Origin of the sequence: Serratia sp. CY47444, assembly GCF_052168635.1 — a bacterium.
Taxonomy (GTDB): Bacteria; Pseudomonadota; Gammaproteobacteria; order Enterobacterales; family Enterobacteriaceae; genus Serratia; species Serratia bockelmannii.
The window spans coordinates 115,344-161,643 of the sequence record NZ_JBJNMH010000013.1; the positions used below are offsets into that span (position 1 = coordinate 115,344).

Consider the following 46,300-nt stretch of genomic DNA (forward strand, 5'->3'; position numbering starts at 1 on the left):
TTAGAGTGAAAAATAATGGATTGCGGGGTTTTTAATGCAAAAAATCGTTACGAGGCAGGGGGAAGAACCTCACCGGCCGCGGATGCGGCCGGTGATTTACCGCCGATATCAGGCGGAAGGCAGCGTTTTGTCCGCGCCGGTGTTTTTGTTGTTCAGCGTGTCTTTCAGCTGTTTTTCATCCAGCTGGTTACACCATTTTGCCACCACCACGGTCGCCACCCCGTTGCCCACCAAGTTGGTCAACGCACGGGCTTCCGACATGAAGCGGTCGATGCCGAGGATCAGCGCCAGGCCGGCCAGCGGCAGGTGGCCGACGGCGGAGATGGTGGCGGCCAACACGATAAAGCCGCTGCCGGTGACACCCGCCGCCCCTTTGGAGGAGAGCAGCAGCACCACCAGCAGGGTAATCTGATGCATGATGTCCATGTGGGTATTGGTCGCCTGCGCGATAAACACCGCGGCCATGGTCAGGTAGATAGAGGTGCCGTCCAGGTTGAAGGAGTACCCGGTCGGAATAACCAGACCCACCACTGATTTCTTGCAGCCCAGCTTCTCCATTTTATCCAGCATGCGCGGCAGCGCGGATTCGGACGACGAGGTCCCCAGCACGATCAGCAGCTCTTCTTTGATGTAGTTGACGAATTTGAAGATGCTGAAGCCGTTGGCGCGGGCGATGCTGCCCAACACCACCACCACGAACAGGATGCAGGTGATATAGAAGCACACGATCAGTTGGCCGAGTTGCACCAGGGTGCCGACACCGTATTTACCGATGGTAAACGCCATAGCGCCGAAGGCCCCCAGCGGCGCCAGGCGCATGATCATATTGATGATGCCGAAAATCACCCGCGAGAAGCTGTCGATCACGTTGTAGATCAGCTGCCCTTTGTCGCCCAGACGATGCAGGGCGAAGCCGAACAGTACCGCGAACAGCAGCACCTGAAGAATGTTGCCACTGGCGAACGCGCCGATCACGCTGCCGGGGATGATGTCCAGCAGGAACGGAATGATGCCCTGCTGCTGTGCCTGCTCGGCGTAGACCGCCACCGCCTTGGCGTCCAGCGTGCCGGGATCGACGTTCATGCCGGCGCCCGGTTGCACCAGGTTGACGATCACCAGACCGATAATCAGCGCGATGGTGCTGACGATTTCAAAATACAGCAGCGCGATGGCGCCGGTGCGCCCCACCGCCTTCATGCTTTCCATGCCGGCGATGCCGGTCACCACGGTGCAGAAGATCACCGGTGCGATGATCATCTTGATCAGTTTGACGAAGCCATCGCCCAGAGGTTTCATCTCGGCGCCGAGGTCAGGGTAGAAATGGCCAAGCAGGATACCCAGCGTGATCGCCGTCAGTACCTGAAAATAGAGGCTCTTAAAGATCGTTGTTTTCATATGAACATCCTATGGGGGGAAGACACGCACCAGGCAGCAGTCTAAAAATCCAGCCTGTTCATTGCTTGCGCGGAAAATAACACCCACTTAACAACATGGAAATAATTTGTTGCACCCGCCCCTGCGGGTTGATGTGAATTTAAGAGCTGAAACGCGTCAGTCGAGGTGCAAAGCTGAAAATTGCGTAAGCCTTTGTTTGCACTAACGCAAAAGAGGTAGATGAAGAATGGCGATTTTCGGACGGGGAAAAGTACCTGAAAGGTCACGCGGCGCTCACGGCGCCGCGCGGCAAAACTCGGCTTCGAACGCTTCGCGCGGCAGCGGCCGGGCGAACAGGAATCCTTGCCCGCTGCGAATGCCGTGCTGCAGCAGCCAGTCGCGCTGCCCGGCGTTTTCCACGCCTTCGGCCATCACCGGTAACGCCAGCACTTCGGAGATCGAACTGACGATACGCGCCATCGCATCGTCGGCCGGCAGCCCCTGAATGAAGCTGCGGTCGATTTTGATCAAATCTATCGGCAGGGATTTCAACCGGTTCAGGTACTCCAGGCTGGAGTAGCCCATGCCGAAGTCATCTAGCGCGATAGACAATCCCAGATCGTGCAGCTCACGCAGCAGCGCCAGCGCGTGGTCGAGATCGTCGATGCGTACCGTCTCGGTGATCTCCAGCAGCAGCTTGCGCGGATCGATCCGATACTGCGCCAGCAGGTTTTTCAGATGCGGAACAAACGCCTCATGTTGCATCTGAATCCCGGAAACGTTGACCGCCAGCGGCAGCGCAATGCCGCGTTGCTGCCAGTCTGCCAGGATGCGGCAGGACTCTTCCAACACCCAGTTGCCGAGAGGCACGATCACACCCAGCTCTTCCGCCAGCGGGATAACGTCGGCCGGCAGGGTATAGCTGCCGTCATACTGCTGCCAACGCAGCAGCGCTTCGGCGCCGATCACCTCGTTGGACTGCATGTCGATCTGCGGCTGCAGGAACAGCGTGAAATGCCGCTGCTCGATGCCGTGCAAGATCTCGCTCTCCTGGGTCAACCGCTTCTGCGTGCGTTCCGTCAGGCTGGGCTCGAAGAACAGGATCTGATTTTTTCCTTCGCGGTGCGCGGACATCATCGCCGAGGTGGCGCTGCGCAGCAGCTGTTCCGCACTCTCCCCCTGATTGAGGTAGTGCGCGATGCCGATACTGGCGTTGGGCCGCAGCGCCAAACCTTCCAGCGTCAACGGCGCGTTGATCTCCGCCATGATACGCCGCGCCAGCTGCATGGCGTGGAACGGCCGCTCGATGCCCTTGGCCAGAATGGCGAATTCGGTATTGCTCAGCTGTGCCAGCACGCCGTTTTCGTCGATGCAGCCGCGCAGCTTCTTCGCCAACGCCAGCAGCAACGCTTCACGCATCGCCGGGCTCATCACGCCAGACGCTTCATGCAGCGTCTCGATGCCGATCACCAACAGGTTAAAACGCTCGGGGCGCAGGCTGGAGGCGATATGCTGTTCCAGCAACGCGTTCAGCAACGCCGGATTTGGCAATTCGGTCACCGGGTGGCGGGTGCTCAGGCGGCTCATGTCGGCATGCGCCTTGGCCAACGTCTGTTGATTGCGGTTGTAGTTGCGCACCAGCAGGCCGAGCTCGTCGTCCTGGTGCAGCGCCGGCAGCATCAGTTGGTGATAGGGCGCTTCGTCCTGCGAGATGTTCTCCAGCTCTTTGGCCATCGCGCGCAGCGGGTGCACCATCAACCGGTTCATGCACCAGGTGATGGCCACCGACAGGATCAGCGCCAGCAGCAGGTAGGTCGACAGCATGGTCGACAAAATGCTGAGGATAAACTGGTACATGCGGAACGAATCGGCCTGCAGCACCAGATAGGCCAGCGGCTGCTGGTTGGCCGGCACCCGTTCCAGCGAATAGAGCGGCACGGAAATTTGGATAGGCAGTTCAAACAGCCGGGCGATCAGCGTCGGCACCGGCCGCTCCGGCGGGAAATTGGCGTGCAGCGCCTGAAACTCGTTCGGCAAGACGATATCCGCCCGGCTGAGAATGCCGACCGGCAACAGGGTGTTCAGCACCCTTTTGGCTTCCGGCACGTCCATCCGCAGCACCGCTTCCGCCAGCGGCTGGCGCACGGAGTGAGCGATATTCTCCAGTTGCTGGGCGTAGTCATCCCTGCGCTGCTGCACAAAGTGGAATAACTGGATCACGATAAAGATGCAGATCGTGACCAGCGCCACGCCGGACACTGTCGCCATCTGCTTAATCGTTAACGAACGCCTGACCCGCAAACCTGCTCTCCGTGAAATCGGGCTAAAACAAAAAGGGGGCTGACTCTCACCCGCCCCCTCGAACCGGGCTGAGTATACTCGATCATCGGCTGTTTTTATCTGGCTATGCCGCAGGCAAAACCAAGAAAATCGCGGGTTTCAGTCTTTTCCTAAAGCGAACAAACACGACCCGGACACAGGGTAACAAAACTCCCCGGCGTCCGACACTCCGAATCTTTCCTCTTCCGACTACTTAAAGTCGGCGTAAGGCGTCAGCGGCTGCGGCGGCAAATCGAGATCCCCCTGCCAGCCGGCCAGGGAATAGCGCAGATAAATCAACGCGTGGCTCGGCGTATAGTCCTTCGCCTGTTGAATGTCGATGCCGGCGCCGAGCGTCCAGTGCGAACTGAGACGGCGTTCGACGATTGCCCGCAGGGTATAACCGACGCCGCTTGAGGAGCTGCCGTCCTCGATGGCGAACTTATCGGGCAACGAATCCGGGATCAGCCCCTGCAGTGGATAACGGCGCTGGCTGTCGGTTTTGGAATGGGACAGCGAAACCGAACCGCCCAGCTCCCACGACCAGTTCTCGGTGCGCTGACGGTAGTTGACCGGCAGCGACAGAGACAGATATTGCTGCGGGCTGTAATAGCCGCCCTGCCCCAGCGAATAACCACTCAAATCCTTCTGGTAATGCCACAGCATGGTATTGAGCCCGACGCTCAGGCGGCGATTGTCTTCGTTGATCAGCTTGTAGTAGTAACCGGCCATCAACCGCTGCCGCTGGTTGTCCGCCACATTCTTGCCGGTAATCTGGTGCGCGCTGAGATCTGCCCACACGCCGTTCGCTTCGCCGCGATCGTAGCTGGCGCTCAGGCTGACGCCGGTGGCGCGCACGCCGCCCCAGGTGGTACCGGTGTTCGGATCTTTGGCACCGCCGAACGCCAGCAGCGAGCTGGAGATCGGCCGCCGCGAGGCCGCCAGCGTCCAACCGATGTGGTTCCAGTCGCCGCTGTAGGCCAGGCCGCCGGTCCAGTCGACCACCTCAAAGCCCATCGGCGTCGTGCCGATATCGGCGGCCCAGCGATCGTTTTTCCAGCCGGCCGCCACGCTGGTGCCGGTGGTTTTCTGGTGTTCATCGCCGCGGCACCCTTGCGTGTTGCAGGTGCCGAAGGTTTCGTAGTATTTGCCGCTGCCGTCGGTCGAGAAGCGGCCGGCATCCAGCTGCACGGTGTCAGTGCGCAAGAAGGCGCGCCCGTCATACAGCGACATGTCCACCTGCAGCATGGTGTCGTGCGCGTTGAAATCGGAAATGCCGCCGGTGCCGCTCGAGCGCCAGTAATCGTGATCGAGCGTGACGTTCACGTCTTGCTGTCGATACAGATCCGCGGCGTCGGAGCGAATGCCGCGTTTCAGCCAGTCGTCGCCCGCGTTATTGCGCGTCAAATAGGTGTAGCTGTCATTATCCTGCGGCAGCGTCGGCGTGATGCCGCCGGCCACCATCGCCTGCCGGAAATCCTGCTGCGCCCGCTCAGGCTGTTGCTGAGCCCGCTCCAGACGGGCGGCGTCACGGTAGATCAGCGCCTTGGTCTGCCCGACGGGTTCTGAAGCCGCCGCCGTTTTCAGCCGGCCGAAGAGCGCGTCGGCCTGCTGCGCATCGCCGACCACACTCCAGGCGTTGGCAACCCGCCGTTGGCTGTTGAGCGAAGCGTCTTGCGGCTGCGGTTCGGTTTTCAGCCGCTGGCGCGCCGCGTCAAGATCTCCCTGCGCCACATAGGCTTCGATCTCGCCCAGCTGCGCATCCGGATTGTTCGGTTCACGGCGTTTCACCCGCTGATAGTCGTCCAGCGCCGCCGCATACTCCCCGCGCGCCAGCGCCCAGTCGGCGAGCAGCAAATCGATGCGCGTGTCCGCCGGCTGCCGGCGCAGATAGGCTTCCGCCGCCGGTTCGTCACCGGCCGCCCGCAGCCCTTCGGCATGCGCGATCGTCGCCTGCATTTTCAGCCGCTGCGCCAGTTCGCGCATGTTGTCGTTCCACTGCGCCGCCGGCAGCGTATTGAGCTGCGCCAGCGCCTGCCTGTCGCGATCGCTGCCGGAAAGATAGAGCGCATAGGCGTAGGTCAGCTGCGGATTGGCGTGCTGGCGCTGCGCCAGCTGCCGGAACAGAGCGTCCGCCTGCTGCGGCTGCCCAGCCTGACGCAGCGCCTGCGCGTAGCGATAGGTCAGCCAGACATCGTCGGGATCCATCGCCTGGGCGCGGCGATAAATTTCCACCGCCTGTTGCCACTGTTGCTGCTGCGCCAGCGTCTCCGCCTGCTGTTTCAACATGTCGAGCCGCAGCCCGTCGAAGGTGCTGCGCAGCTTGGCCTGTTGGCTGCGCGGCAGGCCGCTGAGGTAGGCCAACGCTTTTTCCGGCGACTGCCGTTGATAGATATTCACCAGGCCGCGCAGCGCGCTGCCGTTGCCGGGATCGCGTCGCAGCGCCTGCTGATAAAACCCTTCCGCCGCGGCGTCATCCTTGCTCGCCACCGCCACATCGCCCAGGCCGATAAACGCATCGCCGTCGCTGTCGTCGAGCTGGCGCGCCTGCTGATATTTCTGCCGGGCCAGCGCGAGATTGCCTGCCTTGAGCGCTTTGTCGCCCTCGTCGATCGCCAGCCAGTAGCCGGTGCTCTTGATCAGGCTTTGCCATTTGCCGCTGCCGTAGCCATTCTTGTCGGCGGCCAGCGCCTGGCGAAACAGCTTCAGCGCCTGCGGGCGGTTACCGGCGCGCGAATAGGCCTGGCCGAGCGCGCCCAGCACCTCGGCGTCGTTCGGCGCTGCCGTCAGCGCCTTTTGCAACGCCGGAATGGCCGCCCGGCTGCCGCCTTTATCCACCTGCGCCAGGCCGCGCACCCGCGCCTGATAAGCCGGATCGGCCAACAGTTTCTGTTGTCTGGCCAGCTCTTCACGGGCGCGGGTCGCCTGATCGCCGGTATCGAACACGCCGAGGAAGCGGTTGAGCGCCGCCACGCTTTGCGCGTTGACCGGCATCGCTTTGACCTTGTCCAGCCACAGATCGGCGGCATCGCCGCGCCCGGCCGGATCGGCGGCGATCTTCTGCAGCAGTTCATAGGCCTGCGCGTCCTGATTCTGACTGAACAGCATGCGCGCCAGCGACATGCGCAGCGCCACGTTGCCGGAATATTGCTGGTCCAGCGCCTGCAACTGCTTTAACGCCTTCGCCTCCTGCCCCGGCAAACGCGCCACCAGCCGCCAATACTCCACCGCCAGATCGAGCGTCGGCGGCTCGCCGTGGAACAGCGCATCGTACTGCGCCTTGGCCTCCGGCAGCCGGCCAGCGGTCGCCATCAGGCGGGCCTGCTGCAGCTTTTGCCGGGTTTCCGGCTGGGTCAGCAGCATGTTCATTTGCGCCTGGCGATAGGCGCTGGACTGCGGCGCGAGAGTTTTCAGCTTGTCCAACTGCTGTTGCGCCAGCGCCATGTTGCCCTGCCGCAGCGCCAAACGCATACGCGCGGCGATCACGTCCGGGTTATTCGGATCCATCAGCTCGAGCCGGTACAGCGACTGGCGCACCAGATCGTCCTTGTTGCCGGCCTCGCCAATGCGCACCTGCTCCAGCAGCCACTGCTCCGGGGCCACGGCCTCCGCGGCGCGCGCCTGCGGCAGCATCGCCAGGCTCAGCGGAATCAAATTCAGCCAGTTTATTTTGAAGTTGTGCATTGGCCGTCCCACGAGGGTTGCAATTCACCCTGACGATTAAAGCGATAACGTTGTTGATCCCACCCCTGACCGAACAGCGTCAGCGAGGCGCTGAAATAAGCGTCGTCACCCGGCGGATGTTCGCTGATGCGTTGCCGCTGTGTCGCCAGCGCCTCGGCCTGCGTCGCCAACATCGGCAGCATTGAGGCGGAAAAGCCGACCGGACCGTCACCGGTGGTTTTGCCGCTGGCGGTATCGGTTTTCTCCGGCGGCACACCCTGTTTGGCGGTGAGCTGCGCCATCGGCTGGAAGCGTGCGAGCAGCGCCGCCTTATGCTCATCGTCGTCCGCCAGCATGCCGGCCCACAGATAGACCCGAATCGCGTCGTAGCTGCCGACGTTCGGCTTGACGGTATCCGGCTGCCAGCCGGTGCCGACTCGCCACACCACCCAGTCCGGTGAGAAGCCGTGCGGCGCGCTGTCCAGCCACAGCCGCTGATTGACCTGGCGCATCGCGCGCCACGGGCCGTTCAGCGCCGCAAAACGCGCCAGCAGCTGCGGCGGCAGGTAGCTGGGGTTCAGCCGCCAGCGATCTTCCGCCACAAACCCGACTTTGCCCGGCAGCAACATCAGGCCCAGGCCGGGGATGTCGGCCACTTCCTCGCGGCCGATGCGTTGCAGCAGCAGCGTTCCCAGGGTTTGGTAACGCCGGCTTTTCCACAGGCGGCCGGCTTCGAGCAGGTTATAAGCGATCCACAGATCGGCATCTGACGCCGAGTTGGCGTCCAGCACCTTCCACTGCTTGTCGTCGCTCTCGCCCCACAGCCAGGCGGGCAAACGGGCGCTGAGATCGCCCGCCGCCAGGTTGTTCTCCGTCCAGGCCAACAGCCGATCGAAGGTCGGCCGGTCGTTGGCCACCAGAGCGAAGAACAGGCCGTAACTCTGTCCCTCGGAGGTGGTGATCTTGTTCGGACTGCTCGGATCGATCACCCGCCCCTGCGGGCTGATGTAGAATTGCTTGTACTGTTGCCAGCCCGGCCACTCGCAGGCCGCCGCCGCGCTGAACGCGCACAGCAGCAGCATGCCGAGCGACAGGCGTTGCAGCATCGCGCTCACCGCCGTCAATCCCGATCTTCAGGCGCCAGACGACGCCGGCTGAAGGCCTTCAGGCCGCGCCACAGTATCAGCCCCAGGATCACCACCAGCACCACCGCGATCACCGCCAGCAGTACCGGATGGGTGGAGAGGGCATACCACAGCCGCTCCCACCACGGCAGGTGGCCGACATAGTAAATATCGCCGACGCGCAGGCTGTTGACCCCCGATTCGCGGATCACCGCCACCGAACCAAACACCGCGGCGCGCTTGCCGCTGTCCAGCAGGGCATTGTTGAGCAGCTCATAGCCGCGCGGGCTGTCCGCCAACAGCGCCACGATGCTGCGTTGGTCGTTGAACGGCGACTGTACGCCGATGATCGCCGACATTGCGCCCTCGGAGCTGACGGTGGTCTTGCTGTCCGGCTTGGTGTCCTCTGCCAGCACTTCCGCACTCGGCAGCGGCGGCTGCCGCGTCGGCTGTTTCACCCAGCTTTGGGTCGCGTCCACCAGCAGACTGATTTTCTTGTCGTCGCGCAGCTCCGGCGGAATGGTGCCGACCATCAGGATGTCGTCGTCGCGATCCTTGGCCTGCGACCAGTCGTCGCTCAGCGTGAAGGCCAGCGCCGGATAACCGGTTTGCGCGCCGATCACGCCCAGCGCGTTCAGCAGCGCGCTGACCTGCGCCGGCTGCGGTTTCTGGTTCACCAACACCAGCGTTTGCGACAGATCCGCCAGGCGGCTGAACGGGAAACCGGCGTTGGCGAAAGCGCGCAGGTCCGGCATCGCCATAAAGTGGCGGTAGCCGGAGAAATCGATGGTGGACGCACCGTCGATCACCGCGTGGTTTTGCGTGAAGGAGTAGGTTTCGCAGCGCCCTTCCGCGCCGCTGGCCAGCAGCGTGGTGTAATCGAAGTCAAAGCGCAGCTGGTTGGTAGCCCCCAGCCGCAGCGCCGGGATATTGACGTTCTTGTCGGAGTCGAGCAGCCCCTGCGTCAACGGCAGGCGCAGCAGCTGCGCGCCCTGTTCGTGTTCCGGCACCAGCGAGTACGCCTGCACGAACTGGTTGTTCAGGCTGACGCTCAGCCGCGAACCGTCCTGAATGCGCGGCGCGGTATAGCGGTATTTCAGGTGCATATCGATGCCGGTGCTGCGGATCAGGAACAGGTCCGGCGGCAGGTTCATGGTCAGTGAAATCGGGCCAGGCTCGATGCCGCTGGTTTGCAGCTGTTCGGCATATTGCTGCAGCTCGGCGAAGGTCATCGGCCGATCGGTGCGCACCCAGTTCGGCGCGTCGTAAGGCTGGCGCGGCGCGAGCTGTTCCACCTTGTCCACCGTCACGTTCTGGCCGCGGAACAGGATGTTGCCCTGCGCGATGCCCTTCACCGCGGTGATCAAATCGTTGTCGTCACGCCCCTGAATCAACAGCAGTTTGACGTACGGATTGTCGGGGTGGCTGATCATCTCCACCGTCGGGCCGTTGACCGCCGGATAATCGCGCAGGAAATCCGGGCGCTGCGAGTTGGTGGCGAACACCACCGCGTGCTGCGTCGGCAGCGCGTTGTACAGCGTCGGGAAGGATTGCCCGCGCCACTGCGCCTTGCTGCCGAACCAGGAGGCCAGAATACCCGCCGCGCGCTGCTGGGTGAGGTCAGGCTGGCCGGCGAACACCATCGGCAGCGTCAGCGGCCGATTGTCACGGCTGTCGAAGAACGGCTCAGGGAAGTGCGACAGCTCGTTTTTCATCGGCAGCGTCTGGAAACGCAGCTTCAGCGCGCTGGACTTGCTGACGTCGAGCCACAGCGAGGTGCTGGCCGGGTTTTCGCAGATGTTCTGATAATGACCGACGAACACCAGCCGGACGCGGTTAAAATCGGTGATATAGCGCGGATCGATCACCATCTGGATGCGATTGGGCTTGCCCAGTTGCTCTTTGGCGAGGGTAGTTACGCCCATCAGTTCGTCGTTCAGATAGACCTTGACGTGCGACTCCACCGGGATCAGCGCCGGTGACGGCGTAAACTCCATATCGAGCATCGCCTGCGAGACCACCTCATCGCTGCGCACGCCGAATTCGATCTGTCCGTCCGGCCGGGTGCCGCGCAGAACAAAGGTGCCCGGCGGCGGCGCTATCTGCGCAAACGACAGCGATACGTCGCGCACCGGCGCATTCGGATCCTGCGGTGCGGTGGCCAGCGGTGGCGCGGTCGCCGTATCGGCCGCCGCGGCGATCGGCGGCTGGGCCGCCACGGTCGGCGCGGTGGCGGTTTCGGCCTGCGACAGGGTACTGATGCCTAAGGCCAGAGCAGTTAACCAGGTTATTTTTCGCGTCATCGTATCATCATCAATGTTGGAGCCTGTTCACCGGGCGAGTGAGCGGGCGGTTGAACTCGCAGCTAACCCACTGTTTCTTGTTGACCCAAGGTCGGATCCCTGCCGACGCCGCGCGGAATAAACGACACGACCCAGGCGGTCAGCGACGTGACCCCGACCAGCAAACCGCGCACCAGCGGCGGCGCGTAGTCCGCCATGCGCACATAGCCCCGGAAGCCCAGCGCCAGCACGTCGCGCAGGCTTTCGATCGGCCGGTCTTCAGGGAACCCGTCCTGCCACAGCGCCCAGGTATCGGCGCGGGCGAAGGTGCACTGAATGAAATCGATGTGTTCACGGGTAGAGAGACTGACCAGACGCACCCCCACCTTGTTGCCGAAGGCGCGCGTCACCACGCAGGGGAAGCTGTACTCCTGCTGGCCACGCTTGAGCAGCAGCGAGGCTTTGTCGCCGTCTTTCAACGCGTTTTCCACTCGCATCTCAATGCCCACGCCGCCGTCGGAGTAATCGCGCAGCGTGCAGGGGTAGAGGTGGCCGTCGGCACGCGCGATCGCCGCCGGCATGGCGATCTCCACGCGGTGCGCCTGACGCACCTGCTTGGCCTCTACCGCCACCGCCACCGCGCCGCCGAGAATGGTCATGTTGTACAGCACCCACACCAGGCTGATGATCACCGTCATCACCTCGTCCGTCGGGCCATAGGCCAGCCGCCAGGCGCCGAACGCCAGCCCGGCCAGGTTAAGGATCACCAGGAACATATAAGGTCGGGTGATCACCCAGTCTACGTGCTCCTCCTCCACCAGCCCGCCCTTGGCGGTGACGTTGAATTTGCCCTTGTGCGGATTGAACAGCGCCACCGTGGTCGGCCGCGCGATATACCAGGCCAGCACCGTTTCATAGATTTCGCTCCAGAACGAATGGCGGTATTTCCCCTGGATACGCGAGTTGGTCAGGCTGGCGTGGATCATGTGTGGCAGCACATAAAGCGCGATCGCCAGCGCCGGCGCGAAGATGATGTAGGCATGCAGCAGCAAAAACGCCAGCGGTGCGGTGAGGAAGATCAGCCGCGGAATGCCCGACAGGAAGTGCAGCATGGCGTTGGCGTAGCACAGGCGCTGCGCCAGTTTCAGCCCCTTGCCCAGCAGCGGGTTGTCGAGCCGGAAGATCTGCACCATGCCGCGCGCCCAGCGAATGCGCTGGCCGATGTGCGCCGACAGGCTTTCGGTCGCCAGCCCGGCAGCCTGCGGAATGCGGATATAAGCCGAGGTATGCCCGCGCCGGTGCAAACGCAGCGAGGTGTGGGCGTCTTCGGTGACGGTTTCCACCGCGATGCCGCCGATCTCGTCCAGCGCGCTGCGGCGCAAGATGGCACAAGAGCCGCAGAAGAAGGTGGCGTCCCACATGTCGTTGCCGTCCTGCACCAGCCCGTAGAACAAGGTGCCCTCGTTGGGCGTCTGGCGGAAACGCCCCAGGTTGCGCTCGAACGGATCCGGCGAGAAGAAGTGGTGCGGGGTCTGCAGCATCGCCAGCTTTTTGTCTTTGAAGAACCAGCCCATGGTCAGCTGCAGGAAAGAGCGCGTCGGCACGTGGTCGCAGTCGAAAATCGCCACGAACTCGCCGGTGGCCTGCTTCAACGCGTTGTTGATGTTGCCGGCCTTGGCATGTTCGTGGGTCGGCCTGGCGATGTATTTCACCCCCACTTCGGCGGCGAACGCACGGAATTCGGGGCGATTACCGTCATCAAGGATATAGATATTCACCTTTTCCTTCGGCCAGTCGATGCCCAGCGCCGCATAGACGGTCGGCTTCACCACCCCGAGGTCCTCATTGTAAGTCGGCACCATCAAATCGATGGTTGGCCAGGTCGCGCTGTCAGCGGGCAACGGCACCGGCTGGCGATTAAGCGGCCAGATAGTCTGGAAATAGCCCAGCACCAGCACCACCCAGGCGTAGGTTTCCGCCACCAACAGCAACAGGCCGCACACCAGGCTAAGTGGATCGTCCCAGTTCAGCGTGGCGGTATAGCGCCACCACAGGTAACGGCAGGAGACGGTCAGCGACAGCACGATCAGCATCAGCGCAGGCAAGCGCCCCGGCACCCGGCGCACCACCATCGCGATCCCCCACAGCAGCACGACGAACACGAATTGCGCCGACAGATCGAACGGTTGCGAGATGCACAGCATGGCGAGGATCGCCGCCAGCACGCCGACCAGAATAAACAGCGCGCGTCGCATGCCGCGGTTCATGCGGCCGAGGCGCTCTACCGAACGCTGTTCCACGCCGGCGTTTTTCAGCCGCTGCGGCAGGCCCTGCAGCCAATCGGCGTAGCGCTGCTGCAGCCGACGCCACCCAGCGAAATAGTCACGCTGCACTGGCGCGCGGCCGCTGCGGAACAGCAGTAGCCACAGGCCCTGCAGCAGATAGCGCAGCGCATCCGCCGGGCGTGGGCGTTCGGCGGACAGATGCGGGAACCAGTAAGCGCGGCCGGTACGCACACGCTGCCAGGCCGGTGATTCAAAGCGCAGCAGCATCCACCCCAGCGCCACCAGCAACGTGGCAAAAAACGCGGTCAGCGCCGACGCGCCGTTGCGGCGATAACCGCGGTAGCGCGCCTGCACCGCCTGACGCACCGGCGGCACCAGCAGCAGGCTCAGCACCCGGCTCATGGCGCAACACCCCGTTTGAGGTTGATCAGGCACCAGTTGGCCAGCGTCAGCACTTCATCCGCCGCCAGACTCTCGGGGCGGTACTCGCCCAGCGGCTGTTTGACCGCCAGCGCTTCCGCCAGCGCTTCATCGCGGTGGATCACCACCGGCAACAGACCGCTCAGGGTTTGCAGCCACAGCTGATGCAAATCCTGCTGCAGCTGGCTGGCGGAGGAGTAGTGATTGACCAGGAACCGGCAGTCGTTCGGCAGCGTCTGCTGATGGAGCCGTACCTGGCAGTTGGCGTCGGGGTTCAACAGCATGAACACGCTGTCGGCTAGCTGCAGCGCCTGCTGCGCCAGAGCGCCGTCCCCGATAGGAACATCCAATAGGATCCAGCGCTGCGGATCGCCGGCGCTCAGTTGGCGCAGGTTGTCGCGCCAGCGTTCGGGCAGCTGCTGACACTGACGCTGCACTTCCAGCCGTTCCGCCGCATTCAGGCGGCCAAACGGCAGAAAATCGAGGTTTTCACAATAACGCAGCGCGCCTTCCTGCCAACCGCCGCCGTCCTGCTCCGCGCGGGCCCAGCCGCGTGCCAGTTCGAACGGCGTGTTGAAATGCAAGCGCAGCAGATTATCCGGCGTGAAATCGATCGCCAACACCGACTCACCCAGCTGCTGCAACGCCCAGGCGAGCGCCGCCGTGACCGACGTCGTCCCCATCCCACCCCGCAGCCCTTGCAGCGCGATCACCGGCATAGATCAATGGCTCCCCACAGTCTGCGCCAATTCGGCCAACAGTGACCAGCGCGTCATCATGTGCGTTAGCCGCTCCTGCCGCGAAATATCGACATAGCTTAATTTCGGCAATGAAAAAGCCTGGCTGAGCGCCTGCAGGTCATCCTGGCTCTCCCCAGGTGCCGCTGCACGAAAATGGGTAGGTGCGTTATTCATTCTTCCGCCTTGGCGAAAATAGGCTATGTTAATTAACTATAGCAACGATACAAAAAGAGACAGGCAATAAGATGATTCTCAACAAATATTGCCGAATAGCGTCGGATATTTGTTATTGCCAGAGTAAAAATGGCTATCTTTAAATATAAACGCCTTTAGTCGGCTTTCAACGAAAGTAGAACACATCCTATGGCGCACTCTTTTTCTCTAGGCATTCGGCAGATTTGGGAAGAGCTCTCGGTGATGCAGGCTCCGGGACTCTATTGGATCAATATCGACAGGCAAAGCGACGCCGCGTTGCTGTGTCGCCAGGTGATCGCCGCCCAGCCGGCCACTCACAAAGTCGCCCTGATCTGCAGCGGCGACAAACCCGAAAGCCTGCTGGCCGAGCTGGCTTCGCCCGCTTTGCAAAAGCTGCCGCTGTATCAATTACCAGAGAAAAAAGCCGCGCTGACGCAGCTGAGCGACGATCTGATGCGCGCCCTGCGGCCGCAGAATCGCTTGCTTATCCTGCTGGCCCACGCCAGCCTGTGGCAAACCTTCACCACCGAAGAGCTGCGCGAGTGGACACGTACCCTCGCCGCCTGGCTGCGGCGGCAGGGCTGCACGCTGTTGATCCTCAGCCACGGCGGCGGCATCAATAAGCTTAAAGGGCAGCTCAGCGCACAGCATCGTATCCTGAACGGCCTATCCAGCCTGCAATGGCAGCAGGACAGCGCGCAATATCTGGTGAACTGGTGGAGCACCGAAAACGGCATCAACGCCAATCAACTGCTGACGTTGTACGCCGCGCAAGGCGGCTGGCAGGGCGAGGATGAAAATAGTCAACCCTCCCCCACCGCCTTGCGCAGCGACGAAGGTCAGTATCTGGCCGAACGCAGCATTCTGGAGGGCGCGCCGCCGCTGTCCGCCAACTGGCAGCTGTTGGAGAGCAACGACGAACTGGCGCAGCACGGCATGCTGAGACTCTCGGCAACGTTGATTTTCGCGTTGTATCAAAGCGACCAAATCGATCACCTGGCGCACCAGATCCACACCCTGCGACGCAGCCGCGGCAGCGGCCTGAAAATCGCGGTGCGCGAGATGAGCGCCAGCCTGCGCTACAGCGACGAACGGCTGCTGCTGGCCTGCGGCGCCAATCTGATCGTGCCGCACGTCGCGCCGCTGTCGCGTTTTCTCACCATGCTCGAGGGCATCCAGGGGCAGCGTTTCTCTCGCCATGTGCCCGCCGACATCGATGCGTTGCTGGCCGGTTTGCGCCCGCTGCAGCTCAAAGGCTATATGCGGCCGGAGGCGTTCAGCCAGGCGGTGCTTTCGCTGATGGGCAACACGCTGCTGCCTGAGGACGGCAAAGGCGTGATGGTGGCGCTGCGCCCGGCCACCGGCCTACGCGCCGAACAGGCGATGACCCTGTGCCACCTGCGGCGGTTCGGCGACGTGATGACCGTGGTGCAGGGGCGGCTGGTGCTGTTCCTGTCCACCTGCCGCATCAACGATCTGGATACCGCGCTGAAGTTCATCTTCCGGCTGCCGGTGGATGAAGCCTTCAGCAACCGGGTGGTGTGGCACCAGGACGTCGATATCGTTTCGGAAATCAAACGCATGGCCCAGGGGCACTGGCAGCTTTCGGCTACCGGTACCGCCGGCGCCGCGCCGCGCCCCAGCGTGGCGGTGGCCGAGGAACCCGTGGAACGGCGGCAGCCGGTCGCCTTCACGCTGTCGCTTGACCCGCAGGAGGAACCGCATGCTGAACCTTAACGATATCGTGCAACTGATCCTGCTGTGCGCGCTGATCTTCATTCCGCTGGGTTACGCCTTTCACCGGCGTTTTCCGCATTTGCGTCAATACTGGCAAAACCTGTTGTTATCGCCGCGCTATTTGAAATCCGCCGGTTTGTGGGTGCGCACTGGCTCCTCATCTCAGATTAAACGTAAGAAGCAGCCATGAATCGAAACTCGAATACGCAATCCGATAACGCTCTGTGGCGCTACTGGCGTGGGCTGGGTGGCTGGAACCTTTATTTTCTGGCTAAATTCGCCCTGCTGTGGTTCGGCTACCTGAATTTCCACGCGCTGCCGAACCTGGTGTTCATGGCGTTTCTGCTGATGCCGATCCCTTCGCAACGCCTGCATCGCTGGCGCCACTACCTCGCCATCCCGATCGGCATCGCCTTGTTCTACCACGACACCTGGCTGCCGGGCATCAACAGCATTCTCAGCCAGGGGTCGCAGCTGGCCGGCTTCAGCGCCCAGTATCTGCTGGAACTGGTCAACCGCTTTATCAACTGGCAGATGATCGGCGCGGCCTTCGTACTGTTTATCGCCTACCTGTTCGTCGCGCAATGGGTGCGCGTCACCGTATTCACCGTGGCGGCGCTGGTGTGGCTCAATATCGTCAACATTGCCGGGCCGGCGGTCTCACTGCTGCCCGCGACCTCCACAGCCTCGGCCGGCAGCGCCAATACGCCGGCCACGGCCGCTCCGGCGGCGGGGGACGCTGCGCCGGCGGACAGCCTGCCGCCGACCAGCGCCAACCTGACGGCCTACCTGAACCAGTTCTACGACCGGGAAAAAGGCCGCGCCACCGCGTTCCCGACCACCTTGCCCGCCGACGCCCAGCCGTTCGATCTGCTGGTGATCAACATCTGTTCGCTGGCATGGGCCGATATGGAGGCGGTCAACCTACAGAATCATCCGCTGTGGTCGAAGATGGATATCATGTTCGACAGCTTCAATTCGGCCACCGCCTACAGCGGCCCGGCCTCGATACGGTTGCTGCGCGCCAGCTGCGGCCAGCTTTCGCATCATGATTTGTACCAGCCGGTGAACCAGCAGTGTTACCTGTTCGACAACCTGACAAAACTCGGCTTCAAGGAACAGCTGATGCTCGATCACTCCGGGGTATTCGGCAACTACCTGAAAGAGCTGCGTGAACAGGGCGACATGCAGGCGCCGTTAATGTCGCAGGCCGGCATCGGCAACGAGCTGACGTCGTTCGACGGAGAGCCGATTTATAACGATCTCGAATTGCTGACCCGCTGGCTGGATCAGCAGCAAAAAGGCGGCGACGGCCGCACCGCTACCTTCTTCAACGTCATCCCGCTGCACGACGGCAACCGCTTCGTCGGCGCCAACAAGAGCGCCGACTATCAGCCACGCGCGCAGAAGCTGTTCGATCAGCTGAACACCTTCCTCGATCAGCTGGAAAAATCCGGCCGCAAAGTGGTGGTGGTGATCGTGCCGGAACACGGGGCGGCGTTAGTGGGTGACAAGATGCAGATGTCCGGCCTGCGCGATATCCCCAGCCCGAACATCACCCATACGCCGGTCGGCATCAAACTGGTGGGCATGAAGGCGCCGCATCAGGGCAGTCCGCTGCAGATCAAAACGCCGAGCAGCTATCTGGCGCTGTCTGAACTGGTGTCGCGCCTGGTGGACGGCAAGGTCTTCAGCGAATCCAGCGTCGATTGGCAGACACTGACGCAGGGGCTGCCGCAGACCCCGGTCATCTCCGAAAACGACAACGCTATCGTGATGCAATATCAGGGCAAGCCTTACATTCGCCTGAACGGCGGCGACTGGGTGCCTTATCCGCAATAAGCGCGATCTCATCAACCTAAAGCACGCCGCCGGCGTGCTTTTTTATTAGGGTTTTATAATAGAAATGGCGAAACAGCTCGACCGACAGAATGTTATTAACAACAAACCGTTGAATTCTATTATTCGATTATTATTTTCATGCGAAGATTCTTAAAAAAATAACGATTTGTCAGAATGACGTTAAGGGAATAATTTAAAAAATGGGTTGTCGCGATCGTTTACTGACTAACCCTTTGATTGAGTAATAAAAAACGCCGGCGTGATGCCGGCGTGAATTTAAGCGATGACGTTCGACGCCTTACGCCCCCGGATGTTCGTCCTGATCGACCGCAAAGCAGGCCACCATCTGCTCACCGTACTGTTTGAGCTGCGGCTGCAGCTGTACGCAGGTGCCAAAAGCGCGGCGGCAGCGGGCATTGAACGCACAGCCCGGCGGCGGATTCATCGGGCTGGGCAGCTCGCCGGTCAATTTGATGCGCTCGCGGCGCATATCCGGGTTTAACCGCGGCGTCGCCGACAGCAGCGCCTGAGTGTACGGATGACGCGGGTTGTTGAAGATCGCCTCTTTGCTGCCCTTTTCCACGCAGCGACCGAGGTACATCACCATCACCTCGTCGGCGATGTGTTCCACCACCGACAGATCGTGCGAGATAAACACATAGGACAGCCCCAGCTCCTGCTGCAGATCCATCATCAGGTTCAGCACCTGCGCGCGCACCGACACGTCCAATGCCGACACCGGTTCATCGGCGATCACCACGTCCGGATTCAGCATCAGCCCGCGGGCAATGGCGATACGCTGGCGCTGGCCGCCGGAGAACATGTGCGGGTAGCGGTCATAATGTTCGGTCTTCAGGCCGACCTTCGCCATCATCTCTAGCGCTTTTTCCCGCCGTTCGGCGGCGCTGAGCGACGTGTTGATCAACAGCGGCTCCTCGAGGATCTGCCCGACCTTCTTGCGCGGGTTGAGCGATCCGTAAGGATTCTGGAACACGATTTGGATCTTCTGGCGTCGCAGTTTCTCGGCCGAGACGTCCGGCTTCAGCAGATCCTGCCCCTGGTAGTACAGCTCGCCGCCGGTCGGCACTTCGATCATCGTCAGCAGGCGGCCGAGCGTCGATTTGCCGCAGCCCGATTCGCCGACCACCGCCAGCGTTTTGCCGCGCTCCAGGGTGAAGGACACACCGTCGAGCGCCTTGACCAGCCGCTCCGGCGCGAACAGGCCCTTTTTCACCGGGTAATGCTTCTTCAGGTCAATCGCCTGCAGTAAAGGTTGATTCTGGCTCATACGGTCGGCCTCCCCGCATCATCCAGCGGTGTGTGACATTTAACCTGACGGCCGGGAATGCTGCGCAGTTCCGGCTCCTCGTTACGGCAGCGCTCGTTGGCGTACGGACAACGCGGATTGAGCAGGCAGCCGGTCGGGCGATCGTATTTGCCCGGCACCACGCCCGGCAGCGAAGCCAACCGCGCCTTGTCGGCGGCAAACTCCGGCAGCGCGCGCAGCAGTGCCTGGGTGTACGGGTGGCGCGGCGCGCGGAAAATCTCCGCCGCCTTGCCGGATTCCACCACCTGGCCGGCGTACATCACGATGATGTGATGCGCGGCTTCCGCCACCAGCGCCAGATCGTGGGTGATCAGCAGCAGCGCCATGTTTTCGCGCTGCTGCAGGTCCAGCAACAGCTCGATGATCTGCGCCTGGATGGTCACGTCGAGCGCGGTCGTCGGCTCATCGGCGATCAGCAGCTTCGGCCGACAGGCGATGGCCATGGCGATCATTACGCGCTGGCTCATGCCGCCGGAAAGCTGGTGCGGGTATACGTCCAGCCGCGAAGCCGGATCAGGAATGCCGACCTGGGTCAGCAGGTCGATAGCACGCTGGCGGCGAGTGCGGCGATTGCCGCCCTGATGCACCTTCAGCGCCTCCATGATCTGATAACCGACGGTATAGCACGGGTTCAGGCTGGTCATCGGATCCTGGAAGATCATCGCCACTTCGGAGCCCACCAGCTGGCGGCGCTCTTTTTCGGAGATCTTGCGCAGATCCTGGCCGTTGAACTCCAGCTTGTCGGCCATCACCTTGCCAGGGAAATCGATCAGGCCCATGATCGCCAGCGAACTGACGGATTTGCCGGAGCCGGATTCACCGACGATGCCGACCACCTGACCTTGCTCCACGCTGTAACTGATGCGGTCTACCGCGCGGAACGGGGTGCCTTCGTCACCGAAGTGCACCGAAAGCTTGTCTACATTCAATAACGCCATCTCTCTCGTCCTCTGTTACTGCTTGAGTTTGGGGTCGAGAGCGTCACGCAAACCGTCCCCCATCAGGTTGAATGCCAGCACCGTCAGCAGGATCGCCACGCCGGGGAAGGTCACCACCCACCAGGCACTTTGCGCGAACTGCAGCACGTCGGAGAGCATGGTGCCCCACTCCGGCGTCGGCGGCTGCGCGCCCATGCCCAGAAAGCCGAGCGCGGCCATGTCCAGAATGGCGTTCGAGAAACCGAGAGAAGCCTGCACGATCAAAGGCGCCAGGCAGTTAGGCAGAATATTGACGAACATCTGGCGCAGTGCGCCGGCGCCCGCCACCCGCGATGCGGTGACGTAGTCGCGGTTGACCTCCACCAGCACCGCCGCGCGCGTCAAACGTACATAGTGCGGCAGGGCGACGAAGGTCAGCGCCAGCGAAGCGTTAACGATCGACGGCCCGAATACCGCCACCAGTACCAGTGCCAGCAGCAGGCTCGGCAGAGCCAGCATGATGTCGACGACGCGCATGATAATCGCGTCCACCACGCCGCCGAAGTAACCGGCCAGCAGGCCGAATATCACGCCCATGATCAGCGACAGCACTACCACCAGGCAGCCGACCAACAGCGACAGCCGTGCACCGTACATCAGGCGCGACAGGACGTCGCGGCCCACGTCGTCGGTGCCGAGGATATATTGCCAGCTGCCGCCCTCTTGCCACACCGGCGGCTTGAGCAGAGCATCGCGGAACTGGTCCGCCGGCGCATGCGGCGCCAGCACGCCGGCGCCGAGCGCGATCACCAGCATCAGAACGATATACACCAGGCCGACCACGGCCCCTTTATTGCGCTTGAAATAGTGCCAGAACTCCTGAAACGGGGTCATTGGCTTCGGCGCACCTTTAACTGCAGACTCAGTGATTTGAGACATGAGAGCGCCCCTTATTTCTTGTGGCGAATACGCGGGTTGACCACGCCGTAGAGCACGTCTACCAGCAGGTTAACCAGAATGATCATACAGGCGACCAGCAACACCCCGCCCTGCACCACCGGGTAATCGCGGCGCTGCAGCGCGTCGATCAGCCAGCGGCCCAGCCCCGGCCAGGAGAAGATGGTTTCGGTCAGAATGGCGCCGGCCAGCATGGTGCCGACCTGCAGCCCGATCACCGTCACCACCGGCAGCAGCGCGTTGCGCAGCGCGTGGACGACGATCACCCGCATACGGCTCACGCCCTTGGCGCGGGCGGTGCGAATGTAGTCTTCACCCAACACCTCCAGCATCGAGGAACGGGTCATGCGCACGATCACCGCCAGCGGGATGGTGCCCAGCACGATGGCCGGCAGGATCATGTGCATCACCGCGTCGATAAAGTCGCCCGGCTCGCCCCAGATCAGGGTGTCTATCAGCATAAAGCCGGTCAGCGGCTGGCTGTCGTCAAGGAATACCGTGTCGCTGATGCGCCCCGACACCGGCGTCAGGTTAAGCTGCACCGACACCAGCATGATCAGCATCATGCCCCACCAGAAAATCGGCATCGAATAGCCGGTCAGCGAGATGCCCACCGCAGTATGATCGAAGACCGAGCCACGTTTGACCGCCGCCAGCACCCCGACCGGGATGCCTACCAGCACCGCGAAAAGCATCGCGCAGAAGCCCAGCTCCAGCGTGGCCTGAAAGCGCGGAACGAACTCGCTCCAGACGGAGATGCGGCTTTTGAGTGAGGTGCCCAGATCGCCGTGCAGCACGTTGGACACGTAGGAGAAATATTGTTGATAAAGCGGCTTGTCCAGCCCCATTTCCGCCATCAGCTGCGCGTGGCGCTCGGCGGAGATACCGCGTTCCCCGGCCATGATGGTCACCGGGTCGCCGGGGATCATATGGACGAATGCAAAAGTCAGCAATGTAATGCCGATAAACGTTGGGATAACTAACCCCAAACGTCGGAGTATGAACTGCAACATATCCCGAACTCTCTGTATCAATGCCCGGCAGCTCATCGTCCGCCAGGCTTATTAACGCTCACATGCCTTTGAACGATTCGACGGCCATACGCCGGAGACTGGTCAGCAGGGGCGCAAACCTGTTGCGCCCCTGCAAGTCCATTCGTGCGTCTCCGGTAAAGCGGTCGAAATCAGTCTACAGAGACATTCTCGAAGTGATGCTTACCGAGCGGATCCACGACGTAGCCTTTCACTTCCTTACGCACAGGCTCGTACACGGTGGAGTGTGCGACAATCAGCGCCGGAGCCTGATCGTGCATCACCACCTGCGCCTGTTTGTACAGTTCGATGCGCTTGTCGTGGTTGGATTCGGCGCGCGCCGGTTGAATCAGATCTTCAAACGGCTTGTAGCACCAGCGGGAGTAGTTGGAGCCGTCTTTCGCCGCCGCGCAGCTGAACAGCGTGGCGAAGAAGTTATCCGGATCCCCGTTGTCGCCGGTCCAGCCCATCATCACCGTCTGGTGCTCGCCCGCTTTGGCGCGCTTGAGGTATTCACCCCACTCATAGGTCACGATTTTGGCTTTCACGCCGATCTTGGCCCAGTCGGCCTGGATCATTTCCGCCATGCGGCGTGCGTTCGGGTTGTAAGGACGCTGTACCGGCATCGCCCACAGGTCGATGCTGAAACCGTCGGCCATGCCCGCTTCTTTCAGCAACTCTTTCGCCTTGGCCGGATCGTAAGCGTAATCCTGCACCGCGTCGTTATAGCCCCACATGGTTGGCGGGATCAGGTTCTTGGCCGCCTGGCCCGCGCCCTGATAAACCGCGTCGATGATCGCCTGCTTGTTGACCGCCATGGTCAACGCCTGGCGCACCTTCAGGTTATCCAGCGGCTTTTTCTCGACGTTGAACGACAGGTAACCCACGTTCAGGCCCGGCTGTTCCATCAGGTTGATGGACTTGTCTTGCTTCATGCGGGCGATATCGGCCGGGTTCGGGTACGGCATCACCTGACATTCGTTTTTCTGCAGTTTGGCGTAGCGCACGGAGGCGTCAGGCGTGATGGAGAACACCAGGCGATCGATCTTCGGCTTGGTGCCCCAGAAACCGTCGAATGCCTTGTACAGGATCTTGGAGTCTTTCTGGTATTGCAGCAGTTGGAACGGACCGGTGCCGATCGGATTCAGGTCGACTTTCTCCGGCGTGCCGGCTTTCATCATCACGTCGGCGTATTCGGCGGACAGGATGGACGCGAAGTCCATGCCCAGGTCAGCCAGGAACGGCGCCTCCGGGCGGTTCAGCACGAAGCGCACGGTGTTGTCGTCCACTTTTTCAATCTTGGCGATCAGCTTAGGCATGTCCATGCCTTCAAAGTATTCGTAGCTGCCGCCGGACACTTTGTGGTAGGCGTTGTTCGCATCCAACTGGCGCTCAAAGGAGAACACCACGTCGTCGGCGTTGAAATCGCGCGTCGGTTTGAAGTCTTTGTTGCTCTGCCACTTCACGCCTTTGCGCAGGTGGAAGGTGTAGGTTTTGCCGTCTTCGCTGACGTCCCACTTCTCAGCCAGGCCCGGCTGCAGTTCGGTGGTGCCGATTTTGAATTCGACCAGGCGGTTGTAGATCGGTACCGAGCTGGCGTCGTAGGTGGTGCCGGAGGTAAACAGCTGCGGGTTGAACCCTTCCGGGGAACCTTCAGAACAGTAAACCAACGTCTTGGCCTGTACGCTGGCCGCCACGGTCAGCGCGATCAGCCCAATACCGAATTTCAGAATCCCCGATTTACCCAAGGAACGTGTCATCGTTAGTGCTCCATTGTGTGATGTGATGTGTGTAATTGCCGCCAGACCTGTATTTTTTATTGCGTGGCCTGTGCGATCGGCGCCCGAAGGCAGAAGGCGTACGAGGAGAGAATGCCGGATGGAACGCATCGCGGCGGGGACGTCTGAGCGCGTGGAATTCACTCAAACAACTCTCGCTCTTACCCCTGAGGCTATCAAGTTGCCAACTGTTTGGGGTGTCGTCAATATAACCAGTGGGGATTTACGCAGACTGTGAGAAACAGCAAACAAACATAAAAAAAACCTTTTGTTAACAGTTCCAGCATGAAAATTTATGCTAAGCGGCCATTTTTAGCGCATTGGTCTGACCCTAACAAAGTTACTGGTTTTTAACTCCGTTAAAAAACGCCAAAACTTTGTTGCTGAATGATGAATATCTGAACGGTTATTTTTGTGATCGCCGTTAAAGACAGGAGGAAATGCTGAAGGATTACCCAAAAGGGTGAGTCCGATGAGCGCGTTTTGCACCGGGCAGGCCCACAATCTGTGCGGCGTAAAAAAACTTTCGGCTGCGAAAAAGCCGGGGGCGAAAGGATATCCCCCGGCAACGCACTGCAACCGATTATTGAACGCCGGCGCTATTGCCCAGGCTGGCGTTCATGCTGTTAAGAATATCGCCATTGTCCGCGTCGATCTCCCAGGAGAACAGGCCACCTAACTGCTTATCCAACACGTACTTGCCTTTGGCCTGCACCGAGCGGGCATCGTCGAAGGTGATCAGATCGCCGGTGGAAGGTTTGAACACGTAAGGCGCTTCCGCCGTGGCGTCGTAGGTATACTGCCACTCGCCGCTCATGAACTGGCTGGCGATTTGGCGGTAGTCCACGATGCCATTCTCCCAGGTGCCTTTAACCGGCCCGGTGGCGGTACCAGTGAACGGAATGTTGTTCTGGTAGCCGTTCACCCCGGTCCAGCCGCGGCCATACATGGCGGTGCCGACGACGATCTTGCCCGGCTTGACGCCCTGCGTCAGCAGCGCATTCACGCCGTTCACCGTGGTGTAGGCGGTATCCGGTTTCCAGGCCGGCGCATTCAGCGCGGTCTGATGCCCCAGGTTCTTCAGATCGAAGGCGCCATAGAAGTCGTAGCTCATCAGGAAGATGTGATCCATCGAGTTCTGCGCAACGTTGTAAGCCACCTTGTCGATCTTGTCCTTGCCAGCGCTGATGGCGGAGGTCAGCTCATACTTGCGGCCGGTTTCCGCCGACAGCTGATCCAGCATCGCCCGCAGCTCCTTCATCAGCAGCACATAGGTTTCCCCGTCTTGCGGGCTGCCCAGGTTAGGGTTGGCGCCTTTGCCGCCCGGGAACTCCCAGTCGATATCCACGCCGTCGAAGAACTTCCAGGTCTGCAGGAACTCTTTTACCGAACCGACGAAGCGATCGCGCTTCACCTTGTCGCCCATGAAGAAGAACGGGTCGGACAGCGTCCAGCCGCCGATCGACGGCAGAATTTTCAGGTCAGGATGCGCCTGCTTCAGCGCCATCAGCTGGCCGAAGTTGCCCTTGTAGGGGTCATCCCAGGCGGTCACGCCCTTCTGCGCTTTTTGCAGCGCGGCGAACGGATCGTGGATCGAGACTTTGAAGTCCTCGCGGCCCTGACAGGAGCGCTGCAAGGCCTGGAAACTGCCTTCGATCTCTTTCAGGCTGTCGTTGATGCCATTGCCGCCGCAGATCGGGATAAAGCCGTACAGCAGGTGGGTCAGGTTTTGCGCCGGGATCTTGTCGACGGTGAAATTGCGCCCGTAAACGCCCCACTCGACGAAATAAGAACCGACCACTTTGCCGGAGTTCTGTTTATACGGTTTATTCTTTTCCAGCAGCGGCTCTTTCAACGGCGCCAAATGGCTGCCGTCGGTGTCGGCCACCACAATTTCGGTGGCGTCGCTGGCGGTGCAGCCGTCGGCATTGCACAATGCCACCTGCATTTGATAACGGCCGCCTTTATTCACTTTAAAATTCGCCGTACCGGAAGAACCGGTTGAAGGGCCGCTCCACGCCTCTTTGCCATTTAATAAAATTTTTGCCGTCGTGCCGGTGTCGCCATTCCATAAATTCCAGGAGACAGAAACGTCGGCGGCATTTTTTACCTTCACCAGATTATTATAAGCGGTGGCCGCCTGATCGACTTCGACAATGGCGAACTTGGTGTTGCCCCAGGCGATGGTCGGCTTGCCCGGTGCGGCGGCCTGCGCCGCGGAACACAGCGTACTGCCGATCAACAGCGCCAACAGCGGTTTATTAAATTTGCGCATAACTGATTCCTTTATTCCGAGAGGATAAACATAAAAGAGTTAATCGTCGCTACGCATTGCCGAAGCGAAAAAATTCCGCAATAATCCACGAAGATTAACGTTAATAAATAATCACGGTATTTCCCACGCGACGGGAATAAGAGTTCCCGCGTTGTCCATTTAGACTATAGGTAAAAAAAACGTGAAAACAAGAGCGCTATCAATCGGGTTTTATTTGGCAAGCATGAATTTATTTAAACATGAAAATAAGAACCTAATGGGAATAAGGAATGTGAATTAATTAAGCGTAAAGGATAAATATATTTCACGAGGACGGCAGATTGAGGCACGCCATAAAGCGAAGCCGGTCGTAGCGAGGAGGTACTCATCCTCATAAACTACGGGCGAAAAAAAACCTGCTTTAAAAAGCAGGTTTTTCGAATGGTGGTCGGCGAGAGAGGATTCGAACCTCCGACCCACTGGTCCCAAACCAGTTGCGCTACCAAGCTGCGCTACTCGCCGATGCGGGGCGCATCTTACTGCTGGCGGTTATAGGCGTCAATCACTTTTTTTCCCCTGCATTTCAAGTGATGATAAAAGCGCCATAATGCGCTGCGCCGGGGGCTGCGCAGCGTATTTTACTCAGGCGTTGGCCGGTTTCAGTGCCGGCGTCTGCGCACGCAGGAACGGCAGCAGGAACAGCGCCGACAGGCAGGCGGCGATAGAAATCACCACGAAGAAGCCGTTCCAGTGCCAGACTTCCATCACTCGCGCAATCGGATAGCCGGACAGCGCTGCGCCCAGGTAGGCGAACAGGCCGACGAAACCGGTCGCCGCGCCCGCCGCATCCTTGTGCGAGCACTCCGCCGCCGCCATGCCGATCAGCATCTGCGGGCCAAAGATGAAGAAGCCGATGGCGAAGAAGCAGCAGGCCTGCAGCAGGTAGGTCACGCCCGGCATCAGCCACAGCGCCGCCACCGACAGGAAGATACCGATGGCGAAAATCAGGTTCATCGGGCCGCGGTTGCCGCGGAACAGCTTATCGGAACCCCAACCGGCCACCAGTGAACCGATAAAACCGCCCACTTCAAACAGCGAGATGGCTGAGTTGGCGGTCATCAGCGAATAGCCCTTTTCCTGCGTCAGATAGAGGTTGCCCCAGTCGTTGATCGCGGTACGCACGATGTACACCAGCACGTAAGAGACCGCCAACAGCCAGATGTACTTGTTGGTCAGCACGTAGCGTTTGATGATCTCGCGGTTGCTCAGCCCCTGGCCTTCCGATTCCTGCACCAGCTCCATGGCGTCGTTACGCCATTTGCCGACGCTCGGCAGCCCCAGGGTGGATGGCTTGTCGCGCAAGCGCCAGCACATCAGCAGGCCAAGCACCACGCCGATGATACCGGGAATGATCATGCCGTAACGCCAGCTGAAGTGCAGCGAGATAAAGCCCACCAGCAGCGGGATCAGCGCCCCACCGACGTTGTGCGAGGTGTTCCAGATCGCCCACCAACTGCCGCGCTCGGAACGCGAATACCAGCTGGTGAGGATTTTGGAGCACGGCGGCCAGCCCCAACCCTGGAAGAAGGCGTTGAGGATCCACAGCGTGCCCAGCATCAGCAGCGACGAGCTGAGGCCGAAGAAGATATTCAGCACCCCGGTCATGATCAGGCCCAACCCCATAAAGTAACGCGGGTTGGAGCGATCGCTGATCATGCCGGAAATGAATTTCGAGCAGCCGTAGGTGATGTAGAACAGCGTGCCGAGGATACCGACGTCGGACATCGTCAGACCCAGATCGCTCAGCATCGCCGGCATGATGAAGTTGAAGCTTTTGCGCGTGAAGTAAAACGCAGCGTAGCCGATGTACATGGTGCACATCAGCTGGATGCGCCAGTATTTGTAGCTGGCGTCGATCTGCCGTTGATCGGTGACCTGCGGCGCGTCCGAGCGGCTTTTAAGGAAAGACCACATGTGGAACCTCAGAGGATTGAATAAAGTGCCGCTATGATGCTCCCCGCGCGCGCGGGAGGCTTACGCCGGATTCCCGACGCAGTTAGGAGTTTTTCCTAGTTTTGCGCTTGCTCCGGTGAAACTGTGGGCAAGATCACACTCAAACAGGCGCCCCGCTCCGAGGTGAGCCGCAGGCTGCCGCCGAGGGCGCTGATGCGCTCCTGCATGCCGCGCAGGCCATACCCCGGCTGATGGTTTTCCGCCTCAAAGCCCACGCCGTTGTCGCGGATGGTCAGGGCGATCAGCGGCGCGGCGCCTTTGCGCGGCTGCAGGCGTGCGTCCAGCTCCAGGCGGCTGGCGCCGGCGTGGCGGCACACATTGGTCACCCCTTCCTGACACACCCGGTACAGCGTGATTTTCAGCGTTTCATCCAGCAGCTCGTCCGGTACCTGCCACTGCAGGCTGCTCACCAGTGACGCGTCCTGCGGCAGCGATTCCCGCAGCATCGCCGCCACCGCCGCCGACAGCGGCAGGTTGTTCAGCGCCGCCGGCCACAGCTGGGTCAGCACGTCGTGCACCCCGTCGTAGACCCGCAGCGCCAACGCATCGATGGTGTCGGCGCAGCCGATCACCGCCGGTTCCGGCGCCAGGCGTTTGACGATGCTGGCCTGGGTACGGATCACGGTGATGGTCTGCCCCACTTCATCGTGCAGCTCGCGCGCCACCTCGCGCCGGGTTTGCTCCTCCGCCGTCACCAGCGCCCGCGCCAGCTGGCGGTTCTCCGCCAGCCGCAGCCGCAGCTGTTGATTCAGTTCGCGCTGGCGCTGAATGCCGGCGCCCAGCAGCAGCCCGGTCAGGCTTTGAGCCAGCAGCGACAGCAGCAGATCGCGGTGCGACTCCGGCTGCGGCGGCTCGTTGACCATCAGCGCCACGCCGTTGAGCAGCGTCGCCAACAACGCGCCCTGCCAGCCATAGCGATAAGACATGAACACGATAGGAATGGCCAGGCAGAACGGTGCGAAACGCCGCAGCTCGGCGGCGTTCACCTGCTGCTGCAGCCAGATGCTGAATGCAAACAGCAGCAGATAGCTGGCCAGGTGGCCCAGACGCAGCTCCACCGGCTTGTGGATCAGCCCCGGCTCCAGCGGCACCCAGATTTGGCGTGCCAGATAGTGCCACAACAGCAGGCAGGTCGGCGCGATGGTGAAACCGCCGGTCAGGCCGAGCAGCAGCGCACGGGCGCCTTCGCCGCTCACCAGCTGCCACACCAGCGCCTGCAGCAAGGCGGCGGCGGTGACCACCGCACCCTGCAACAGCGGCCATCGCCATTCTCTGTCGCTCTGCTGATGGCGCAACAGCCACGGCGAGGCCAGCAGGCTGAGCAGCACCGTCAGCACCAGCACCGCCACCGACGCCCACAGCGCCGGGCCGTAACCGAACTGGTCCGCCAGTAGCGCCATCAGCAGCAGGTCGGCCAGCAGGATCCCCGGCCAGAAACGGTACGGGCTCTGCAGCAAAATGCCCATGCGCAGGCCGAACGGGAACAGCAGCAGCGCCTGCCAGGGCGGGTCGATCAGCGCGGTGCCGATGCCCCACAGGCAAAACGAGCTGGCGGCGTAGATGAAAAACAGCGCCAGTTGGGTGATCAGACGCTGCGTCACAGGTTCAGCATCCGTCTGGCCAGCTCAACGTTGTTGGTGATGCCCAGCTTGGCGAACAGGTTGGCGCGATGCACATGCACCGTCTTCGGCGACAGCCCCAAGGCGGCGGCGATCTCGCGCACCTCCTGGCCCTGCGCCAGCAATAGCGCGATCTCGCGCTCGCGGCGGGTCAATGGATCCACCTTCACCCGCGCCAACTGCTGCGCGATTTCCGGCATCAGGTAGACGCCGCCGCCGGCGACGGTGCGCACCGCGGTGATCAGATCTTCCGGTTTGCAACGCTTGGAGAGGAAACCGCTGGCGCCGCGTTCCAGCGCCATTTCCACCAGCGCCGGGTTATCGTGCATCGACAGCATCACCACGCGGATGCCGGAAGGAATGTCCGCCAGCAGATCCAGCCCGCTGCCGTCCGGCATCGAAATGTCGCAAATGCAGATTTCCGTCTCCAGCCCCGGCAGGCCGGCGCGCGCCTGCGCCGCGCTGCTGAACTCGCCCACCACCTGAATATCGGCCTCCAGCGACAGCAGCTGCACAAAGCCCGAACGCACAATGTCATGATCGTCGATAAACGCCACGCGCAGGGTCATGGAAATCTCCGGTTAGAAGGGGAAGTGCGCAAGTATACCGTATGCACACACCGGAATAATTGATGAAGAGAATGTATTGGGTGAAATTACCGGGTGCGCAAGACAGGCACCCGGCGGGAGAGGTTACAGGCGGGCAGGCGCCGCTTTATCCTGCGGCAGATGGCACCAGTTGTTTTTATCCACGATGCCGCCATCGGGAGACGTGTATCCGAGGCAGCCGAGGATGGTGTCGAACAGCTCGACGTGGCGATGCGTTTTGCCGATGCGCTGCTGCGCCTGCAGCTGCTCAAAGGCGCTGAGGTGCTGCGGGTTTTCGAGGAACTTGTCCGACGCCCACACGATCATCGGCACGCGGAACTGCTCCGGCGGCGCCATTTCGCGCGGCGTGCCGTGCAGGTGCGTATTCTCACCGATCGATTCGCCGTGATCGGCGGCATAGAACACGATGGCCTTCTTGTCCCGCACCTGGTCGATCACATTACTGATAAAGCTGTCGGTATACAGCACCGTATTGTCGAAGGCGTTGATCAACTGGGCCTTGGTGCACGAATCATCCACCCCCATGCACTCCGGCTGATAGCGCGCATAGCTGCGCGGATAGCGCTGCGAGTACAGGTAGTGCGAGCCTTTGGTATGCAGGATCACCAGGTGTTTGCCCTTCGGATAACGCGCCAGCGACTCCTTCATTTCGTCCACCAGCAGCATATCGTCGACCGCCTTACCGTCGTTGCGCTTCTCGGACGCGATCATCTCGCGGAACGAATAGTTGTTCACCTCGGTGTTGTTGTAGAACCACACCTCGCTCTGCATGGCGAACAGCTCGGAAGAGAAGCCCAGATCCTTCAGCACCGCGAACACGTTCTGCTCTTTCAGCGTGCGCTGCGGGTTGTCTTCGGTGCCGCCTTCGCGCACGAACATGCAGCGCAGCGACAGCTTGGTAGCGGTGTCACACGACTCGCCGCGGAACGCCACCAGATTCTTCTCTTTAGACAGCCGCGGCGTGGTATCACGCTCATAGCCCAGCATGCCCATGTGATCCCAGCGCGTGGTCTCACCGATGATGAACACCACGTAGGTATCGTCGATATCCGCCGGTGGTACATAAGTGAAGTGTTTGCCCGGATCGAACATCGTGCTCTGGTCCTGGCTTTCGTCATAGCGGGTGTAGGCAAACAGCCCCAGCGCCGACAGCCAGTTGGACGGCAGATACGAGTGCGCTACCACGCCGCCGTAGCTCGGCAGATCGACGTTGGAGAGCTTCTCTTGCACGCTTTGCTCATCGTCCAGCATGCGCAGCGGCAGCCAGACCAACGCCACCACCGCCAGCAACACCATCAGCGGTTTGATGCGATGGCCGGGGGTTTTCAGCTGTTCGATCAGGGTGTAACGCAGGCTGTTTTTCCAGATCAGCAGCAGCGGCAAGGCGCTGAGCGCCACCATCCACAGCACAAAGTGCAGGCCAACCACCTCTTTCGACAGATCGATGTCGGTGGTCATCACCGACACCACGATGCCGTAGCCAATCACCACGTTGAAAAACGTCATGTAGTAGCTGGCAGCCACCGAAATCAACACCAGCAGCGAGGCGACGATGCGATAAAACAGCCGGCCGCCGAGCGATACCAGCCGCATGATGAAGAATGTGAACAGGACGATAGCGATGACTTCCGTCACCGCCGAAATAAGCTTAATCCCCTGAATGCCATGCGCCAACGAATCAAAACGGCGATAGAAAACGGACAGGTTGAGAAAGATGCCGATATAGATCGCTAACAATAACGATAAATTCTGCTGCGATAGCGATTTAACTTTGTTCATGTAACGCGGTGGCTCCGGGGGCGGTGTAGCGGTTCTGACTCAGTCAGACACTGATTGCGGCTTCTGGTTCAGCCAACCGGCAATAAGCGTTATTTTGCGGGTAATAATCAAGAGAATTCTCACAAAACGGACAAAATTTACCGTTTTTTTGAACGATTTTCAGGCAGGGCACGCAAGAAAATGGAGGGACAAACCCTCCATTTTTTCCATATTTCGGCAAAAATCTTACTTAACGTTCAGAGTCACATCGATATTTCCACGGGTAGCGTTGGAGTATGGGCACACCACGTGCGCCTTTTTCACCAGATCTTCCGCCACGCTGCGCTCGATGCCCGGCAGCGAGATATCCAGCTGCACTTCGATGCCGAAGCCGTTCGGGATCTCACCGATGCCGACGGTGCCGTCGATCTTGGCTTCGGCCGGGATTTTGACCTTTTCCTTCGCCGCGACAAACTTCAACGCGCCGAGGAAACAGGCCGAGTAACCGGCAGCGAACAGCTGCTCGGGATTGGTAACTTCGCCGCCGGCGCCGCCCATCTCTTTCGGCACGCCCAATTTCACGTCCAACACGCCGTCGGAGGAGGTCGCACGGCCGTCGCGGCCGCCGGTTGCGGTGGCGTGAGCGCGGTAAACCACTTTCTCAATAGACATCGTTCATTCCTTCTTGCTGGTTGGCGAGATGACTACGGCTTCCACGAGGTAAAGCCGGTCACATATTTATCTTTTGCGATTAAATCGCGCACTACTTATTTTTGACACTTATTAACCAGTGTAGACCACCCGTGCCGTTCTTGCGTCCGGTGGCGGCGGGTCAAATCTGATCGATCAGGCTGCCGCGCAGCTTTTCCAGCTGCTGTTTGAGCGAGACGATCTCGTCCAGGCTGCAGTCGGTAGCGCACATCACCGCCTCGGGCACCGATTGCGCCCGCTCGCGCAGCGCGCGGCCGGCTTCGGTCAGGGCGATGATCACCTGCCGCTCGTCGGTGGTGGCGCGATAGCGCACCAGCAAACCGGCGGTTTCCAGCCGCTTCAGCAGCGGCGTCAGCGTGGCGGAATCGAGGAACAGCCGCTCGCCGATATCCGATACCGTCACCCGATCGCGTTCCCACAGCACCATCATCACCAGGTATTGCGGGTAGGTGAGTTCGAGCTGACTCAACAGCTTGCGGTAGACTTTGTGCAACGCCAGATTGGCGGAGTACAGCGCGAAACAGAGCTGCTGATCGAGCTGTAGCAGGTTCTTCGCCTTGGGTTGTTCGGTATCGGTGCTTTTCATGTGTACGAATATAGATAGCGCACGATGTAATCGCAAGCTATTTCTTGTGAGGTATGCTACCTTTTTTTATGCAGAGGATGCTCGGAGGGAAAGGAAATGACGAACACGCTTGTAGAACGCGCGCGCCGCTACGCCACCAAGGCGCATGCGGCCATCGATCAGCGCCGCAAATACACCGACGATCCGTATATCGTCCACCCGCAGGCGGTGATGGAGCTGGTGCGCAGCGTGCCGCACACCGAAGAGATGCTGGCGGCCGCCTGGCTGCATGATACGGTGGAAGACACACCCACCACCCTCGGCGATATCGACAGCCACTTTGGGCCAAAAGTGGCGGAACTGGTGCGGATGTTGACCAACGTCAGCCACGCCGAGGACGGCAACCGCTTCGAGCGTAAAAACCGCGATCGGCGCCACAGCGCCGGCGCGTCGCCGCAGGCCAAAACCATCAAGCTGGCGGATCTAATCGACAACACCCGCTCGCTGCTGGACTACGACAGCCACTTCGCCCAGACCTACCTGATCGAGAAACAGCGCCTGCTGGAGGTGCTGACCGAAGGCGACCCGACGCTGTGGCGCCAAGCCAGCCATATCGTTGAACAGGGGCTGCTCAGGTTGCAGCAGCCACCGCACAACGTGCCGGCCAGCTGGTTCGAACACGCCCGCCGGCGCTACCGCGAGAGCGACGCGGCCTGATCAGAAGGTCACCACCGTTTTCAACGCCGTCACCCAGGCGTCCTGCGTCTCGCTGACGCCCGCCGGGTGATGCCAGTACTGCAGGCCCGGCTGCAGCTGTAGCCACGGCGTGACGTTAACGCGGTAATACAGCTCCGCCGTCACCGAATGGCCCGGCACTGGCCGGTAGTTCGGATCGTGATAATCACTGATGCCGCTCATCTGGTTGAGATACCGCTGATTGTCTTTATAGCGGTCGCTCAGTTTCACCACCGAGACGCCGAGCCCCAGCCAGTCGTCCGGCCGCGCATCGAACAGCCCGTGATAGCGAATGCCGGTCGAGGTAGACCAGTGCAGGTAGTTACTGCGCTGATCTCCCAGCCCCAGGCTGTAAAACACGCTCAAGCCGCGGTTGACGTTATCCGCATGGCGCGTCACCTGCTGGTTGAAACCGGTATACATGAACCAGGTGCGATCGTGGTTGCGATAGCCCTGCGGATCGCTGGCGCCCGGCCCGCCGGACACCCCTTCATAAAGATCGCTCTGGCGCGCGTTGGTGAACAGCACGCCCAGGTTATACACCCCCGGCAGCTGGTTGACGGCGTGGGTTTTCAGCTCCAGCTCCATCGGCAACAGGAAGCCTTTGCTGCCCTTGGTGGACCAACTCCAGGCGTGGCTGCGGCTGGGGGCGCTCGGGTTCTGCTCCATCACCCCGCCCTTGAGCGTCAGGCCATCGGTCAGCTTGTACTGCAGCGTGGTGCCCCAGTAATGCACGTTCCAGTTGTACCAGGTCAACGAGTTGGCGGACTTGCCGCCGCACAGCGTCAGCGTCTGAAAATCGCAGGGGATGATCTGATCGAAATCCTGCACCTTGTTCATCATGCCGATGCGCCACTGCAGCCGGCTGTCGAGGAAAGAACGGCTGAAGGTCAACCAACCCAGCCGGGTAATCGACTGTCCGCCATAGCTCTCTTGCGACAGATCGGTCAGGCCGACGCGCGGATCCTGCAGCCGATCGCGGGTCAGGTTGTTGTCATGGTTGCGGTTGACGATATTGCCTTCGATCGCCGCGTCCGGAATGCCGGTCAGCGCCTGCAAATCCTGGCTGAAGGTCAGCGAAAATTGGTCGATATACGACGCCTGTTTATCGTGGTTGTAACCGCCGCCGGCGTTATACGACAGCTGGCTGAGGTAGCCGAGGTTATAGTGGAAGCCATGATCCTCCAGGATCGGCCTGATCCCCAGCATATCCCCCAACAGCCCAGGCTGCGGCGGTTCAAAACCGAGCGCCACCCCTTCCCATTTAGCGGTGGGGGCTTCAACGTCCTTGCCGATTTGCAGCGTTTCCGCCTGCGCCTGGCTGCACCACAGCGCCAGCGCCGCCAGGGTCATGGAACGAGGTAATAAGCTTTTCATCATTATTATATTTCTCCGCATAACGGCTGACTGCGGGCAACAGCATTCCCTGGGAGAGAATTTCCCATCATGAACAGCAGCGAATAACGTTAGGTTAACGCCCGGCGCTTGCCGCCGGGCTGAAGGGTTACCGTCGGTCTTTCAGACTGGCGCCATTGCTGTGGATCACATCGCGGTACCAGTAGAAACTCTTCTTGCGGCGGCGCTCGAGGCTGCCGTTGCCGGCATCGTCTCTGTCGACGTGAATGAAGCCGTAGCGCTTCGACATTTCGGCCTTCGAGGCGCTGACCAGATCGATCGGCCCCCAGCTGGTGTAGCCCATCACCTCGACGCCGTCGTCGATGGCTTCCGCCACCTGCACCAGATGGTCATTGAGGTAGTTGATGCGGTAGTCGTCGTTGATACTGCCGTCCGCCTCGACGCGGTCTTTGGCGCCCAGCCCGTTCTCGACGATGAACAGCGGCTTCTGATAGCGGTCGTACAGCACGTTGAGCAGGTAGCGCAGCCCGATCGGGTCGATTTGCCACCCCCACTCCGAGCTGGCCAAGTGCGGGTTCGGCACCATATCGAGAATGTTGCCGCGCGCCGTCTCGTACTGCTCCGGGTCGGCGGTGACGCAGCCGCTCATGTAATAGCTGAACGAGATGAAGTCGATGGTCTCGCGCAGCGTTTGCCGATCTTCCTCGGTGATCGTCACCTGAATGCCGTTTTCACGGAAGAAGCGCTGCATATAGGCCGGGTAATAGCCGCGCGCCTGCACGTCGCCGAAAAACAGCCAGTCGCGGTTTTGCCGCTGGGTTTCCAGCAGATCTTCCGGCTTGCAGCTCAGCGGGTACAGAATGCCGCCCAGCAGCATGTTGCCGATTTGGCCCTCCGGCACGATCTCGTGACAGGCCTTCACCGCTTTGGCGCTGGCCACCAACTGGTGGTGGATCGCCTGATAGACGGCGCTCTTGTCGCTCTCCTGCGGCAGGCCAACCCCGGTGAAGGGCGCGTGCAGCGACATGTTGATTTCGTTGAAGGTCAGCCAGCGTTTGACCTTGTGCTTATAACGTTCGAATACGGTGCGCGCATAGCGCTCGAAGAAATCGATGGTGCGCCGATCGCCCCAGCCGCCGTAGCGCTTTACCAGACCGTAAGGCATCTCATAGTGCGACAGCGTGATCAGCGGCTGAATGCCGTATTTCGCCATCTCGTCGAATAGCCGATCGTAAAACGCCAGCCCGGCTTCGTTCGGCGTCTCTTCGTCGCCCTGCGGGAAAATGCGCGTCCAGGCGATCGAGGTGCGCAGGCACTTGAAGCCCATTTCGGCGAACAGCGCGATGTCCTCCGGATAACGATGATAGAAATCGATCGCCACGTCCTTGATGCCGCTGTCGCCCGCCATGCGCGGCGTAATGGCGCCGAAGATGCCCTGCGGCTGCAGATCGGAGGTCGACAGCCCCTTGCCGTCAGCCTGATACGCGCCTTCTACCTGGTTCGCCGCTACCGCGCCGCCCCACAGAAAATGTTGCGGAAACTTGCCGTTCATCGCTTGCTCCTCAATTAACGTAATAAAGTCAGCAGCGGCGCCTGTTCCTGCACCGGAGACAGGCCGCTGGTCAACACGTCCACGTAGTCATCGCTGTTGCTGATGATGATCGGCGTGGTGGTGTCATAGCCGGCGGCATGGATCGCCGCCTGGTCGAACTCGATCAGCAGATCGCCCGGGGCGACCCGCTCGCCTTCCCGCACGTGGGCGGTGAAATGCGCCCCGTCGAGCTTCACGGTATCGATGCCGACGTGGATAAGAATCTCCGCGCCGTCGTCCGATTCGATGCCGATGGCGTGTTTGGTTTTGAACAGCGACGCCACGCTGCCGCTGACCGGCGCCACTACGCGCCCCTGCTGCGGCGCAATCGCCACCCCTTTCCCCAGCAGGCCGCTGGCGAAGGTCGCGTCGTTCACCTGATCCAGCGGCACGATATCGCCGGCGATCGGGCTGAGAATGGCCTGTTTGCGGTTAAGCGGCGCGGCGGCTTCAGGCTGTACCGTCTCTTCCGCCGGTGCGACGCCGAACAGATAGCTGGCCAGCGCGGCGAACACGAACGACAGCAGGGTGCCGCCGATCGCGCCCCATACCGTGGCGTCGATGCCGCCGCCGGGGATAATCTGCGCAAAGGTGAATACGCTCACCAGGCCGAACGAGTAGACCGAGGTATGGAAGTAGCCAATCACCGCACCGCCCAGCGCGCCGCCGATGCAGCCGAAGATGAATGGGCGTTTGTTCGGCAGCGTGACGCCGTACACCGCCGGTTCGGTGATGCCGAAGATCCCGGCGCCGATGGCCGAAGCGGACAGCGCCCGCAGCTTGGCGTCGCGGGTGCGCAGCATCACGCCCAGCGTGGCGCCGACCTGCCCCATCACCGCCGGCAACAGCAGCGGTACCATGGTGTCGCGCCCCAGCACGCTCAAGTTGTTGATCATCAACGGCACCAATCCCCAATGCAGGCCGAAGATCACGCACACCTGCCACATCGCCCCCATAAAGGCGCCGGCAATGATCGGGTTAAAGGCGTAAATGCTCTGATAGCCGTTGGCCAGCAGGTGGCTGAGCCAGGTTGCCGCCGGGCCGATCAGCAGGAAGGTCAAGGGCACGGTGATCGCCAGGCACAGCAGCGGCGTGATGAAATTGCGCAGCGCGCTGTGGATCACCCGGTTAAACAACGGCTCCAGGCGGCAGGACACCCAGGCCGCAAAGATGATCGGGATCACCGACGAGCTGTAGTTGATAAAAGTCAGCGGAATGCCGAAGAAATATTCGCGCACCGCGCCCGGCTGCTGCGCCGCTTCGAACGCCGCCATCATCAGCGGATGCGTCAATGCGCCGCCGATCGCCATGGTGACGAAGGGGTTGCCGCCGAATTTTTTCCCGGCGGTGTAGCCGAGCATGATCGGGAAGAAGTAGAACAGCGAGTCGCTGGCGGCGAACAGCATTTTGAAGGTGCCACCGCTCTCCAGCAGCCAGCCGCAGGCCAGGCTCAGCGCCAGGAAGCCTTTCAGGATCCCCGAAGCGGCCATCACCCCGAGCAGCGGGGTAAAAATGCCGGACACCAGATCGATAAAGCGGCTGAGCAGGTTGTCTTTTTTACCGCCCGCGTCGTCGCTCGGCGCGCCCTCGGCCAATCCGCCGACCCGATTGACCGCGTCGAACACCTCCGCCACGTGGTTGCCCACCACGACCTGGAACTGGCCGCCGCTCTCCACCACCATGATGACGCCCGGGTTTTTCTTCAGCGCTGCCGCGTTGGCACGATTGTCGTCGCGCAGCTTGAACCGCAGGCGGGTGGCGCAGTGCACCAAGCTTTTCACATTGTCGCGGCCACCGACGCCGGCCAAAATCTCACTGGCTAATGTGTCATATTTCATACGGTTATCCTTAGACTTCGCGTTCTGCCGCTCCCCTCCCCGCACTGGCCTGGCGCCGGGGCGAAATGCGGCGCAAAAAAAAACCTAAACCTCGCGGCCTCTGTCCCATCGGGGACCAGAAACGCGAGGTTTAGGTTTTGCCTGCCGCAGCAGTAACAACCCTAAATCGGTTGAGCTATGACGTTAACACCGTGGATTTTGCCGGGGCAAGGCTTTGCGCCGGCAAATTGCCGAACTGTGATCGCGAGGGCAAAACGGCCTCAATGCGCGAAATAATGCATGCCGCCATCTACCGGGATCACCGCGCCGGTGATATATCGCGCGAGCGGGGAACAAAGAAACGCCGCCAGATAGGCCATATCTTCCGGTTCGCCGAAGTAGCCAATCGGGATATGTTGCGCAATGAACGCCCGGCGCGCTTCATCGCAAGCGTATAAGCGCTCGCGGATCTGTTCACTGTTGATGCGCCCCGGCTGTAACGTATTGACGGTAATCCCCTGCGCAGCCACGTCGCTGGCCAATCCTTTGGCCCACAGATGCAGCGCGCCCTTGGCGGCGCTGGCGGCGCTCAGGCTGCGCGGCTCCATCGATCCGCTGATATTGATCACCCGGCCCCAGCCTTGCGCCTGCATGGCCGGCAACAGCGCCTGAGTCAACCGCCGGGCCGGTGTGAAGTTCAAAGCAAAGGCGTCATCCCAGCTGCGATCGCTGTCGTTCAGCGTCGTGGGGTGAAACGCACCGACCGCGTTGATCAGAATATCGACTGTCCCCGCCTGGCGCAGCGCCTGCGCCGCCAGCTGGGTTATCGCGTCGGGGTCGGTCACGTCTGCAACGGCTACCCACGGGCGCACCGCCCCTTGCCGTTCAACCTCATCCGCCAGCGCCTGCAGCCGATCACCGCGTCGTGCGGTAGCCACCACCTTGACCCCTTGAGCAGCCAATACCCTGACCATGCCGGCACCGATCCCTTCGCTGGCGCCCGTGACCAATGCCGTACGGTGTTGCAACTGTAGATTCATAAGAAAACCTAACCTAATTTTTTCGATTTTAAAGGGAACGTTCACACATTGAATCACGGCGCGCTCTGTGTGAATATTCCTGAAAATTACGTCGATACCGTGCAGGAATTCACTGATGTTTGACTGGCAGGATTTAAAACACTTCGTGGCGCTGGCGCGTACCGGTTCCTTGTCGGCGGCAGCGCGGGAGCTGGGTTGCGATCACGCCACCGTCGGGCGACGCGTAGCGGCGCTGGAACAGGCGCTCGGCCTGCGTTTGATCGTGCGTCTGCCACGCAGCACGCCCTTGACCCAGGACGGGCAGGCGATTGCCGGGCTGGCAGCGGAGATCGAGGCGCAAAGCCAGGCAATTGCCCGCCATGCGCGCAGCGCCGGCGCAACGCCACAGGCCGGGGTGCGCATCAGTGCGCCGCCGTCGATCGCCGCGCATATTCTCGCGCCGCGCATTGCCGCATTTAACCAGGCTTTTCCACAGATCGTCGTCACGCTGTCGGGTGAATCGGCGCTCGCCGAGCTGGATCGCGGCGAAGCCGACATCGCCGTGCGCATGGTGCGCCCACAGCAACCGGAGCTGTTGACGCAGCGCATCGGCATGATGCGCTACGCGCTGTATGCCGCACCGGAGCACGCGGCTCTGCCCGACGCGGCGCGCCGCTTTCTCGCCTATGACCATCACTATCGGCAGCAGCCGCATCAGCAATGGTTGGTGCAGCTGTTGCAGGGGCGTCCGGTGGTCTTTCAGGCCAGCGATCTGTTTTCACTGCAACAGGCGGCGCGTTCAGGGCTAGGCGCCGCCGTTTTGCCGACGTTCGTCGCCGATGGCGATCCGGATCTGGTCGCATTGCCAACGGCCAACGCCGCGCCAACGCGTGAGCTTTGGCTGGTGACGTATCCCGATTTAGCGCGCACCGCAGCCGTGCGTGCGGTGATGAATTTCCTGGTCGAAACGCTCGGCACAACGTGCCCATTACCGGCATAAAGCATCAGAATGACTAATATAAATACTGGACAAAAGTCACGCAGGGGATTATTACTGGTCAACGCTTAATCGAGAGTAGGGATGGCAGTCACCATGGTGTTGCGTACTGATGTAGGACGGATTCTGATCACCGGCGCCGGCGGCCGGGTAGCCACGGCGTTTCGTCAGGCGATGGGCGATCGCTACCCGCTACGGTTGGCGGAACGGGATGTCAGCCTGCTGCGCGATCGGCAGCCCGGCGACGAAGTCATCAGCTTCAACATCGCCGATCTCGACGCCTGCCGCGCGGCCTGCGCCAATATCGACACCGTGTTGCATCTGGCGGCCGATCCCTCCCCCGATGCCGACTTCTGCGGTTCGTTGATGGACAACAACATTCTGGGCACCTTCAATATCTTCCGCGCGGCGAAAGACGCCGGCTGCCGCCGGGTGGTGTTCGCCAGCAGCGCGCAGGCGGTGGAAGGCTATCCGCTCGACTATCAAATCCGCCCGGATGACGCACCAAAGCCGAAAAACCTGTACGGCGCCAGCAAGGCCTTCGGCGAAGGCATCGCCGCCTACTTCGCCCATCAGGAAGGGCTTTCCGCCCTGTCGGTGCGCATCGCCAACTTCACCACCCTGAGCCGGGGCGAACAGCTTAGCGCCCGCGACATGAGCGCTTTTCTCAGCCATCGCGACGCCGCCGATCTGCTGGAGCGCTGCATTCGTGTCGAAGGGGTGCAATATGCGGTGGTGCACGGGGTTTCCAACAACCGCTACAAACGTTTATCGCTGGAAGAGACCCGACGCCTGCTCGGCTACGCCCCGCAGGACGATGCGTTCAGCCTGCTGGGCTTTGAGTGAGCGCGGCGGGGAACCCCGCCGCACGTTATCGTTTAACCGTTGACGTAGGCCACTTTTTCGGCCTGACGGTGGGTGAACAGCACCAGCAGCAACGCCAATCCGGCAATAATTGCACCCATCACCGGCACGAAGCTGTATCCCAGCCCGGCGGAGACGACCGCGCCACCGGCGGCGGCGCCCAGCGCATTGCCCAGGTTAAAGGCACCGATGTTGACCGAGGACGACAGGCCCGGCGCTTCGCTGGCGACACGCATCACGCGCATCTGCAGCGGCGGCACCACGGCAAAGGTCGCCGCGCCCCAAATCACCATGCTGACTGCCGCGCCGATTTCACTGCGCGCCAGGAACGGGATCACCAGCATAATGACCACCAACAGCAGCAAGAAGCCCTTCAGCGTCGCGCTCTCGGAACGGTCGGCGAATTTGCCGCCCAGGTAGTTGCCGATGGAGAAACCGACGCCGATCAACACCAGCATGGACGTCACGAACAGCGGCGTCGCATCGGTGATGTGCTGCAATACCGGCGAGATATAGGTATAGAGCGTGAACATCGCGCCCGCGCCCAGCACGGTCGTCAGCAAGGCGGACAGCACCTGCGGGCGTACCAATACCGACAGTTCGCGCTTCACATCCGGGCGCGCGCCGGCGCTGCCTTTCGGCAACGAGAACCACAGCCCCAACATGGCGATCACCCCTAACCCTGCGGTGGCCAGGAACGACATACGCCAGCCGATGGTTTCACCCAGCCAGGTCGCGGCAGGCACCCCGCCGATATTGGCGATGGTCAACCCCATAAACATGGTCGCCACGGCGCTGGCCTGTTTCTCCTTCGGCACCACGCTGGCGGCCACCACGGAACCGAGGCCAAAGAACGCGCCGTGGTTCAGGCTGGTGATGATGCGCGACAGCATCAGGGTGGTGTAGTCAGGCGCAATGGCCGACAGCACGTTACCCAGGGTAAAGATCGCCATCAGGAAGATCAGCGCGCTTCTGCGCGCCCGGTGCGAGAGCAGCAGCGTCATCAGCGGTGCGCCGACCATCACGCCAACGGCGTAGGCGCTGATCAACATGCCGGCCATCGGGATGGAGACATCCACCCCTTTGGCGATGGTCGGCAGCAACCCCATCGGGGAAAACTCGGTCGTGCCGATGCCGAACGCCCCCACCGCCAGGGCTAATAAGGGAAAGTTAATTTTCATTCAACAACTCCGGTTAACCGCTGCCGAAGCGCGGGAAAGTTAAGATGCCAAAAGTATGACATTGATCACACCAAAGATAAGCAGGCAGGAGGCTAAAAGACTTTTGCGATTTTGTTAAAAATCGTGGGGAAAAACAGCCGCCGACTCTATCTCAGCAATGCGCCGACAAGCAATAGCCGCCGTCGCCCGAGCGCACATCGGGTTCATTCTCACCACCTGCGCAAGCCGCCATACCGGCCCATCGGCGGCTGCCGCAACTATTGAACACAGAGCAAAAGTGTTTTGTTATTGTGCGCGTTTTTAGAATTAAACGACGAAATATAATGGCCTCAGTAAAACATCAATGCCCTACGACCTAATTCACATAGAGGGAAGCGCCATGCTTTTTGACTCGTATTCTTTAAACGGTTTATCGCTGAACAATCGCATCGTCATGCCGCCAATGACCCGCTCTCGGGCCGGCGCCGGCGACGTCGCCACCGACATGATGGCTGAATATTATGCCCAGCGCGCCAGCGCCGGGCTGATCGTCAGCGAAGGCACGCAGATCAGCCAGCAGGGCCAGGGTTATGCCTGGACACCCGGCATTTACTCCCCGGAACACATCGCCGGTTGGAAAAAAGTGACCGACGCCGTACATCAGGCCGGCGGCAAGATCTTCGCGCAGCTTTGGCACGTCGGCCGCGTGTCGCATACCATTTTACAGCCTGGCCACGCCGCGCCGGTCTCCTCCTCCGCCATCCAGGCCGACGGGGTCAAGGTGTTCGTGGATGTCGAAGGTCGCGGGCCGGAACATGGCGTGGGTGAAATGGTGCAGCACTCCGCACCGCGCGCCTTAACGCGGGAAGAAATTCCGGCGATCGTTAACGACTACGCTCAGGCGGCACGCAACGCCATCGCCGCCGGTTTCGACGGCGTAGAGCTGCACGGTGCGAATGGTTATCTGATCAATCAGTTTATCGACTCGCGGGAAAACCAGCGCGACGACGAATACGGCGGTTCACTGCAAAATCGCCTGCGTTTCCTGCGGGAAGTCGCGCAGGCGGTAGCGGATGCCATCGGCAAAGAGAAACTGGGCGTGCGCCTGGCGCCGCTGACCACCCTGATGGGCTCGCAGGACGATACCCCGGAAGCCACCTATCTGGCAGCGGCCAGCGTGCTGAACGATATCGGCGCCGCTTACATTCACATCGCCGAAGCGGACTGGGATGATGCCCCGGTGATGCCGGCAGCGTTCAAAGAATCGCTGCGCCTGATTTTCCGCGGCACGCTGATTTACTCGGGCAAATACACGCGTGAACGCGCTGAAGAAGCGCTGGCCAAAGGCTGGGCGGATCTGATCGGCTTCGGTCGCCCGTTCATCGCCAACCCGGATCTGCCCCACCGCCTGCAACACGGGCTGGCGCTGAATGCGCCAATCAAAGAGAAATTCTTCGGCGGCAGCCGGGAAGGCTACACCGATTACCCGACGGTCGGGTAACGATTGCCGACAACGCCGGCTCAAGCCGGCGTTATTTTTTCTGGGCTTCGATCCAGTCGAGAAATCGCATCATTCTGTCGCTAAAATCCGCGTCATTCGCCTCTCCCACCGCGTGCGCTAACCAATAGTCCATTTCACCTCGCTGCTCTGCATAAAGCGCCAACAGCTGTTCGGCATAGTCGGTTAACGTTATCGGCCAGAACGAGCTTCCCTCGGCGCGCAGCATATTGGTGGCTCGGATCAGTTTTCTGGCCGCTTCGCGCTTTAAGCGCCTCTCATCCGATACCGTCCTGGCCTGCAGCAGTTGCTCCCGATAACGCGCCAATACGCGGGGCAAATCGGCATTGACCGCCAACGCGATGCGCCGATCGGGCTGAAACAGCGGAAAAGCGGCGGACAGGTCTTCGCCCCACAGGCAGCGGCAGTGATGCTTCAGCCAAAATCCCCAGGAATCGTGATGCTCCGGCGCCAACGCCTCATCAACGCTGCCGATATCAAAGTCGACCTTGCTCACGATCCGCTGCTCCAGCTGAAAGGCTTGCCGCCACGCCTCAAGGCGCTGTAACGCCTCACTATCGGCTGGCTTGTTGAGCAACAGCGTGATGTCCAGATCGGACACGCCGGGAAGGGCTTCGCCACGCGCGACGCTGCCGTAGAGGTAAATGCTGTGGATGAGTGCCGGGAATTGGCGTGGCAGCCCCGCCGTCAGCGCTTCCAGCAGCGGGATAAAAGCCCGCTGCTGCGGAAATGCCGCCACCGTGGGAATCAGCGCCACCTCATGCCCTCCCGTTGCGCACTTTGCCCGAGCGCATTTCGATGTTCCGCTGCAGTTCGCGCAGCCCGCCGGCCAAGAAGCAGGCTTCCGCCAGCACGAACAGCGGGCCGATGATCAGGCCCGTCACGTCGTCCATAAACGCCGGTTTTCGTCCCTCCCAGAAATGCCCGACAAACTGAAACAGCCAGCCGATGACGAAGCCGCCGATGCCGACGCTCAGCCACGCCGCCGTCGACAGCGACGCCACCCAGGCGCCGACCCCGAGGCACAGCAGCAGCAACGCCAACATCATGACGCCAAGGCGCAGGCTCAGCCGCAGGTAATAGAGAGCCGAAACGATAACCACCGCGCAGGCCGGCGAGAACGGCAGCCACCCCGCACCCCATGCCGGCCGGGAGAGCAGCGTCAGCAGGCTGACGACGATCAGGGGGATGCCGATAAAGTGCGTGACGATATTGCGCGCATCACGATGATAGGCGGCGTAAGCGGCAAGTTGATCTTCCAGACTTCGCATGTTGACCTCCGGTATGTACGGCCTTCGTCGCCGAACGCGCGCAGCCGCATGCGGCTGCCCTTACCCATAGCTTAGCGCGGGATCACCAATACCGGTTGGCCAATCTCATCCAGCAGGCCGCGCCTATCTGCCAGAATTATAGAAAGCAATAGAGGTAGATGGATAATATAAAATATAAAATAAAACATCCAAAAACACTAACAAGAAAAAATATCCTCTAAGATAAAACACACCGCCCGCCTTGTTTTATCTTAAAAAAAATATTATTTATAATAATAATAAAATTAAAATGAAAAACATATCAAACATACCGATTAATATAAAATAAAATATAAATAAAAAAACTTAAATTAGTATTTACAATAAAAAACAGGATTGTATTATAAGAAGTCACAGTCAAGGAAGGTGTCATGATGATCGTTTATTACCGGGAAAGAATGGCTATTTTAATA

At 60.8% G+C, this 46,300-nt stretch carries 34 protein-coding genes and 1 tRNA gene; 7 read left to right on the forward strand and 28 right to left on the reverse strand.

Annotated elements, in window-relative coordinates:
- Nucleotides 1-108 precede the first annotated feature (108 nt).
- The 8 genes from ACJ8IL_RS17130 to bcsR all read right to left on the reverse strand — a co-directional run bounded on the left by ACJ8IL_RS17130 (nucleotide 109) and on the right by bcsR (nucleotide 14,381).
- The gene (locus tag ACJ8IL_RS17130; protein WP_016929514.1) at nucleotides 109-1,395 is read right to left on the reverse strand and encodes a dicarboxylate/amino acid:cation symporter; all 1,287 of its coding nucleotides are present in this window, start codon (nucleotides 1,393-1,395) and stop codon (nucleotides 109-111) included.
- 273 nt (nucleotides 1,396-1,668) lie between these two features.
- Entirely contained in the window at nucleotides 1,669-3,675 is a 2,007-nt protein-coding gene (hmsP, locus tag ACJ8IL_RS17135) for a biofilm formation regulator HmsP (protein ID WP_025304849.1), read from the reverse strand.
- A 228-nt stretch (nucleotides 3,676-3,903) separates the two neighbouring features.
- Complete coding sequence (bcsC, locus tag ACJ8IL_RS17140) at nucleotides 3,904-7,377, reverse strand: cellulose synthase complex outer membrane protein BcsC (RefSeq protein ID WP_442516689.1); 3,474 nt, start codon at nucleotides 7,375-7,377, stop codon at nucleotides 3,904-3,906.
- The gene (gene bcsZ / locus ACJ8IL_RS17145; RefSeq protein ID WP_025304847.1) at nucleotides 7,359-8,471 is read right to left on the reverse strand and encodes a cellulose synthase complex periplasmic endoglucanase BcsZ; all 1,113 of its coding nucleotides are present in this window, start codon (nucleotides 8,469-8,471) and stop codon (nucleotides 7,359-7,361) included. The genes bcsC and bcsZ overlap by 19 nt, the downstream gene beginning before the upstream one ends.
- 5 nt (nucleotides 8,472-8,476) lie before the next feature.
- Nucleotides 8,477-10,783, reverse strand: coding sequence for a cellulose biosynthesis cyclic di-GMP-binding regulatory protein BcsB (gene bcsB, locus ACJ8IL_RS17150; protein ID WP_442516690.1), 2,307 nt, complete (start codon nucleotides 10,781-10,783; stop codon nucleotides 8,477-8,479).
- A gap of 62 nt (nucleotides 10,784-10,845) precedes the next feature.
- Nucleotides 10,846-13,449, reverse strand: a complete 2,604-nt coding sequence (gene bcsA, locus ACJ8IL_RS17155; protein WP_060434820.1) for a UDP-forming cellulose synthase catalytic subunit — start codon at nucleotides 13,447-13,449, stop codon at nucleotides 10,846-10,848.
- Nucleotides 13,446-14,186, reverse strand: a complete 741-nt coding sequence (gene bcsQ, locus ACJ8IL_RS17160) for a cellulose biosynthesis protein BcsQ (RefSeq protein ID WP_025304844.1) — start codon at nucleotides 14,184-14,186, stop codon at nucleotides 13,446-13,448. Before bcsQ ends, bcsA begins: the two co-directional genes overlap by 4 nt.
- 3 nt (nucleotides 14,187-14,189) lie before the next feature.
- Complete coding sequence (gene bcsR / locus ACJ8IL_RS17165) at nucleotides 14,190-14,381, reverse strand: cellulose biosynthesis protein BcsR (RefSeq protein WP_043142275.1); 192 nt, start codon at nucleotides 14,379-14,381, stop codon at nucleotides 14,190-14,192.
- A 189-nt stretch (nucleotides 14,382-14,570) separates the two neighbouring features.
- Between bcsR and bcsE the strand changes: the two genes are divergently transcribed.
- Genes bcsE through bcsG form a run of 3 tightly spaced genes read left to right on the forward strand, consistent with a single transcriptional unit; the run spans nucleotide 14,571 to nucleotide 17,981 of the window.
- Nucleotides 14,571-16,139 (forward strand): cellulose biosynthesis protein BcsE, encoded by a 1,569-nt coding sequence (gene bcsE / locus ACJ8IL_RS17170; RefSeq protein WP_197781307.1) that lies wholly within the window; start codon nucleotides 14,571-14,573, stop codon nucleotides 16,137-16,139.
- Entirely contained in the window at nucleotides 16,126-16,329 is a 204-nt protein-coding gene (gene bcsF / locus ACJ8IL_RS17175; protein ID WP_004934139.1) for a cellulose biosynthesis protein BcsF, read from the forward strand. Before bcsE ends, bcsF begins: the two co-directional genes overlap by 14 nt.
- Entirely contained in the window at nucleotides 16,326-17,981 is a 1,656-nt protein-coding gene (gene bcsG, locus ACJ8IL_RS17180; protein WP_442516691.1) for a cellulose biosynthesis protein BcsG, read from the forward strand. Before bcsF ends, bcsG begins: the two co-directional genes overlap by 4 nt.
- Before the next feature lie 298 nt (nucleotides 17,982-18,279).
- Here the strand turns inward: bcsG and dppF are convergent, their stop codons facing one another.
- From dppF to ACJ8IL_RS17245, 13 genes are all read right to left on the reverse strand, one after another.
- Complete coding sequence (dppF, locus tag ACJ8IL_RS17185) at nucleotides 18,280-19,269, reverse strand: dipeptide ABC transporter ATP-binding subunit DppF (protein WP_015376237.1); 990 nt, start codon at nucleotides 19,267-19,269, stop codon at nucleotides 18,280-18,282.
- Nucleotides 19,266-20,246, reverse strand: a complete 981-nt coding sequence (gene dppD, locus ACJ8IL_RS17190; RefSeq protein WP_004934132.1) for a dipeptide ABC transporter ATP-binding protein — start codon at nucleotides 20,244-20,246, stop codon at nucleotides 19,266-19,268. Before dppD ends, dppF begins: the two co-directional genes overlap by 4 nt.
- Nucleotides 20,247-20,261: 15 nt before the next feature.
- A complete protein-coding gene (dppC, locus tag ACJ8IL_RS17195) occupies nucleotides 20,262-21,164 on the reverse strand; it encodes a dipeptide ABC transporter permease DppC (RefSeq protein ID WP_025304838.1) in 903 nt (300 codons plus the stop codon).
- A gap of 11 nt (nucleotides 21,165-21,175) precedes the next feature.
- On the reverse strand, nucleotides 21,176-22,195 hold the full coding sequence (dppB, locus tag ACJ8IL_RS17200) for a dipeptide ABC transporter permease DppB (protein WP_038630050.1): 1,020 nt from the start codon (nucleotides 22,193-22,195) through the stop codon (nucleotides 21,176-21,178).
- A gap of 170 nt (nucleotides 22,196-22,365) precedes the next feature.
- A complete protein-coding gene (gene dppA / locus ACJ8IL_RS17205) occupies nucleotides 22,366-23,973 on the reverse strand; it encodes a dipeptide ABC transporter periplasmic-binding protein DppA (RefSeq protein ID WP_025304836.1) in 1,608 nt (535 codons plus the stop codon).
- A 601-nt stretch (nucleotides 23,974-24,574) separates the two neighbouring features.
- Nucleotides 24,575-26,266, reverse strand: coding sequence for a glycosyl hydrolase family 18 protein (locus tag ACJ8IL_RS17210; protein ID WP_043142281.1), 1,692 nt, complete (start codon nucleotides 26,264-26,266; stop codon nucleotides 24,575-24,577).
- A 424-nt stretch (nucleotides 26,267-26,690) separates the two neighbouring features.
- Nucleotides 26,691-26,767, reverse strand: a tRNA-Pro gene (locus tag ACJ8IL_RS17215).
- A gap of 120 nt (nucleotides 26,768-26,887) precedes the next feature.
- A complete protein-coding gene (locus tag ACJ8IL_RS17220; protein WP_025304834.1) occupies nucleotides 26,888-28,219 on the reverse strand; it encodes an MFS transporter in 1,332 nt (443 codons plus the stop codon).
- A 95-nt stretch (nucleotides 28,220-28,314) separates the two neighbouring features.
- Nucleotides 28,315-29,859 carry a signal transduction histidine-protein kinase/phosphatase UhpB gene (uhpB, locus tag ACJ8IL_RS17225; RefSeq protein ID WP_442516692.1) on the reverse strand — a complete coding sequence of 515 codons (1,545 nt, stop codon included), beginning with the start codon at nucleotides 29,857-29,859 and terminating at the stop codon, nucleotides 28,315-28,317.
- Entirely contained in the window at nucleotides 29,856-30,446 is a 591-nt protein-coding gene (gene uhpA / locus ACJ8IL_RS17230) for a transcriptional regulator UhpA (protein WP_025304832.1), read from the reverse strand. The genes uhpB and uhpA overlap by 4 nt, the downstream gene beginning before the upstream one ends.
- Before the next feature lie 123 nt (nucleotides 30,447-30,569).
- Nucleotides 30,570-32,264, reverse strand: coding sequence for a kdo(2)-lipid A phosphoethanolamine 7''-transferase (gene eptB / locus ACJ8IL_RS17235; RefSeq protein WP_442516693.1), 1,695 nt, complete (start codon nucleotides 32,262-32,264; stop codon nucleotides 30,570-30,572).
- A gap of 225 nt (nucleotides 32,265-32,489) precedes the next feature.
- Nucleotides 32,490-32,915, reverse strand: coding sequence for an organic hydroperoxide resistance protein (locus tag ACJ8IL_RS17240; protein WP_004934114.1), 426 nt, complete (start codon nucleotides 32,913-32,915; stop codon nucleotides 32,490-32,492).
- Nucleotides 32,916-33,075: 160 nt separating this feature from the next.
- The gene (locus ACJ8IL_RS17245) at nucleotides 33,076-33,540 is read right to left on the reverse strand and encodes a MarR family winged helix-turn-helix transcriptional regulator (RefSeq protein WP_025304830.1); all 465 of its coding nucleotides are present in this window, start codon (nucleotides 33,538-33,540) and stop codon (nucleotides 33,076-33,078) included.
- Between the two features lie 96 nt (nucleotides 33,541-33,636).
- Between ACJ8IL_RS17245 and ACJ8IL_RS17250 the strand changes: the two genes are divergently transcribed.
- Nucleotides 33,637-34,236 carry an HD domain-containing protein gene (locus tag ACJ8IL_RS17250; protein WP_025304829.1) on the forward strand — a complete coding sequence of 200 codons (600 nt, stop codon included), beginning with the start codon at nucleotides 33,637-33,639 and terminating at the stop codon, nucleotides 34,234-34,236.
- Here ACJ8IL_RS17250 and ACJ8IL_RS17255 read toward each other — a convergent pair whose 3' ends face one another.
- The 4 genes from ACJ8IL_RS17255 to ACJ8IL_RS17270 form a co-directional block, all read right to left on the reverse strand.
- Nucleotides 34,237-35,607 carry a carbohydrate porin gene (locus tag ACJ8IL_RS17255; protein WP_406903233.1) on the reverse strand — a complete coding sequence of 457 codons (1,371 nt, stop codon included), beginning with the start codon at nucleotides 35,605-35,607 and terminating at the stop codon, nucleotides 34,237-34,239.
- A 151-nt stretch (nucleotides 35,608-35,758) separates the two neighbouring features.
- Entirely contained in the window at nucleotides 35,759-37,162 is a 1,404-nt protein-coding gene (locus ACJ8IL_RS17260) for a glycoside hydrolase family 1 protein (protein WP_025304827.1), read from the reverse strand.
- Between the two features lie 14 nt (nucleotides 37,163-37,176).
- Complete coding sequence (gene bglF / locus ACJ8IL_RS17265; protein WP_025304826.1) at nucleotides 37,177-39,039, reverse strand: PTS beta-glucoside transporter subunit IIABC; 1,863 nt, start codon at nucleotides 39,037-39,039, stop codon at nucleotides 37,177-37,179.
- 260 nt (nucleotides 39,040-39,299) lie between these two features.
- On the reverse strand, nucleotides 39,300-40,058 hold the full coding sequence (locus tag ACJ8IL_RS17270; protein WP_043142316.1) for an SDR family NAD(P)-dependent oxidoreductase: 759 nt from the start codon (nucleotides 40,056-40,058) through the stop codon (nucleotides 39,300-39,302).
- Between the two features lie 115 nt (nucleotides 40,059-40,173).
- Here ACJ8IL_RS17270 and ACJ8IL_RS17275 point away from each other — a divergent pair, with 115 nt between their 5' ends.
- Together ACJ8IL_RS17275 and ACJ8IL_RS17280 are read left to right on the forward strand one after the other, a co-directional pair.
- Nucleotides 40,174-41,037 (forward strand): LysR family transcriptional regulator, encoded by an 864-nt coding sequence (locus ACJ8IL_RS17275; RefSeq protein ID WP_141996985.1) that lies wholly within the window; start codon nucleotides 40,174-40,176, stop codon nucleotides 41,035-41,037.
- A gap of 93 nt (nucleotides 41,038-41,130) precedes the next feature.
- Nucleotides 41,131-41,880 carry an NAD-dependent epimerase/dehydratase family protein gene (locus ACJ8IL_RS17280; protein ID WP_043142321.1) on the forward strand — a complete coding sequence of 250 codons (750 nt, stop codon included), beginning with the start codon at nucleotides 41,131-41,133 and terminating at the stop codon, nucleotides 41,878-41,880.
- Between the two features lie 32 nt (nucleotides 41,881-41,912).
- Here ACJ8IL_RS17280 and ACJ8IL_RS17285 read toward each other — a convergent pair whose 3' ends face one another.
- On the reverse strand, nucleotides 41,913-43,079 hold the full coding sequence (locus tag ACJ8IL_RS17285; RefSeq protein WP_149570503.1) for an MFS transporter: 1,167 nt from the start codon (nucleotides 43,077-43,079) through the stop codon (nucleotides 41,913-41,915).
- Between the two features lie 379 nt (nucleotides 43,080-43,458).
- On the opposite strand from ACJ8IL_RS17285, the gene ACJ8IL_RS17290 reads away from it, so the two are divergent.
- Nucleotides 43,459-44,559, forward strand: a complete 1,101-nt coding sequence (locus ACJ8IL_RS17290; protein ID WP_025304821.1) for an alkene reductase — start codon at nucleotides 43,459-43,461, stop codon at nucleotides 44,557-44,559.
- Between the two features lie 31 nt (nucleotides 44,560-44,590).
- Here ACJ8IL_RS17290 and ACJ8IL_RS17295 read toward each other — a convergent pair whose 3' ends face one another.
- Nucleotides 44,591-45,334, reverse strand: a complete 744-nt coding sequence (locus tag ACJ8IL_RS17295) for a nucleotidyltransferase domain-containing protein (protein WP_173890434.1) — start codon at nucleotides 45,332-45,334, stop codon at nucleotides 44,591-44,593.
- Between the two features lies 1 nt (nucleotide 45,335).
- Complete coding sequence (locus ACJ8IL_RS17300; protein ID WP_049205736.1) at nucleotides 45,336-45,848, reverse strand: Mpo1 family 2-hydroxy fatty acid dioxygenase; 513 nt, start codon at nucleotides 45,846-45,848, stop codon at nucleotides 45,336-45,338.
- Nucleotides 45,849-46,300: the final 452 nt, after the last annotated feature.

Coding starts and splice junctions, on each gene's coding strand:
- ACJ8IL_RS17130 (WP_016929514.1), bottom strand. CDS start 1,395: ATGAAAACAACGATCTTTAAGAGCCTCTATTTTCAGGTACTGACGGCG.
- bcsC (WP_442516689.1), bottom strand. CDS start 7,377: ATGCACAACTTCAAAATAAACTGGCTGAATTTGATTCCGCTGAGCCTG.
- bcsB (WP_442516690.1), bottom strand. CDS start 10,783: ATGACGCGAAAAATAACCTGGTTAACTGCTCTGGCCTTAGGCATCAGT.
- bcsA (WP_060434820.1), bottom strand. CDS start 13,449: ATGAGCCGGGTGCTGAGCCTGCTGCTGGTGCCGCCGGTGCGTCAGGCG.
- bcsQ (WP_025304844.1), bottom strand. CDS start 14,186: ATGCCGGTGATCGCGCTGCAAGGGCTGCGGGGTGGGATGGGGACGACG.
- bcsR (WP_043142275.1), bottom strand. CDS start 14,381: ATGAATAACGCACCTACCCATTTTCGTGCAGCGGCACCTGGGGAGAGC.
- bcsE (WP_197781307.1), top strand. CDS start 14,571: ATGGCGCACTCTTTTTCTCTAGGCATTCGGCAGATTTGGGAAGAGCTC.
- bcsF (WP_004934139.1), top strand. CDS start 16,126: ATGCTGAACCTTAACGATATCGTGCAACTGATCCTGCTGTGCGCGCTG.
- bcsG (WP_442516691.1), top strand. CDS start 16,326: ATGAATCGAAACTCGAATACGCAATCCGATAACGCTCTGTGGCGCTAC.
- dppF (WP_015376237.1), bottom strand. CDS start 19,269: ATGAGCCAGAATCAACCTTTACTGCAGGCGATTGACCTGAAGAAGCAT.
- dppD (WP_004934132.1), bottom strand. CDS start 20,246: ATGGCGTTATTGAATGTAGACAAGCTTTCGGTGCACTTCGGTGACGAA.
- dppC (WP_025304838.1), bottom strand. CDS start 21,164: ATGTCTCAAATCACTGAGTCTGCAGTTAAAGGTGCGCCGAAGCCAATG.
- dppB (WP_038630050.1), bottom strand. CDS start 22,195: ATGTTGCAGTTCATACTCCGACGTTTGGGGTTAGTTATCCCAACGTTT.
- dppA (WP_025304836.1), bottom strand. CDS start 23,973: ATGACACGTTCCTTGGGTAAATCGGGGATTCTGAAATTCGGTATTGGG.
- ACJ8IL_RS17210 (WP_043142281.1), bottom strand. CDS start 26,266: ATGCGCAAATTTAATAAACCGCTGTTGGCGCTGTTGATCGGCAGTACG.
- ACJ8IL_RS17220 (WP_025304834.1), bottom strand. CDS start 28,219: ATGTGGTCTTTCCTTAAAAGCCGCTCGGACGCGCCGCAGGTCACCGAT.
- uhpA (WP_025304832.1), bottom strand. CDS start 30,446: ATGACCCTGCGCGTGGCGTTTATCGACGATCATGACATTGTGCGTTCG.
- eptB (WP_442516693.1), bottom strand. CDS start 32,264: ATGAACAAAGTTAAATCGCTATCGCAGCAGAATTTATCGTTATTGTTA.
- ACJ8IL_RS17240 (WP_004934114.1), bottom strand. CDS start 32,915: ATGTCTATTGAGAAAGTGGTTTACCGCGCTCACGCCACCGCAACCGGC.
- ACJ8IL_RS17245 (WP_025304830.1), bottom strand. CDS start 33,540: ATGAAAAGCACCGATACCGAACAACCCAAGGCGAAGAACCTGCTACAG.
- ACJ8IL_RS17250 (WP_025304829.1), top strand. CDS start 33,637: ATGACGAACACGCTTGTAGAACGCGCGCGCCGCTACGCCACCAAGGCG.
- ACJ8IL_RS17255 (WP_406903233.1), bottom strand. CDS start 35,607: ATGACCCTGGCGGCGCTGGCGCTGTGGTGCAGCCAGGCGCAGGCGGAA.
- ACJ8IL_RS17260 (WP_025304827.1), bottom strand. CDS start 37,162: ATGAACGGCAAGTTTCCGCAACATTTTCTGTGGGGCGGCGCGGTAGCG.
- bglF (WP_025304826.1), bottom strand. CDS start 39,039: ATGAAATATGACACATTAGCCAGTGAGATTTTGGCCGGCGTCGGTGGC.
- ACJ8IL_RS17270 (WP_043142316.1), bottom strand. CDS start 40,058: ATGAATCTACAGTTGCAACACCGTACGGCATTGGTCACGGGCGCCAGC.
- ACJ8IL_RS17275 (WP_141996985.1), top strand. CDS start 40,174: ATGTTTGACTGGCAGGATTTAAAACACTTCGTGGCGCTGGCGCGTACC.
- ACJ8IL_RS17280 (WP_043142321.1), top strand. CDS start 41,131: ATGGTGTTGCGTACTGATGTAGGACGGATTCTGATCACCGGCGCCGGC.
- ACJ8IL_RS17285 (WP_149570503.1), bottom strand. CDS start 43,079: ATGAAAATTAACTTTCCCTTATTAGCCCTGGCGGTGGGGGCGTTCGGC.
- ACJ8IL_RS17290 (WP_025304821.1), top strand. CDS start 43,459: ATGCTTTTTGACTCGTATTCTTTAAACGGTTTATCGCTGAACAATCGC.
- ACJ8IL_RS17300 (WP_049205736.1), bottom strand. CDS start 45,848: ATGCGAAGTCTGGAAGATCAACTTGCCGCTTACGCCGCCTATCATCGT.